Here is a 56,688-nt window from a genome sequence, read left to right on the forward strand (position 1 = left end):
GTCCGCCCTCCCTCATGGAGGCCTTCGACCGGCTCGGCATGCGCGTCTGCCACGCCTGGGGCATGACGGAGACGTCCCCGCTCGGCACGGTCGCCCGTCCCCCGGCCCACGCGGCCGGTACGGACGAGGAGTTCGCCTACCGCCTCACCCAGGGCCGCTTCCCGGCCGGCGTCGAGGCCCGGCTCACCGGCCCCGGCGGCGAACGCCTCCCCTGGGACGGCGAGTCGGCGGGCGAGCTGGAGGTGCGCGGCCCCTGGATCGCCGGCGCCTACTACAACGGCCCCGACGCGGAACCGCTGCGCCCCGCCGACAAGTTCAGCGCGGACGGCTGGCTGAAGACGGGTGACGTCGGCACCATCTCCCCCGACGGCTTCCTCACCCTCACCGACCGCGCCAAGGACGTCATCAAGTCCGGCGGCGAGTGGATCTCCTCGGTGGAGCTGGAGAACGCGCTGATGTCCCACCCGGACGTCACCGAGGCCGCGGTGGTCGCCGTACCCGACGAGAAGTGGGGCGAGCGCCCGCTGGCCACGGTCGTCCTGAAGGAGGGCGCCACCGCCGACTTCGAGACCCTGCGCGCCTTCCTCGCCGAAGAGGGCCGCATCGCCAGGTGGCAGCTGCCCGAGCGCTGGACGATCGTCGAGTCGGTGCCGAAGACCAGCGTGGGCAAGTTCGACAAGAAGGTGCTGCGCAGGCGGTACGCGGACGGGGAGCTGGACGTCACCAGGATCGGCTGACGCCACCGGACGACGGAGCAGCCCCGGGCGCGTGCCAGGGGCTGTTCGTCGTGCTAATTCGTGCCGATCCCGGCCAGCAGGTCCACGATCCGGCTCTGCACCTCCGCGCTGGTCGACCGCTCCGCGAGGAACAGCACCGTCTCGCCCGAGGCCAGCCGGGGCAGGTCGGCCTGGTCGACGGCGGCGGTGTAGACGACCAGCGGGGTGCGGTTGAGCTGCCCGTTCGCGCGCAGCCAGTCGATGATCCCGGTGAACCCGGCCTGCCGCCGCTGCACCTGCATCAGGTCCATCACCACGAGGTTCGGCCGGAACTGCCCCGCCAGCGTCACCGCGTCGTCGTCGCTCGCGGCCCGCGCCACCTGCATCCCGCGCCGCTCCAGCGTCGCCGTCAGCGCCAGCGCGATCTCCGCGTGCTCCTCGATGAGCAGGACCCGCGGCGGATGCTGCTCGCTGTCGCGCGGCGCGAGCGCCTTCAGCAGGACGGCCGGATCGGCGCCGTACGCCGCCTCGCGCGTCGCCTGCCCGAGCCCGGCCGTGACCAGCACCGGCACCTCGGCCGCGACGGCGGCCTGCCGCAGCGACTGCAGGGCCGTACGCGTGATGGGCCCCGTCAGCGGATCCACGAACAGCGCGGCCGGGAACGCCGCGATCTGCGCGTCGACCTCCTCACGGGAGTGCACGATCACCGGCCGGTAGCCGCGGTCGCTCAGCGCCTGCTGGGTCGTCGCGTCCGGCGCGGGCCACACCAGCAGCCGACGCGGGTTGTCCAGCGGCTCCGGCGGCAGCTCGTCGTCGAGCGGCTGCGGCCGCGGGGTGTCCGCGATCTCGATGGCACCCCCGGGGCCGTCCAGCGGCTCGGGCCCCTCGGCGGCGTCGGCGTCCGGCGCGCCTATGGCGTACGACCGTCCCGCGCCCTCGGTGCCCGGGGCGAGCCGCGCCTGACCGGCCAGGGACGGATGCGCGGTCGTCGGCTGTTCGGCCGGCGGATGCGGCCGGCCCGGCTGCTCCGGCTGCTGCTCCGAGCGCTTGGCCGGGTCGGGAGGCGTGCCCAGCTTGCGCCGGCGGCCGGAACCGCCCGGCGCGTGCGGCGGCGGGGTCGCCGTCGGCTGCTGCACCTGAGCGGCCTGCCGCGAGAACGGCACACCCTGACCGAGCGTGCGGACGCTGATCGCCCGCCCCTGCGTCGAGTTCGGGTCGGCCGCGGCACTCTCGACGGGCAACGGCTGCGCGGCCCGCGGCGCCTGGCCCCCGGCGTGCTCCGCGGGGAGCGGGGTACCGGGGGCGGGCGTGCCGGTCTGCGGTACGGGCGTGCCCGCGCCGGAGCCGGCGTCGCCGCCGGGCCACTGCTGGGGCACGCCGGGCGTCTGAACGGCCGTCGGCACCGGTCCGGCACCGGCCGGCGGGGGCACCGTCCGGGCGCTCGGGGTACCACCGGGCGGCGTCGGGGTCGTCGGAACCGGTCGGCCGACGGTGTCGTGCGTCGGCGCGGCGGGGTGCGGTACGGCTGCCTGCGGTACGGCGGCCTGCTGACCGGGCGCGGGGGCACCGGCCGGGGCGCCGGGTGCCGCACCGGGCGTCTGCGCGGGCGTCGCCGCGGGACCGGCCTGGACGGGGATGCCCTGCCCGGCCGTACCCTGCGCCGGAATGCCGTGAACCGGCGTGCCCTGACCGGGAGTCGGCGTCTGCGCCGGGTGCGCTACGGCCTGTCCGGGCGCGGCCTGAGCCGTGGGTGCCGGTGCCGGGCCCGGCTGAGCGGAATCCGCCGGCTGGGCCACGGCGCGGCGGCGCCGGCCGGTCGGCGCGCTGGTCGGATGCGGCTGCGGCGGGGTGTGGTCCGCGGCCTGGTCCATCGGTACGGCGTCGTGCCGGCCGTCGGCACCCGCCGCTGCGGAGGGCGGCAGCTGCGAGGGCACCTGCACCGGACCGGAGGCCTGAGGGGGAACGGGAAGGGGGCCGGCAACCTGCCCAGCACCCGGAACAACACCGGGAACAACACCGGGAACAGCACTCGCACCGGGACCGGCAGGCACACCGGCACCGGGCCCGACGGGCACAGCCGTACCCGGAACGCCACCGGACGCCGGAACCGTGCCCACTCCGCTCGCCGAGTCCGCGGACTGCGGGGTGCGGTCGGCCTCGGCCGGCGGCAGGGCGAAGACCGTACGCGCACCGCCCGCCTCCTGGGCGGCGGCACGTTCCGCCGCGGCGGCCAGCGCACGCCGGCGCCGCCCGGTCGGCTGCCCACCCTCGGCACCCGGAACACCTTCGGCACCCGGAACAGCCTCCGCACCCGGCGTCGGCTCGTTGCCCGCCGCCGGCAGTGCGGGCGGCAGGGCGGCCTGCGGGGCGCCGGAGGCGGGGCGGGCGCGCCGGCCCGTGGGCGCGGGCACGCCCTGCGGCGGAACGGCGGGGCCGAGTCCCGTACGGGAGGCGGCGGCCCCCGCGGCATGCTCGGCAGCGGTCACCACCGCACCCTCGCTCACACCCTCGCTCACAGCCGCGCCGTCACCGGCGCCGCCCTCGGCGGGCCGGCCGCGGCGTCGTCCGGTCCCCCCGGACCCGGCCTCCGCGGCCTCGGCCGGGACCGCGCCGGTCTCCTCGGCGGGCGCGCCGGCCCGCCTGCGGCGGCGCCCGGTCGGCGTGTGCGCGTCGGTTTCACCGGCCGGCCCGGCACCGGGAACGTCGCTGTCCAGGAAGGCGTCGGTGGAGGACCGCCGGGCCCGCCGCCGTCCGCCACCGGCCGCCTGCTCGACGGCACCGGCCTCGGCCACGGCCACCTCACCGGCGCCGGAGCCCTGCACGCCCGCACCCGGCCCGGCGGCCGGGAGCGCGGGGGCGGACACCTGCCCCGCACTCGTACCGTCCACCGTCCCGGCGCCACCGCCGAGCGGCACCTCCAGCACGTACGCGCTGCCGCTCATGCCCGGCACCTCGTGCGTCTGCAGCACGCCGCCGTGGGCCCGTACGATCCCGCGCACGATCGGCTCGTGCACCGGGTCTCCCCCGACATACGGCCCGCGCACCTCGATCCGCGCGACCTCGCCCCGCTGCGCGGCCGCGACCACGACGGTGTTGTCCAGGTAACCGCCCGCGGAGACGGGCGAGTTGCCGGTGGCGTCGACACCGGCGACATCCGCCACCAGATGGGCCAGCGCCGTGGCGAGCCGCTGCGGGTCGACCTCGGCCTCGATGGGCGGCGCGTGCACGGCGAACTGCACCCGCCCCGGACCGATCAGTTCGACGGCCCCCTCCACACCGGCGGCGACGACGGCGTCCAGCAGGACCTTCGTACGGGTGATGTCCTCGGCGCCCGCGTCCAGCCGCTGATACCCGAGGACGTTGTCGATGAGCGTCGTGATCCGCGAATAACCGGCCGAAAGGTGATGCAGGACCTGGTTGGCCTCCGGCCACAGCTGCCCGGCGTCGTCGGCGGCCAGTGCCGCCAGCTCGCGCCGCAGCTCCTCCAGCGGGCCGCGCAGCGACTGCCCGAGCAGGGTCAGCAACTGCTCGTGCCGCCCGGCGAGGGCCTCGTACCGGTCCTTCTCCCGCTCGGCGAGCGCGGCGTACCGCTCCTCGCCGGCCGCCAGCTCCTCCGCGTGCTTCTCGCGCAGCTCCTCGAGCTCGGTGACGTGCTGCTGGCGCAGCGCGGTCAGGTCGGAGGCGTGCTCCTCGGTGAGCCGCTCGACCTCCTCCGCGTGCGCCTTCTCCAGCGCGGCCTTCTCCTCGGCGAGGGCCTCGTAGGCCCGCCGGTCGGCGAAGGTCATCACGGCGCCGACGAGCTGGTCCCCGTCCCGCACGGGGGCGGTGGTCAGATCGACCGAGACCTTCTCGTCCCCCTTGGACCACAGCACCTGCCCGCGCACCCGGTGCTTGCGCCCGGAGCGCAGGGTGTCGGCGAGCGGCGACTCCTCGTACGGGAACGGTGAACCGTCGGCACGCGAGTGCAGCACCAGCGTGTGCAGCTCCTTGCCGCCGAGCTCACCGGCCCGGTAACCCAGTATCTGGGCGGCGGCCGGGTTGACGAGCACGATCCGCCCGCCGGTGTCGGTCCCTACGACACCCTCGGAGGCGGCCCGCAGAATCATCTCCGTCTGCCGCTGCGAGCGCGCCAGCTCGGCCTCGGTGTCGACGGTCCCGGACAGATCCCGGACGACGAGCATGAGCAGCTCGTCACCCGTGTATCCGTAACCGTCGTACGCCTGCTGCCCGTTCTCCAGGTTCGCGCTCGTGACCTCGACGGGGAACTCGGATCCGTCGGTGCGCCGCGCGACCATCCGCGTGGGCTTGGTCCGCCCCTGCGGATCCATGTGGTCGGGCCGCCGCATGGACCCGGGGATCAGCCGTGAGTCGAACTCGGGCAGCAGATCGAGCAGCCCACGCCCCACGAGTGCCGTACCGGGCGCCTCGAAGGCCTCGAGCGCGATGGTGTTGGCGTTGACGACGGTTCCGTTGGCGTTGACCAGGACCAACGCGTCCGGCAGCGCGTCGAGTATGGCTGCGAGGCGAGCAGCGCCTCGGGATGGCCTGCTGCTCACGAGACGCCTTCCTCCCTGTTACCGCATCTTGCCGACCGCTCGGGCCATCTTGCCAACCGGCCCGCGACGTGTCACGCGAGGGAGTCTAAGGGCACACGTTGCGCTCGCGACGCCGGATGAGAGGGAGGTCCCACGACAAAGTGACAACGAACCGGCCACCACCCGCCGCGCCCGGCCTCGGCTTCCCCGAGACCTTCGCGGGACCTTTACGGGACAGGTGATTTCCCCGGGGGAAGCCATCGGCTGCTGGGGTTGGGTCTGGGCCGGGCCGGGGCGGCGCTGGGTCGGGGGCCGGTCGGTCGGTTGGCTGGGGGGATCTCTGGGCCGGAGGGGCGAGGGAGGCCGACGTGGAGGGGCCGACGGGCTGACCGGCCGGCGGGCCCACGGCTCAGGTCGCCGGCCCCGACTTCGGCAGCAGCGGCACCATCCGGTCCCACCGTGCGACCTCGCATCCGTTGCTGCGGTCGTAGGCGGCATCGACGCTGCGTCCGGCCCAGGTGCCGGTCACCCGGGCGGTGGCCGGTCCGCCGTAGAGCATGGTGCAGAGGGTGCCGGGCGCCACCGGGGCGAAGAGGTCCCGCCCCCACGGCGTGTGCTCGTCCAGCACCCGGCAGGCCTCCGAGGCGTCCGGGTGGCTTCCGCCGTCCGGGTGACAGAACAGCTCGTACGTCCCGTCCCACCCGGACCCGGCATGCCGCACGACGACGGTGAGGTGATCACCGGGCCGGTCCTCGGGCCGCACGGGCGGCGGTACGGCGGGGACGGCGACGGCGGGGGCGGCGACGGCGGGGGCGGCGACGGCGGGGGCGGCGACGGCGGGGGCGGCGGGAAGGACAGCCAGGGCGGACACGGCGACCAGGGCGGATGCGCCGGCGAGGACGGACGGGCCACTGCCATGGACATGCCCTCGTCGAGGGACAGTGACCCCCGGATCCCCCTGTGGGGCTCTGTGCCCCTGACCCCGCTGAAGGAAAAAGACCATGCCCTGCCCAACGCTCCGGCCCCCCGGACGTTGCGCCCGCGCCGCGCCGCGCGGAAGCCCTTTGCCCTGCGACCCGACTGCCTAGTACCGTGGGGGGCGATTGGTGACAGGCCGCTCGGCTGTGTCATCATCTGCACGCACCACTCGCGCGCTCGCGTGAGCGGTTGTGCTGGAGGCGTCGCCTAGTCCGGTCTATGGCGCCGCACTGCTAATGCGGTTTGGGCCTTAAAGCCCATCGAGGGTTCAAATCCCTCCGCCTCCGCACCGATCCCGAAGCCCCGGTCCCCAGGACCGGGGCTTCGGCGTTCCCGCCCTCGGTCGCCCCTCGGCCCGCCTGCGGACGTTTCCGCAGGTCACAAGGGGTGTGCCAATCGGATTTCACATGTCGGCGGCAGTCATGTAATGTTCTTCCTGTCGCCGGGACGGGGCCGAAAGGGCCGAAACGGAGACAAGAACAAGAGAACAAGCACTCGTAGCTTAACGGATAGAGCATCTGACTACGGATCAGAAGGTTGCAGGTTCGAATCCTGCCGAGTGCGCAGCATGCCAGAGGCCCTGTGGAGTGATCCACAGGGCCTCTGGCTTTGACAAGGGAAAGCCGGCGGGGATCCCGCATACGGCGATGGCCCGGGGTTTCCCAGGCCATCGCCGTTTCTCAGGAGAGCGTCCGGCTCAGGGCACGTACGACTGCGTGTTGCCGGCCCACAGTGCACCACCCTTGCCGGGTCCGCCGGTGCTGGCGTAGACGACGAAGTTGCCGTCGCTCTGCAGCAGGGCGTAGGCGCCGCTGTGGCCGTTTGTGTGGGTGGACCAGAGCGCGCTGCCGGTGCTCGAGTAGACGACGAGGTTGCCGTCGCTCTGCATGTAGGCGTAGGCGCCGGAGTGGCCGGAGGTGCCGGCGGACCAGATCGCCTTGCCGTCGTGCCTGCGGTAGATCACGAAGTTGCCGTCCGGCTGCATCACCAGGCGGGTGTACTGGGTCTGGGCCCACCAGCCGCCCTGGAGCTTCTGGCCCGAGCCGATCTTCGTCGACCTCGTGTAGGTGCCGTCCGACCAGAGCGAGCCGCCGGTGCCGGGCCCGCCGCCGGAGCCGTAGACCACCATGTTGCCGTCGTCCTGCACCAGGAAGTAGGCGCCGCTGTGGCCATTGGTGTGGGTGGACCAGAGTGCGCTGCCGGTGCTCGAGTAGACGACGAGGTTGCCGTCGCTCTGCATGTAGGCGTAGGCGCCGGAGTGGCCGGAGGTGCCGGTGGACCAGATCGCCGGGCCGCTGCTGCTGGTTCCGTTCGTCTTGAGGTAGGCGACCAGGTTGCCGTCGCTGCCCATCGTGAGTGTGATGTTCGCGCTGCTCAGGCGGTGGCCGGAGGTGAGCTTCCGGCCGGGCTGCAGCGAGTTGACCGTGGTGGCGCCTCCGGTGAAGGCGGTGGCGCCGTTGGGGGTGCCGAGGCCGGTCGGGCCGTCGTAGCCGGTGCCGGCGGTGCACAGGTAGCTCGTCGAGCAGGTGCCGTCGCTGCCCGAGGTGACGTCGTTCAGCGCCGACGTGTGGCCGTAGGGGTACGAGGACGGGTAGCTGTTCGCGGTCGGGGTGCCGGCGAGCGCGTAGGTGGCCGCGATGAGGGGTGAGGAGGCGCTGGTGCCGCCGTAGACGTCCCAGCCGGAGGCGCCGTAGGTGTCGTAGACGGCGACGCCGGTGGCCGGGTCGGCGACCGCGGAGACGTCGGCGACGGTGCGCTTGCTGCAGCCGGTGTCGGACTGCCAGGTGGGCTTTGCCTCGTCGGCGGAGCAGCCGGCCCCGGTCCCGTCGGTGCTGTCGTTGGACCAGACAGACTCGCTCCAGCCGCGGGTGTTGCCCGCACGGCTGAGGGAGGTGCCGCCGACCGCGGTGACGTAGGGGGAGGAGGCCGGGTACTGGACGCCGTAGCCGCTGTCTCCCGCGCTGACGGTGATGGCCACGCCGGGGTGGTTGAAGTACTGGACGTCGGCGGTGGTCTCGGTCGGGTCCTCGGGGCCGCCGAAGGAGTTGGAGACGTACTTCGCGCCGAGGGCGACCGCCTCGTTCTCGGCCGTGCCGATGTCCGCCATACCCGTGGAGGAGGCCTCGACGAGCAGGATGTGGCACTGCGGGCAGGCGGCACTGACCATGTCGAGGTCGAGAGAGATCTCGCCGGCCCAGCCGGAGTCCGCGCTCGGGTAGGTGGTGCCGCCGGTCTGGTTCACCTTCTTGAAGCAGCCGTTGGCCGTGGTGCAGGCGGGGAGGCCGTACTGGGACCGGTAGGCGGCGAGGTCGGACTCGGCGTTGGGGTCGTCCATGGCGTCGACGATCGCGACCGTGCGGCCCGAACCGGCCGTGGAGGACGGCAGGTTGTAGGCGCTCTGCAGGTCCGAGGGGCCGTAACCGGACGGAGTGGCGTCCGGGCTGACGGTCAGGTGCTGAACGACGTCGGTGCGGGCCTCTGCGAGGCACGCCACGTGCCCCGGCGTGGTGGCGTGGGCGCACAGGTGTTTGACATGGGGCGCCCCGGTGGCCGACGGTGCGGCGGACGCGGTGGCCGTGAGCCATCCGGTCGATATGAGCGCCGTGGTGGACAGCAGGGCGGCGGTGGATGCCGCCCGACGTCTCCTTGAGAGCAAGAAAATGCCCTTCTTGTGGTGGTGGCGATGGGGACCGAGTGGTCTGCCCATGACAGTGGGATGCTGCCGATCAACGCCGATGCGAGATCCGCAGATGGGGGGGCGCAGGAACGCTAGCCACGCCGCCGACCACGAACAACGCGGAACAGGTAAAGCCTTGATCAGAGTTGCTCGGCCGCCCACGCAGAACGCTCGGCTGGGAGACCCCGGCCGAGCGTCTGTCCAAGCTGCTCGCGGCTTGATCAACTCACCGCGGTGTTGCTACGACCCCTGGAATTCGCCGTCCCGACGTGCTGCGGCCGGTCCTACGACCTCGGGGTGATGTCGGCCAGGTACCCCGCGGTGACCAGGTCGGAAACCTTGGTGCTCGTCATGAACTGCTCGCCGAGTCCCTCCTGGCCGAACCAGGGCCGGATGGGGCCGGCCTCGACCGTGAACGGCTTGGTGACGCGGTAGAGGTGGTAGTTGAAGGCAGGCGCCTTCGGGTTGTACTCGTCCAGGTTGTTCGGCGGGATGGCGCGCTTCGTGTACGGCGTGCCCTCCGGCGCCAGGAAGAAGCCGGTGCCGGTGCCGAAGAGGTCGACCCGTTTGCCCACCCGGAGGGTTTTCGGCGACTCGACCGGACGGCCGTGGCGGAGCACGAAGCCGTTGTTGTCCGGGTACCACCAGCCGGACTGGTTCTGCTGGTTGGTCTGCCAGTAGCAGCCGAGGAACCAGTACTGCGACGTGTGGTCCTGCGGGCGGTAGCCCCGGAGCATCCGCCCGATGGGGCCGCTCTTCGGGAGGCGGCGGGGGCCCAGCCGCCAGTCGCCGCGGTAGTACTTCTGCAGCCCCGTCGGCGGTGCCATCGTGGTGCTGGCCGTCCGATGGGTGCTCGGGCAGTCGTGGTGTCCGTTTCTGGAGTGTGCCCCGGCGGCCTGGACGGGTGCCGGGGCGATTCCGATCAGAAGGAGTGAAGACGCAAGAGCGCTCCACAGGAAACGTCGCAGTGCGCGCATCCGAGTCCCTTCTCTTCCCTTCTCTTCCGGTCTCCCGGCGCCGGCGGGCACCGGGTACGCGGGCAGGCGTGTCTGGTCGCCGCGAGAAGGGGTGCATCGAGTAGGTCCCCGCAGCGCGGCACGGTGCAGTCAATGCGTGCCGAACGAACAGCGGAGCGAGGTGGCACGGGCAGGTCGCCCGGGCGGCGCAACGGAACGCCTCGGACAGCCGAGCAGACAGGATCCGGCCCCGGTGCGAGGGCTCAGCACTCCTCGTCGGGGTCGTTCCGGTTCAGCTTCTCCAGGTACTCGTGCGCCAGGGCCGTGGCCCGGGTGAACCAGTCGGTGATGACCGCCAGTTCGTCGGCGGAGTAGTCGGAGAACAGGTCCGTCAGGCGTTTGTAGTGGCTTGCGTACACCGCCGCCACGCGGGTGACGGCATCCGGTACGGCGGCCACGCGGACTCGGCGGCGGTCCGTGGGGTCGGGGCGGCGGGTGACGTAGCCGGCGCGTTCCAGGCGGTTGAGGATGCCGGTCACCGCGCCGGTGGTCACGTGGGCGCGGGCGGCGAGGTCACCGGCCGTCAGCAGGTCGTCGCCGGCCTCCAGGACGAAGGCGAAACAGGTCAGGTCCGTGACGTTCAGGCCCAGCCGCCGGGCCAGCTCCTGCTGTCCGATCAGGTGGGCGGCGATGAGGTGGTCCATCGCCGACAGCGCCTGGGCCGGAGTGGCGGGTGGTCGCGGCGTGCCGTGCATCTTTCGGAATCCCTTAGCTCGTGAGATATTCGGTTGAGAAACGTCTTAGCTCGTGAGGGAATCTGAGTCTCGTTCCCGGAGGTGCTGTATGAGTCTGTACGACGAGGGGCACACGGTCGCCGGCTGGACCGGCTTCGGCATCGCGACGGTGGGCAGCGGTGTCGTGGGGCTGGGAGTGTGCAGGGCCTCGCTGCCGCTGGTCACGGGCGGGCTCACCGTCGTGGCCGTGAGCGTTCTGGTGACGTGGGTCCTGCATCTCGCCGGCTGGGGCAAGCCGCCGGGGGTGCGGCCGCGGCGGGACTGGGGGATGCGGGTACGGGACGCGCAGGCTCGGGAGGGGCATCCGGGGTGCGTCAGCTGCCGGCTGGCGGGGCGGGGGCGCCGGGCTGTGACGGTGGCGGTGGCTGCGGGGGCGGGGCGGCCCACGGGTGTCGAATCGATACCTCTGTCACCTATCGAGTGAATGTGCCCTCGGCGAACGGAAGTTGGTGATCGCCGTCTCTAGCTTCCGGGGTGGAGGTGATGCTCGATGTACGAGCAGAACGACACTCCGTCGGAGCAGCCGACGGGGCGCAAGCAGGACGCGATCGACGTCAACGACTTTGTCTTCGCGGCCACGGGGGCGCGGGTGCGGAGGCTGACCACGCCGGAGGGGGAGCACTGGTTTCCGGCGGTGGACGTCGCCGCCCATCTCGGGTACGCAAACACGCGGCAAGCCTTGGGTCTGCACGTCTCCGTAAACTGGCAGAGCAGTCTCCGTGAGATTGCGCAAGGCGTCTATACAGCAGACACTTTGAGCAAACTCGCAGGTCACAGGCTTCAGCGCTCGATGAAACTGGTGAACCTCAAGGGGCTGATCCAGCTCGTCAACGGCTGCACCAAGCCCGAGTGCGCCCCCTTCAAGGAATGGGTCAGCGAGGTCATCGAGACCCTTCAGCGCGACGGCACCTACACCCTCGACCCCGCCCCCGTGCAACCCGCTCCGCACGGCGGCACCGCCTACCTCATGCCCGAACAGGTCGCCGACGCGATCGTCCGGCTGGAGGAGCGGAACATCCGGGCGGACGAGGCCCTGGCCGTCGCGCAGATCGAGCAGATCGAGGAGATGCGCCGCACCAACGACCACCTCGCCGTCCTCACTGACCGCGTAGGCGGTGTGCAGCACGTGCTCGGTCGTATCGCCGACACCCTCGACCTCATCGCCGACCGTATGCGGCCCCCCGCCCCGGCACCGCCCCGCCCGCCCATCACCCCCCAGCAGCTCCTCGCCACCTGGCGGGCGAAGAACCTGGTCGTCACCGAGGACGTGCACGCCGTCGCCGCGTATCTCGCTCCGGCGCTGGTGCGCGGGCCGGCGCACTGCCGGCTGGAGGAGGTCGCGGAGCGCACGGGGCTCACGCTCGACCGGGTCCATGACTGCCTGCGCATGCTGATCAAGCGGGGGTGCGTGCGGCAGACGGGGGTCGCGGCGGAAGGGGTGCCGGTGTACGTGCTGCCGTAGGACACGCGCCGTGGCGCACCCACGCAGACAGGCCCGAAGTCGCAAAAAGAGGTTGCGGCTTCGGGCCTTCGGTCACCCTACGCTTCTTCGCCGCCCGGAACCCGTTGTCAGACCCAGGCCATACCCTCAAGAGTGATGGCACAGGTGTGGAAATGCTCGGGGCTCCGCTGGTCGCCGGCCGGACCGGCGCTGGTGTGGGACGGCGGGCGGCGCAGTGCGCTGCCGTGGGGGAAGCGGGTCGGCTTCGCCGTGCCGGAGGGGAGCGCCCGGCAGTGTGTGGGGGCGCGCGGGCATGCCTGCCCCACCCGTGCTGCCGTGCCGGGGCGGAGCACGGGCGCCCGGTGCGAGGAGTGTGCGCGGCTGGACCGGGCGCACTCCGTGGCCGCCGACACGATCGCCGACGACCCGCGGCCGTACCGGGTGTATCTGGCGTGGTTCGGGCCCGGCATGGTGAAGGTCGGGATCACCGCGGTCGAGCGGGGCTCCGCCCGGCTGCTGGAGCAGGGTGCCGTCTGTTTCAGCTGGCTCGGCACCGGCCCGCTGATGGCCGCCCGGCGCACCGAGGAGCTGCTGCGGGCCGCGCTCCAGGTGCCGGACCGGATTCCGTACGCCGAGAAGCGGGCGGTGCGGTCGGCGTTGCCGGGGACCGGGGAGGAGCGTGCGGCTCAGGTGCGGGAGCTGCATGCGCGGGCCGTGGCGCTCAGTGGGTGGCCGGAGTCGCTGCGGCCGGAGCCTTGTGAAGTGGTCGATCACGCGGGGGTGTTCGGGCTTGCCGGGGTTCCCTCCGCCCTCGGGGAGGTGGTGGAGCTCGTCCCGGGGGGCCGCGTGAGCGGTGAGCTGGTCGCGGCCGCCGGGCCCGATCTGCATCTGGCGGCCGGCGGGCGCGGGGTGGTCGTGCTCGACACACGGCTGATGACCGGCTGGGAGCTGGTGTCCCCGGGTGGGGCGATGGCCGCCGGACTCACCTTTCCGCTGCGGGAGTTCAGGCACCCGCAGGAGGGACTGTTCTGAGGGCGGCGAGGCGTGGGCCGGCGTGGGCAAAGACTCGGATCCCGTACGGATCCCTTTCGGCAAGGGCCATGGACGCCGAACAGGCCCGCGGCCGACCGTGGTTGCCATGAGCGATCAGACAGACACCCCTGTACGGCCCGCCTCCCTCCCCGAACCCCCTTACTACGCCGTGGTCTTCACCTCGGCCCGTACCGAGGACGACCCCGACGGATACCGGCGCACCGCCGAGGACCTCTCCCGGCTCGTCCGCGCGGTCCCCGGCTTCCTCGGTGAGGACTTCGCCCACACTCCCGGCGGACTCGCGATCTCCGTCGCCTACTTCCGGGACCTCGCCGGGATCGAGCGGTGGCGGGATCACCCGGCGCACCTCGCGGCCAAGCGGCGCGGCCGGGAGCGCTGGTACGAGCGGTACGCGATCCACATCGCCAGGGTCGAGCACGCGGGCGGCTTCGCGCGGGGGTGAGTGTTTCCCAGGGGCTGCCTGAGAGACGCCTGTGTGTTTCTCAGGCAAATCACAGATGGGGGAAAGCCTCTTCTCAGAGGACCCCGACAAGGTGTGCACCATGACCACGACCTCGCCCCAGGGGCGCACCGAACTGCTGAGGCCGGACGGGAGCCCCGTCCGAGTGCTTGTGGTGGACGACGAGTTGTCGATCACCGAACTGCTGAGCATGGCCCTTCGTTATGAGGGCTGGCAGATCAGGAGTGCGGGGGACGGACAGGGAGCCGTACAGACCGCCCGTGAGTTCCGGCCCGACGCCGTCGTGCTGGACATGATGCTGCCCGACATGGACGGGCTGACCGTCCTCGGGCGGCTGCGGCGCGAACTGCCGGACGTGCCCGTGCTCTTCCTGACCGCCAAGGACGCGGTGGAGGACCGTATCGCCGGGCTCACCGCCGGCGGCGACGACTACGTCACCAAGCCGTTCAGCCTGGAGGAGGTCGTGGCGCGGCTGCGGGGGCTCATCCGGCGGTCCGGGGCCGCCGACCGGCGTTCCGACTCCGTGCTCGTGGTCGGAGACCTGACGCTCGACGAGGACAGCCACGAGGTGTCGCGGGCCGGGGAGTCCATCCATCTCACCGCCACCGAGTTCGAGCTGCTGCGCTTCCTCATGCGCAACCCGCGGCGGGTGCTCAGCAAGGCGCAGATCCTGGACCGGGTGTGGTCGTACGACTTCGGCGGGCAGGCCAACGTCGTCGAGCTGTACATCTCCTATCTGCGACGGAAGATCGACGCGGGGCGCGAGCCGATGATCCACACCCGGCGCGGGGCGGGTTATCTGATCAAGCCCGCCGTGTCATGAGTGGGCGGCGACGGCCTGGTCCGCAGCAACGCCAGAGGCGGCAGGGGCGACGGGCCGGACAGCCGCGCACGCTGCGGGCGCGGCTCGTCGTCGCTTCCGTGGTGCTGATCGCCATCGTGTGTGCGGTGATCGGGACGGTGACGACGCTGGCGCTGCGGACTCATCTGTACGACCAGCTGGACGGGCAGCTGCGTGAGGCCGCGGCGCGTGCGTCGGGCGACTTCGCGCCGCCCGGCCCGGACAGGGACGCCGGCCTGCCCGGCCAGGTCATGCAGCAGAACCCACGCCGCAAGGTGACCGACCTCAGCGAGTTCGTCAAGCACGGCCCCCAGCCCAGCGGCACGGTCGCGGCCACCGTCGTGGGCGGCTCCGTCACCGAAGGCAAGGTCGGCAAGAAGTCCACGTCGACGTTCGACATGAGCGCCAAGGACCTCAACGACGCCCAGAAGACCGCCCTCGGCGAGGTCGCCCAGGACGGCAAGGCGCACAGTACGGAGCTTCCGGGGCTGGGCACGTACCGCGTCCAGTACAAGAGCGGCTACTACGTCGGCCTCCCCACCGCGGAGGCCGACGGCACCATCAACACCCTGATCCTCGTCGAGATCAGCGTCACCGCCGCCGGTCTCATCGCCGCCACCCTCGCCGGGACGGTCATCGTCGGCGTCGCCACCCGCCCCCTGCGCAAGGTCGCCGCCACCGCCACCCGGGTCTCCGAACTCCCGCTGCACACGGGCGAGGTGAACCTCAGCGAGCGGGTCCCGGAGTCCGAGTGCGACCCGCACACCGAGGTCGGCCAGGTCGGTGCCGCGCTGAACCGGATGCTCGACCATGTGCACGGCGCCCTGCACGCCCGGCAGCAGAGCGAGATGCGGGTACGGCAGTTCGTCGCCGACGCCAGCCATGAGCTGCGCACCCCGCTCGCGTCCATTCGCGGGTACGCGGAACTCACGCGACGGGGGCGGGAACAGGTCGGGCCCGACACCCGGCACGCCCTCGGCCGGATCGAGTCCGAGGCGGGCCGGATGACCCTCCTGGTCGAGGATCTCCTCCTGCTCGCCCGCCTCGACGCCGGGCGGCCGCTGCAGTTCGAGCAGACCGATCTCATCCCGCTGGTCGTGGACACGGTCAGCGACTCCCGCGCGGCCGGCATGGACCACAACTGGCGCCTCGATCTGCCCGACGAACCCGCTCTGGTGTCGGCGGACGCGGCACGCATCCAGCAGGTGCTGGTCAACCTGCTCGGCAACGCCCGCAAGCACACCCCGCCCGGTACGACCGTCACCGCGCGCGTCCAGCGGCGCGGGCCGTGGATGTGCGTCGACGTCGAGGACAACGGGCAGGGCATCCCGCCGGACCTGCTGCCGCACGTCTTCGAGCGGTTCGCGCGCGGCGACTCCGCGCGCTCCAGGGCCACCGGGTCGACGGGCCTGGGGCTCGCCATCGTGCAGGCGGTCGCGGCCGCGCACGGCGGTGCCGTCACCGTCGACAGCGTTCCGGGGCGGACCGTGTTCACCGTGCATCTGCCCGCGCTCGTCCCCGTCGCCGCAGCGCGGCCCGCGCCGGAGACCGACCGGCAGTCGCACTCACAGGCACAGCACAGTGCCACCACATGGGTGCAACAGGGGGTTTGAGTTGAGTCGGTGCCATGCGAACCGACTCTTCTCCCGGCACTCTGCCGGCGCGGGAGCACCTCCCGGCCGGAGACGCCGGTACGCCTGTCCTGGACGTAGTGGTCCCCGTCTACAACGAGGAGAAGGACCTCCAGCCGTGCGTCCGCAGACTGCACGAGCACCTCACGCGCACCTTCCCGTACGCCTTCCGCATCACGATCGCGGACAACGCGTCCACGGACACCACCCCGCAGGTGGCGGCGCGGCTGGAGGCGGAGCTCCCCGAGGTCACCAACTTCCGCCTGGAACACAAGGGCCGGGGCCGGGCCCTCAGGACCGTGTGGTCCGCGTCCGAGGCGCCGGTCCTGGCCTACATGGACGTCGACCTGTCCACCGACCTCAACGCCCTGCTGCCGCTGGTGGCGCCTCTGATCTCCGGCCACTCGGACCTCGCGATCGGCTCCCGGCTCGCCCGCACCTCCCGGGTGGTGCGCGGCCCCAAGCGGGAGCTCATCAGCCGGGCCTACAACCTGATCCTGCGCGGCTCGCTGCAGGCCCGGTTCTCCGACGCCCAGTGCGGGTTCAAGGCGATCCGGCGCGATGTGGCCCAGGTGCTGCTGCCGCTGGTGGAGGACACCGGCTGGTTCTTCGACACCGAGATGCTGGTGCTCGCCGAGCGGGCGGGGCTCCGCATTCACGAGGTGCCGGTCGACTGGGTCGACGACCCCGACTCCACCGTGCACATCGTGAAGACCGCCACCGACGACCTCAGGGGCGTCTGGCGGGTCGGCAAGGCGCTGGCCGGCGGTTCGCTGCCGCTGGACCGGCTCACCCGGCCCTTCGGCGACGACCCGCGCGACCGTGAACTCACCAACGTCCCCACGGGACTTGCCCGTCAGCTCGTCGGCTTCTGCGTGGTCGGCGGCCTGTCCACCCTCTTCTACCTCCTCCTCTACAGCGTCTTCCGGCAGTTCTCCGGCTCCCAGATCGCCAACGCGCTCGCCCTGCTGGTCTCCGCGGTCGCCAACACGGCCGCCAACCGCCGGCTCACCTTCGGGGTGCGCGGCCGGGGCGGCGCCGTACGGCACCAGGCGCAGGGCCTGGTCGTCTTCGGCATCGGCCTCGCGCTGACCAGCGGCTCGCTGGCCGCCCTGAACGCGGCCGGCTCCAGCCCGGCGCACTCCACCGAACTGGCGGTGCTCATCGCCGCCAACCTCGCCGCGACGGTGCTGCGGTTCCTGCTCTTCCGCGCCTGGGTGTTCCCGGACCGCGGCGAGTCCGGCCCCGGTCCGACGGCCGTCGCCTCCCACCCCCTCTCCTCGCCGACCTACAGCACGAGCACGACCCCGCCGCAGGGCACGGCCGCCCCGTACGCATCGCTGCCCCAGCGCCCGGTGCCGTACCAGCAGCCGTATCCGACGGCCGCCCAGGTCCGCGCCGGTGATGCCGCGGACGGCAGCTGGAGGGACGCCACCATGCGACCGCAGCCGGTGCGCCCTCACGACACCGACCCGGGGGACCCCCGATGACCGCGCACCACGACCAGCAGGCCGCCCGGCAGAGCGGTACGGCCGTATGGGGGCCGCCCCCGGCCGCTCCCCCGCGGGCCCCCGAGTCCGGCGATCCGAGGCAGCCGATCCGCCGCAGACTGTGGCGCGGCCGGCCCGAGGACCCCCGCTGGGTGCGCCCGGCCTTCCTCGGCCTGCTGGCCGCCACCCTCCTGCTCTACCTGTACGACCTCAGCGCCTCCGGCTACGCCAACTCCTTCTACTCGGCGGCGGTGCAGGCGGGCAGCACGTCCTGGAAGGCGTTCTTCTTCGGCTCGCTGGACGCGGGCAACGCCATCACCGTCGACAAGCCGGCGGCCTTCCTGTGGCCGATGGAGCTGTCGGTGAGGATCTTCGGCCTCAACTCCTGGGCGATCCTCACCCCCGAGGTCCTCATGGGCGTCGGCACGGTCGCGGTCGTCCACGCGGCCGTGCGGCGCCGGTTCAGCCCGGCCGCGGGACTGATCGCGGGCGCGGTGCTCGCGCTCACCCCGGTCGCCGCGCTGATGTTCCGGTTCAACAACCCGGACGCGATGCTGGCCCTGCTGATGGCACTGGCCTGCTACTTCGTCGTACGGGCGGTGGAGGACGGCCGGACGAAGTGGCTGGTGTGGGCCGGGGTCGCGATCGGCTTCGCCTTCCTCGCCAAGACGCTGCAGGCCTTCCTGATCCTGCCGCCGCTGGCGATCGTCTACGCCGTCTGCGGCCCGGTGCGGCTGCGCCGGCGCCTGGTCCAGCTGGGCCTGGCCACCGTCGCGCTCGTGGTCTCCGGCGGCTGGTGGGTCGCGGTCGTCGAGCTGTGGCCGGCCTCCTCGCGCCCCTACATCGGCGGTTCGCAGAACAACAGCTTCCTGGAGCTGACCTTCGGCTACAACGGCCTCGGCCGCATCAACGGCGACGAGACCGGCAGCGTCGTCCCCGGCGGCAACGGCAACAACGGCGGGGGCGGGATGTGGGGCGCCACCGGCTGGGACCGGATGTTCAACGCCGAGATCGGCAGCCAGATCTCCTGGCTGCTCCCGGCCGCGCTGATCCTGCTGGCCGCGGGCCTGTGGGCGACGCGGAAGCTGAGCCGTACGTCCGTCACGCGGGCCTCGTTCCTGGTGTGGGGCGGCTCGCTGCTGATCACCCTGGTGGTCTTCAGCTACATGGCGGGCATCTTCCACCAGTACTACACGGTGGCGCTCGCGCCGTACCTCGCGGCCGTCGTCGGCATGGGCGCGGGGCTGCTGTGGGAGCGGCGCAAGGAGACCTGGGCGTCGATCACCCTGGCCGCGTCCGTGGTGGCCGCGGCCGCCTGGGGATACGTCCTGCTCAACCGCACCTCGACGTATCTGCCCTGGCTGAAGTGGCTGGTCCTGATCGGCGGGACGGCGGCCGCGCTGGGCCTGGTCTTCGCCGGCCGGATCTCCCGGCGGCCGGCCCTCGGGGCGGCGGCGGTGGGCCTGGTGGCCGCGCTCGCCGGTCCGGCGGCGTACACCCTCAGTACGGTGGACTCCGCGCACACCGGCTCCATCCCGACGGCCGGTCCTGCGGGCGCGAGCATGATGGGCTTCGGCGGCGGCCGGGGGCCCGGAGGCGGGATGCGCGGCGGGTTCGGCGGCGGTGGCATGCCGGGGCGGCCGGGGCAGCAGAACGGCCAGGGCCGACAGGGACAGCAGCCGGGGCAGCAGAACGGCAACGGCTTCCCGGGCGGCGGCTTCGGCGGCGGTGTGCCGGGCCGGATGGGCGAGGGCGGCATGGGCGGTGGCGGTGGCGCCGGCGGCCTGGTGAACGGCGCGAACGTCTCCTCCGCCGCCAGGGAGCTCCTGGCCGAGGGCGCCTCGAAGTACACCTGGGTGGCCGCTTCCGTCGGTTCGCAGAACGCGGCCGGCTACCAACTGGCCACCGGTGACCCGGTGATGGCGATCGGCGGCTTCAACGGCACCGACCCGTCCCCGACGCTTGCGCAGTTCGAGAAGTACGTGGCGGAAGGAAAGATCCACTACTTCATCGCCGGCGGAGGCATGGGCGGGGGCATGGGCGGCAGCGGCAGCGGTACGTCGTCCCGGATCACCTCGTGGGTCGAGAGCAACTTCAAGAAGGTGACGGTCGGTTCGGCCACCTTCTACGACCTCACCCAGAAGAAGAGCGGCTGACAGGCGGAATCAGGCTGGCAGAAGAACCTGTCGTACACCGTATAGGAGTCGCTATACGGTGTACGACATGTCTGCTTCCCAAGGCCACCCCCAGCGCTGGGTGATCCTCGGCGTGATCTGTCTCGCCCAGCTCACCGTCCTGCTCGACAACACCGTCCTGAACGTGGCCATCCCCTCGCTCACCCGCGAGCTGCACGCGGCCACCTCCGACATCCAGTGGATGATCAACGCCTACTCCCTGGTGCAGTCCGGCCTCCTGCTCACCGCCGGCAGCGCCGCCGACCGCTACGGCCGCAAGAAGATGCTCATCGCGGGGCTCGCCCTGTTCGGCATCGGCTCGCTGGTGGCCGGACTCGCGGACTCCACCGGCCAGTTGATCGCCGCGCGCGCCGGCATGGGCATCGGCGGCGCGCTGCTGCTCACCACCACGCTCGCCGTGGCCATGCAGATCTTCACGCCCGAGGAGCAGCCGAAGGCGATCGGCATCTGGAGTGCGGTCGCCGCGCTCGGCTTCGCGGCGGGCCCGCTCATCGGAGGGTTCGTGCTGAACCACTTCTGGTGGGGCGCGATCTTCCTGATCAACATCCCGGTCGCGGCGCTGGGCCTGGTCGCGGTGGCGGCCCTGGTGCCGGAGTCGAAGAGCCCGCGCGGCGACCGGCCGGACCTGCTCGGCGCGCTGCTGTCCACCATCGGCATGGCCTCGCTCGTCTTCGCGATCATCTCCGGCCCCCACCACGGCTGGACCTCGGCGCGGGTGCTGGGCACGGCCGCCGTCGCGGTGGTGGTGCTCGGTGTCTTCGCCTGGTGGGAGAGCCGCGCCGGCGAGCCGATGCTCGACGTCCGCTTCTTCCAGGACCGGCGGTTCACGGGTGCGGTGGCCGGGGCCGTCCTCATCACCTTCGGCATGGGAGGGGCGCTGTTCCTGCTGACCCAGCATCTGCAGTTCGTGCTCGGCTACGGGCCGCTGGAGGCGGGCCTGCGGACCGCTCCGCTGGCCCTGACCGTGGTGCTGCTCAACTTCACGGGGCTGTCGGCGAAGTGGTCCGGGCGGCTGGGTACGCCGGTGTCCGTCGCGCTCGGGATGGTGCTGATGTCGTCCGGGCTGGTGGCCATCGCGGTCGCCTCCGGCGGTTACGCCGGGTTGCTGCTCGGGCTGGTGCTGATCGGGGCGGGGTGCGCTGTCGCCAACCCGGCGATGGCGCACGCCATCATGAGCGCGATCCCTCCGGAGAAGGCGGGGGTGGGGGCCGGTATCAACGGCACCCTCGCCGAATTCGGCAACGGGCTCGGTGTGGCCGTGCTGGGTGCCGTGCTCAGCTCTTCCGTGGCCTCGGGGGAGTCGTTGTCGGCCGGCCTCGGGTCTGGTCAGTTGGTGGGTGCGATTGCCGTGCTGCTGGGTGGGTTCGTGGCAGCGGGGCTGCTTCGGCGGGCCGAGCGGAAGGTCGCCCGGGAGCTCGGGTGATATGGGTATGTGAGCGGAGTCGAGAAAGGTGCGCCGGTGGTGAAGGACGCAGGTCGGTCGCCGCGAGCCAGTGTGTGGCTCGAGGCCAGGGCCCGCCGGGGCGGTCGTGGCGGTGGCGGGCAGCCCTCCGGGCTCGACCGTGAGCGGATCACGACCGTGTCCGTGCGGCTGCTGGATGCCGAAGGGCTGGCGAAGTTCTCCATGCGGCGGCTGGCCGCGGAGCTGAACGTCACCGCGATGTCCCTGTACTGGTACGTCGACACCAAGGACGACCTGCTCGAACTCGCCCTGGACGCGGCCTTCGGCGAGCTGGGGCTGCCGGACCCGGACGCCGGGGGTGAGGACTGGCGCGAGCAGCTGCGCGGGCTGGCCACCGAGTACCGGGCGCTGCTGGTGCGCCACCCCTGGCTGTCGCCGCTGGCGGGGCGCTATCTCAACATCGGCCCGAACGCGCTGGCGTTCGCCCGCGCGGTCCAGCGGGTCGTCGGCCGGGCGGGGCTGCCCGCGCACGGGGTTACGGGGGCGATCTCGGCGGTCTTCCAGTTCGTGTACGGCTTCGGCACGATCGAGGGCCATTTCTTCGCCCGGATCGCGGACACCGGGCTGAGCCCCGACGAGTACTACGAGCAGGCCATGGCCCTGGTGACGGAGGCCCCGGGGACCGCCGAGGTCGTCGAGGAGTCGAAGGCCCTCATGGCGGCCCGCGGCGGGGACACGGTCGACGAGATGCTGGACCGCGACTTCGACTACGCCCTGGACCTGCTGATCGCGGGCATCGAGGCGATGGTCGGCCGGGGCTGACTACTGCCCCTCCACCAGCCGCGCCGGAAAGCCCCCGGTGGCCACGGGGCCCCACCGCTGGGGCGTCACGCGGATGATCGACTTGTCCTGCTTCACCATGGCGGCGCGGGCCGCTTCTGTCTGCGTCCCTTGCACTGCTTCGCGGGCTGCGGGGCGCTGCGTCGGACTCCGTCCGCCGGTGGTGTTGAGGGGTGTTGCTAGTCGTCGCTGACCAGCCGCGCCGGAAAGCCCCCGGTGGCCACGGGGCCCCACCGCTGGGGCGTCACGCGGATGATCGACTTGTCCTGCTTCACCATGGCGGCGCGGGCCGCTTCTGTCTGCGTCCCTTGCACTGCTTCGCGGGCTGCGGGGCGCTGCGTCGGACTCCGTCCGCCGGTGGTGTTGAGGGGTGTTGCTAGTCGTCGCTGACCAGCCGCGCCGGAAAGCCCCCGGTGGCCACGGGGCCCCACCGCTGGGGCGTCACGCGGATGATCGACTTGCCCTGCTTCACCATGGCCGCGCGGTACTCGTCCCAGTCCGGGTGCTCGCCGGCGATGTTGCGGTAGTACTCGACCAGCGGTTCCACCGAGTCCGGGGCATCGACGACCTCGGCCGTGCCGTCGATCTGCACCCAGGGCCCGTTCCACTCGTCGCTCAGCACGAGCAGGCTCACCCGTGGGTCGCGCCGGGCGTTACGGGTCTTGGCCCGCTCGGGGTAGGTGGACACGACGATCCGGCCCGAGTCGTCGACCCCGCAGGTCAGCGGGGAGGCCTGCGGCCCGCCGTCGGCGCGGCGCGTGATGAGCAGAGCGCGGTGGCGAGGCCTGACGAAATCCAGCAACTCGTCCAGCGATACGCGCGTGTTGGTAGCGATGTTCGGTGCCATGCCTGCACCCTAGACCGCGGGCAGGGAATCTCCCTGCACCGCCTGGATGTCCAGTTCCACCTTCAGGGTCGTACCGATCGCCGCGATGCCCGCCTGGAGGACCTGGTTGTAGTTCATCGCGAAATCCTCCCGCCGCAGCTCCGCCGTCGCGCGGAACGCGGCCCGCGTGCCGCCCCACGGGTCGGCGCCGGTGCCGAGGTAGGCGAGGTCCAGGTCGACCGGGCGGACCACCCCGTGCATGGACAGCTCGCCGTGGACCGTCCAGCGGTCGGGGCCCGACCGGGTCAGGTCCGTCGAGCGGTAGGTGATCTCCGGGTGCCGCTCGACGTCGAGGAAGTCCGCCGACTTCAGGTGACCGTCGCGCATGCCGTTGCCCGTGTCGACGGACGCGGCCCTGATCACCGCTTCCACACGGGACTTGGTGACGTCGTCCGGTGCGATCTCGATCGTGCCGCCGAACTCCGTGAACCGGCCGTGCACGCTGGAGATCCCCAGGTGCTGGGCGACCGCGGCGACGGAGGAGTGCACCGGGTCGATGGTCCAGGGCCCGGGCGGCGGCAGTTCGGTGCCGCCCTGCCGGGCCAGCGTGACCGTGCCGACCTCGGCCCGGCCACTCGCCGTGACGATCGCGGAGGAGGCCGCGGGCGCGTAGCCGACGGCCGTCACGATCACCGTGTACGCCCCCGGCGTCAGCTCGGTGGCATCCCGTACGGCGCCCTCGGTGTCCGCCTCGGCGCGCAGCACCTGCGTACCGGTCATGTCGGTCACCGTGACGACCGCGTGCGACACGGCCCACCCGTCCCGCGTGCGGATCTTCGCGGTCAGTCCCATCCCGTTTTCTCCCTGCAAAGCCTTGCACATTGGTCGTATGAAACCGGCCCGTGGCGCACACCTGACGGATGTCTGCCACGGGCCGGGGATGAACTACTCGCCGGGGTGGGCGAGTTCGAGGTCGTGGCCGTCGACCCCGGTGCCGGCCACGGTCAGGGCCGTCGCCACCGGCGGGTAGCCCGTCGCGATGACGGTGTACTCGCCGCTGTCCAGGTCGGTGAAGGCGTACGCCCCGTCCGAGCCGGTGGTGGCGGTGCCGACCACGTTGCCCGCCTGGTCGACGAGCGTCACGCGGGCGTCGGCCAGCGGACCGTGCGGGGCCCTGACGACACCCTGGAGGCGGGCGCCGGCGTCCAGGTCGACCTCGACCCGGGTGAGGCCGGTGGCGCCGATCTCGACGGGCACGGCGCGCGGCCGGAACCCGCTCGCGTTGACCGCCAGGGTCACCGTGCCCGGCACCAGGTCGGTGAAGGCGAAGTCGCCCTGTTCCCCGGTGCCGGCGGTGGCCAGCAGGTCGCCGCGCACATCGGTGACGATCACCATGGCGTCCTTGACCGGCAGCGCGCTCCCGGCGGCCCGGACTACGCCGGTCAGCCCGCTGGTGCCGCTGAGCAGGATGTCGTACGACAGCGGCTCCTCGCCCACCACGACGGTGGAGGCCTGCGGCTGGTAGCCGTCGGCGGAGGCGATCAGGACGTACGACCCCGTGCCCGGGGCGTCGACGGAGTAGGAGCCGTCGGCCTGGGCGACCGCGCGGCCCAGCTGGCGGCCGGACAGCGAGATCAGGGTGACCGCGGCCTGCGGGACCGGGGCGCTCTCGGCGCCGCGGACGAAGCCGTGCACCGGGGTGCCGCCGCCCGCGCCCGGGCCGGGCTCGGCGATCGTCGCGACGGCGGTCGCCGCCGGCTGGGCGGCCGTGGACGGGGCCTCGAAGGTGTCCGGGACGACGGGGGCGGCCCAGCTGGGCATCTGCTTCTGCACGGGCTCCTGCACGGCGTTCTCCACAGTGGTCACATCGGTCGCAGTGGTCTCCACGGGGGTGGCGGCCGGGTCGGCGACGGGGGCCGCACCCTCGGCGGCCTGCGCGAGCGCGCCCTTGGTCTTCAGCGGGACCTCCTTGATGAACAGCGTGATCAGGAAGGCGACGGCGGCGAGGCAGCCGGCGATGAAGAAGACGTCGGCGATGCCGTGGCCGTAGGCGCTCTCCAGCAGCGTCCGGATGGGCGCCGGCAGCTTGCCCATGTCCGGGATGCTGTCGGTCGAGCCCGAACCGCCGGCCAGGGCGGCCTGGTACCTGGGGCTCAGGGCGGAGATGCCGTCCTGGACGTAGTGCGTGATCCGATGGGACATCACAGCGCCGAGCGCCGAGACGCCGACCGCACCGCCGAGGGAGCGGAAGAAGGTGACCGTGGAGCTGGCCGCGCCGAGTTCGGAGGGCGCCACCTGGTTCTGCGTGGCGAGGACCAGGTTCTGCATCATCATGCCGATGCCGAGACCCAGCAGCGCCATGAAGATCGCCATCTTCCAGTACGCGGTGTCGTACCGGATGGAGCCGAGGAGGCACAGGCCGGCCGTGACCAGGACGCCACCGCTGACCAGCCAGGCCTTCCAGCGGCCGGTGCGGGTGATGAACTGACCCGAGACGGTCGAGGAGACGAACAGACCGCCGATCATCGGGATGGTCATGACGCCCGACATCGTCGGGGACTTGTCGCGGGCCAGCTGGAAGTACTGGCTGAAGAACACCGTGCCGGTGAACATCGCGATACCGACGAACAGCGAGGCGAGGGACGCCAGCGTGATGGTGCGGTTCTTGAACAGGCGCAGCGGGATGATCGGCTCGCTCGCCTTGGACTCCACGAGCACGAACAGCGCGCCGAGCAGGATCGAGCCCGCGACCATCGTGTAGGTCTGCCACGACAGCCAGTCGTACTTGTCACCCGCGAAGGTGACCCAGATCAGCAGCAGTGAGACGGCGGCGGAGATGAGGAAGGCACCGCCCCAGTCGACCTTCACGTCACGCTTTACCACCGGCAGGTGCAGGGTCTTCTGCAGCACGATCAGCGCGATGATCGCGAAGGGGACACCGACGTAGAAGCACCAGCGCCAGCCCAGCCAGGAGGTGTCGGTGATGACACCGCCCAGCAGCGGGCCGCCGACGGTGGCGACGGCGAACGTGGCGCCCAGGTAACCGGAGTAACGGCCGCGCTCCCGCGGGGAGATCATCGCGGCCATGACGATCTGCGCCAGTGCGGACAGACCGCCGACGCCGATGCCCTGCACCACGCGGCAGGCGATGAGCATGCCGGCGTTCTGCGACAGACCGGCGGCGGCCGAGCCCAGGACGTAGATGACGAGGGCTATCTGGACGAGTGCCTTCTTGCTGTAGAGGTCGGCGAGCTTGCCCCACAGGGGAGTGGCCGCCGTCATCGACAGCAGGGCGGCGGTGACCACCCAGGTGTAGGCGGACTGACCGCCACCGAGGTCACCGATGATGTGCGGCAGGGCGTTGGAGACGATCGTGGAGGACAGGATCGCCACGAACATGCCGAGCAGGAGCCCGGACAGGGCCTCCATGATCTGCCGGTGCGTCATGGGGGCGTGCTCCGCGGAGCCTCCCCCGTGCTTGGCGTGAGCCCGCACACCGGCTGGTGTGGTCGTTGCCATGGGCTTCCTTCTCTTACGTGCTTGCGGGTGTACGGGTGGTCTCTTCGATCACGGGAGCGGCCACGGAGGCCGGGAGCCGGAACTGGGTGGCCCGGCAGTCGCCGAAGGACTCGCGCAGGCGGGTCATCAGCCGGATCAGCTGGGCCACCTCGTCGTCGGTCCAGTCGGCGAGCCGCTCGGCCAGCAGATGCGTGGTCCGCCGGGACAGCTCGTGCAGCTGCTCCAGGCCCGCGGGCGTCAGGCGCAGGATGCGCGAGCGCTTGTCCGCAGGGTCCGGGTGCCGCTCGATCCAGCCGCGCGCGGCGACGTGCGCGACATGCCGGCTGGTGACCGACATGTCGACGGCGAGCAGCTCCGCGAGCTTGCTCATGCGCATGTCTCCGTGGCGGCCGAGCAGTGTCAGCACGGCGGCCGAGCCGGCCGGGCAGTGGGGCGGCAGCATCCGCCCCAGATCCCGTTTCACGGCTCCGACGGCACTGAGCTGACGCACCAGCTCTTCGAACTGCGCCTGCTCGGCCATCACACCTCCCTAATTCGTTGCTTGAGGCAACCGTAACACCTGTTTGGTTGCTGCAGGCAAATAAACGGAGGTGTCGCGGCGCAAAAACTTGGCAAAGGCAAGTATGGTGAGCGTAAATGCCCAGGTAGGTGCGGGTGAGGTGCCCCTGTCTGTCCCGGTGGCCCCCCACTTGGGCGGCACGGCCCGTCTTCGCTAAGGTCTCGGGCCATGGCTAACACCCAGGGCCCCCAGGGCAACTACGACCCCGCCGGCAACACCCAGATGTTCCGCGCGTTCGTCGACGAGGCCCCCCAGGGCCGCCAGCAGCAGGCCGCGGCCTCCTCCGGCCCGCGCGTGGGCGTGATCATCGGTGTCATCGTGGCCCTGGCCGTGGTGGCCGGTGTCGCCTGGCTGGCGCTGAAGTAACGCACGCGCGCGGCGATCACTTCCACCGGACGGACACGTCCCGCGTCTCGATGTGCATGCCGAGCGGCACGCGCCAGGCGTCGACGCACACCGTCCAGGTGTGGTCCTCGTGCGCGCGCGGGGCGATCGGCACGGGGAGGTCCACCGTCGAGTCGACCGTCCCCCAGTCGATGCCGAGCGCGCCGATGATGTGCGTCCCGAAGGCCACCGAGCCCGAACGCACCGCCGTGCCGCCGGAGTTCCCGAAACCGACGGTCACCTTCTGGCACCAGCGCTGATCCGCCGGCTCGGTCGTCGGGGCGCCCCAGGAGAGGTCGGCGGGGGTGGGGGGCGTGCTGCCGCCGGGAGCCGGGCCCGGGGGTGCGGCGGGTGGCGCCGTACGACCGCCTGGGCCGCCGCTTCCTCCTCCGCCGGCCGGGCTCGGGGTGCCGGGGGAGGCGTCGCCGCTCGGGGCGGTGGTGGTCTGCGCCGGGGCTCCCGAGGAGTCGGTACTGGGTGAAGGTGCGGCGTTTCCAGGGGAGTTGCCGCCACCCCGACTGCTGCTCCGCGCCCCGTCGAGGGGCACCAGCGTCACGGACCCCGTCGGACTGACAGCGCCCGGCCCGTGCTGTCCCGAGCCGACCGCGACATATCCGCCGCCCGGGCCATGGCTCCCGCACGCGGCCGACACCCCGCCCAGGACGACGACGGCCGCCGACGCTGCCGTAACGGCGCCTCGGCGGCCACGTGTCCATGTCGTCGTACGAAGCATCGGGCCATGGTGACTGACGCACCGTCAGATAGGAACCCCTCGGGGGGGCCTTCTGCACGGCCCGCTGAGCGCTAGTCCGAGATCAGGCCCTCCCGCAGCTGCGCCAGCGTCCGGGTGAGCAGCCGCGAGACGTGCATCTGGGAGATGCCGACCTCCTCGCCGATCTGGGACTGGGTCATGTTGGCGAAGAAGCGGAGCATGATGATCCGGCGCTCCCGGGGCGGGAGTTTGGCCAGCAGGGGCTTGAGGGACTCGCGGTACTCCACGCCCTCCAGGGCCGTGTCCTCGTAGCCGAGCCGGTCGGCGAGCGAGCCCTCGCCGCCGTCGTCCTCGGGGGCCGGGGAGTCCAGCGAGGAGGCGGTGTAGGCGTTGCCGACCGCGAGGCCGTCGACCACGTCCTCCTCGGAGACGCCGAGCACGGCGGCCAGCTCGGTCACCGTCGGGGAGCGGTCCAGCTTCTGGGACAGCTCGTCGCTGGCCTTGGTGAGGGCCAGGCGCAGCTCCTGCAGGCGGCGCGGGACGCGCACCGACCAGGACGTGTCCCGGAAGAACCGCTTGATCTCGCCGACCACCGTCGGCATCGCGAACGTCGGGAACTCCACGCCCCGTTCGCAGTCGAAGCGGTCGATCGCCTTGATCAGGCCGATGGTGCCGACCTGGACGATGTCCTCCATCGGCTCGTTGCGGGAGCGGAAACGCGCGGCCGCGTAGCGGACCAGCGGCAGGTTCAGCTCGATCAGGGTGTCCCGGACGTAGGCCCGCTCGGGGCTGTCCTCGTCCAATGCGGCGAGCCGCAGGAACAGGGAGCGGGACAGGGTGCGGGTGTCGATGTCTCCCGAGGCCGGCGGCGCCGGGAGGTCGGCGGCCGCCGGGGCGGGCGGGGCCGGCACGGCATCGAGGGCCGTGACGCCCTCGATCCCGGCAAGGACGTCGAGAGCGTCGAGCTCCTTGGGTGCTGCCTCGCCGGTCGCGGGCGTCAGCACCTTCGAGCTGCCCTGTTCTGCGGACATGCCACCCCCTTTGGGTCGCGGGACGGTCGTGGCGGCGTCGTTCTTGCGAGCAACGCAGCCTTCACCTGAATACCGGCGCCGAAGGCCCGGCAAACGCGTCTCCCGCAGAATGTCACATGTCGGCAACACGCTGTAGTGACATGTCGACATGTGAGAAGTGAATCGGCCCTGGAAAGACGGGGTCTGACGCTGTTTGAGGACCCAACTGTCGGCATCTGCGCTGGTGGGCGATTCGCTCTCGACGGTGATGCATCGATCGGGCTTGCGATGCAGGGGTGATCCCTGGTGTGCTTCTGTGCGCCCGCTGTGCTCCGCCTCGAGCGCTTCTATGCGTCGATGCGATTCGCCGAGCGCAGCCGCTGGAAGCTGCGGGCGAGAAGGCGGGAGACGTGCATCTGGGAGACGCCGAGTTCCGCGCTGATCTGTGACTGGGTGAGATTGCTGTAGTAGCGCAGCAGAAGGATTCTCTGTTCGCGCTCGGGGAGTTGCACGAGCAGATGCCGGACCAGGTCGCGGTGTTCGACGCCGTCCAGGGCCGGGTCCTCGTAGCCGATCCGGTCCAGCAGTCCGGGCAGCCCGTCGCCCTCCTGCGCGGCCTCCAGCGAGGTGGCGTGGTACGAGCGTCCCGCCTCGATGCAGCTCAGCACCTCGTCCTCGCTGATCCTGAGCCGCTCGGCGATCTCGGCGGTGGACGGGGAGCGGCCGTAGAGCGTGGTGAGGTCCTCGGTGGCGCTGTTGACCTGTACCCACAGCTCGTGCAGCCGGCGCGGCACGTGGACCGTGCGGACGTTGTCCCGGAAGTACCGCTTGATCTCGCCGACCACGGTCGGCATGGCGAAGGTCGGGAACTGCACACCCCGGTCCGGGTCGAACCGGTCGATGGCGTTGATCAGGCCGATGGTGCCGACCTGGACCACGTCCTCCATCGGCTCGTTGCGGGAGCGGAAGCGGGCGGCCGCGTAGCGCACGAGCGGGAGGTTCGCCTCGATCAGCGCCCCGCGCACCCGGTGGTGCTCCGGCGTGCCCGGCGTGAGGTCCTTCAGCTCGGCGAACAGTACCTGGGTGAGGGCTCGGGTGTCGGCGCCGCGCCGCTTCTCGGGGGCCACGGGAGCGGGGGCGGGGGCGGGCGCGGGGGCGGGCGCGGCCGACTCCTCCTGGGGCGGCGCAGTACTGGCCGACACGGTCAACGCCACCTCTTCATCGCTCAATCATCGGTCAAAAGCGGTCATAGCATCACAAGACATGTGCACGCTGTGCAAGCACCGGATAACGCCGTGTTGTGTGCAAACATCGACAAGTTGGGGCTTAAGACGCACGAAAGCCCCCCGCCGTTGCGGCCGGGGGCTCCGGAGCGGAAGTGGTCAGAATTCGTAGTCGGCGATCACCCACGTGGCGAACTCGCGCCACAGCGCGACGCCCGCCTGATGGGCCGGGTGCTCCAGATAGCGCTTGAGGGCGTCGGTGTCCTCGACCGCCGAGTTGATCGCGAAGTCGTAGGCGACCGGCCGGTCGCTGATGTTCCAGGCGCACTCCCAGAAGCGCAGCTCCTCGATCTGGCCGCCGAGGGCCCGGAAGGCCGCCACGCCCGCCACGACCCGCGGATCCTCGCGCTCGACGCCCTCGTTGAGCTTGAACAGGACCAGGTGGCGGATCATGGGGTGTACCTCAGTTCTTTCCTCCGTTGGCGACCCACGTCATGAAGTCGCCCACGGCCTTGGCCGCGTCCGATATGCCCTCGAAGACTATCTGGACGTAGTGGGCGGCCTTGGGTGGGTCTGTGATGATCACGTACAGCGCGAAGACCACGAGCACGTATACGGCGATCTTCTTGGCGTTCACCGCCACCGCGGCCTCCCCTGTCCGTGCGCCCCTGCTGCCGGCCGCGAGTGTAACCTTCACGCCCTTTTCCGGGACCAACGGCCCGCCGCGCGGGGTCTTTTGCCGGACCCGTACCGATATGACGCGAAGGGCCCCGTCTTTCGACGGGGCCCTTCCTCGAGCGGTAGCGGAGGGATTTGAACCCTCGGTGACTTGCGCCACACTCGCTTTCGAGGCGAGCTCCTTCGGCCGCTCGGACACGCTACCGAGGGAGACCTTACAGCACCGAGGGGCGTGCTCCGAAATCGGTATTCACCGGTCCCGGAAGAACTCGGTGAGGACACGGGCGCACTCCGGCGCGAGAACGCCCTCGACGACCTCCGGACGGTGGTTGAGCCGCCGGTCGCGGACCACGTCCCACAGCGAGCCCGCCGCGCCCGCCTTGTCGTCCCGGGCGCCGTAGACGACCCGGTCGAGGCGGGACTGGACGATCGCGCCCGCGCACATGGTGCACGGTTCCAGGGTGACCACGAGCGTGCAGCCGGTCAGCCGCCACTCCCCGAGCAGGGCGGCGGCCCGCCGGATCGCGAGGACCTCCGCGTGGGCCGTGGGATCGCCGGTGGCCTCGCGCTCGTTGTGCCCGACGGCGAGCACCGTCGCACCGTCCGGGGACAGCACGACGGCGCCGACGGGCACGTCCCCGCCCCCGACGGCCCGTCCGGCCTCGGCCAGGGCGAGTCGCATCGCGGCCCGCCAGCGGTCGCGTACCGGGTCCGGTGCGTCGGCCGGGTCCCGGGCGGTCAGCGGACGGTCTCCAGCACCTCCGAGGCGCCCAGGGCCTCGGCGATCGCGCCCAGCGCGTCCTCGGCGTCCAGCGAGCGCAGCTCCTTCTCGCTGATGCCCAGGTCGTCGAGGATCTGGCTGTCGCCCACCGGGCTGTGCGGCACGGCGTCGGCGGCGGTGCCCTCCTCCTCGTCGTCCTCGTCGGACTCGGACTCGCCGTCCTCCGTTCCGTCGAGGTCGAGGGAGTCCAGGTCGGGGCCGTCGTCGGCACCCGGCTCCCGGCCGAGCAGTTCGTCGGTCAGCAGCAGCTCGCCATAGGCGCTGCGCTGGGCGGCGGCCGCGTCCGAGACGTAGATCCGCGGGTCGTCCTCGCCGTCCACGCGGACGACGCCGAACCACGCGTCCTCCTGCTCGATCAGCACGAGCACCGTGTCCTCGTCGGGAGAGGCTTCCCGGGCCAGGTCGGCAAGATCCGACAGGGTCTCAACATCGTCGAGCTCTGTGTCGCTCGCTTCCCACCCGTCTTCGGTGCGCGCGAGCAGTGCGGCGAAGTACACCGTGACTCTCCCACTGGTCATAGGCGTGCCGGTTGGGGGTCCCCCCGGCGGAGGTACTTGGGCGGAGAGAGCTGGGCTCCGAGCCCCACCCACTCGGAATCGTGGCAGAAACAAGGCCGTCAGGGGACGTCTTCGGCGCCCTGTGTCTTGTCAGCCACCTGCGGATCGTACGCGGCTTTTCCAGGCGCTCACGCACGCCCACCTCGCAAACGCCGGTGTGCGCACGGATCTTCCTCGCCCAGGAGTTCCCCACCGGGTCCTGCCCCGAGAGGATTTCCCCGGACGATTCCCAGGAGTGTTCCTCCCCTCGGTCGGTCTACCAGCGGAACGTCCGCATGCGCATCTCGTGCCGCAGCCGGGCGGCCTTGGCGCGCCGCGGCTGGACCCGGGCGCGCAGCTCACGGGCCTCGGCGAGGTCACGCAGGAACCGGGCGCGGCGGCGCCGGCGCTCGGCGTCCGTCTCCGGTACCGCGGCACCGCGCAGGGAGGGCTCTCCGGCGCCCCGGGTGACCTCGGCGTCCCCGGGCGCGCTCTCAGGAAGGTCAGGAAGGTCGGGCACGTCTCACCACCCCGGTTCCGTCCCTCCACTTTCCCTCGTACGGCCGCTTCGACGCCAGGGCCGGAAGGGGGGCTCGGTCGCGGGTACGCCGGGGCGGGCGGGGGCCCGGGCGCGGGTACCGTTAGGGCATGCGTCTCCACGTCGTCGACCACCCCCTGGTCGCCCACAAGCTCACCACGCTGCGCGACCAGCGCACCGACTCCGCGACCTTCCGGCGGCTCGCCGACGAACTGGTCACCCTGCTCGCCTACGAGGCCACGCGGGACGTGCGCACCGAGGCCGTCGACATCCGCACGCCGGTCGCGCAGACCACCGGCGTCAAGCTCGCCCGCCCGCGCCCGCTGGTCGTGCCGATCCTGCGCGCCGGCCTCGGCATGCTGGACGGCATGGTGCGGCTGCTGCCGACCGCCGAGGTGGGCTTCCTGGGCATGATCCGCAACGAGGAGACGCTGCAGGCCTCCACCTACGCCTCGCGCATGCCGGAGGACCTCTCGGGCCGCCAGGTGTACGTCCTGGACCCGATGCTGGCCACGGGCGGCACGCTGGTCGCGGCGATCCAGGAGCTGATCAAGCGCGGTGCGGACGACGTCACCGCCGTGGTCCTCCTCGCCGCCCCCGAGGGTGTCGCGGTGATGGAGCGGGAGCTGGCGGGGACGCCGGTGACGGTCGTCACGGCGGCCGTGGACGACCACCTCAATGAGCACGGGTACATCGTGCCGGGGCTGGGCGACGCCGGGGATCGCCTTTACGGGGCTGCTGAGTAGTTCTGCGCCCGTGGGGGTGCTGGTCGATCGCCCCTTTGGGTCAGCACCCCTTCCTGGTGGAAGGCGCCGACGTCGCGGCAGGCGCGGTCAGCTTGGTCAGTGCCTGGTCCGCCGCCGCAGGCTGCACCAGGCCCTTGAAGGCGTCGCCGAGGATGAGGTCGACGTCGGTGCCCTTGCGGTTGTCGGCGCGCTGTTCGGTGCCGGTGAGCTGGGCGGCGAGCACCGGCAGCGAGGTGTTCTGGGCGGCGGCGGGACCGAGGAGCATCCCGGCGCTCTTGACCTTCTTGTCGTACGCGCCGGGCGCGTTGCCCACCGCGCCGATCCGGAAGCCGCGCTTCTTCAGCTCGTCGGCGGTGGACTTGGCGAGCCCGGTGCGCGCGGTGGCGTTGTAGACGTTCACGGTGATCTGGGCCGGCTTCGGCAGGGACTTCACCTGGGCGGCCGTGTCGGCCTTGGGGCGGCAGTCGGTCTTCGGGCCCGACGCCGTGCTCTTCTTGGTGCCGCCGGTGAAGACGTCGATGAGCTGCAGGGTGCCCCAGCCGAGCAGGCCGAGCACGGCGACGGACGCCACCACGGCGGCCACGAGCCTGGCGCGTCGGCGCGGCGGGCGCATCCGAGGGTATTTGTCCCCCGTGATCCGGTACTTGCCGCCCATGCCAGGGGGAGTCAGCATGCTCATGGGCGCAGCGTAGTGCGCCTGGGCGGCGCTGCCTATCTGATGATCAGTCGATGCCGCTCAGCGGAACCCGAAAGGGTCAAGGGGCCGGTGGCCGTGTCGCGCCGGGTCAGTCGAGCTCGAGCACGCGTGCGTGCAGCACCTGGCGCTGCTGGAGGGCGGCGCGGACCGCGCGGTGCAGCCCGTCTTCCAGGTAGAGATCGCCCTGCCACTTCACGACGTGCGCGAAGAGGTCGCCGTAGAACGTCGAGTCCTCCGCCAGCAGGGTCTCGAGGTCGAGCTGCTGCTTGGTGGTCACGAGCTGATCGAGGCGGACCGGGCGCGGCGCGACGTCCGCCCACTGCCGGGTGCTTTCCCGGCCGTGGTCGGGGTACGGCCGGCCGTTTCCGATGCGCTTGAAGATCACACGGAAAGCCTACCGGTCAAGACCTTCCGGGCGCAGCCATGGCGGCCGAGTGGGGCACCTGAAAAGATGCCGCAAATGGAGCATATGCGCCGCTATCGGGATTCCAGGCGCAGGGCATGGCGGAGTTCTTCGGGGGACCCGAGTCCGACACGGCGGATTTCCTCCATATGGCGGAGGACCGGTATGCGGATGGCGGAGGACCGGTATGCGGCCCCAAGAGCAGCCGCTTCCCTTCGGCTTCCCTTCGGCTCCCCCTTCGGCACGGCCCGGCGGAGGCGGTGGCCCGCCCCCGCCGGGCCCGGTTCAGCGGTCGTCCCGGTTCTCGGGCGGCCGCTGCGGTTCTTCCTTCCGTTCCGGCTCGGGCGTCCTCGCCCGCCGGGCCTCCGCGCGCAGCAGGGCGCGCAGGACGGCGTAGGGATCCATGGGCATGGCTGTCTGCTCCTTGCTTCTGACTGACCTGTGACCAGCCCTTGACGGGCCTCTCGCGGGGACGCGGGTCTGTCAGCAGCGCAGGACCACGGTGCGGAGCAGGGGCGCGGCGCACGACTCCCGGGGCGTGCCGGCGCGGGGCCGCACCGCCGGCCGGGCGGGCGCCGGGTCGGGGAGGGGTGCGGGGCGCTCGGGTACGTCGGCCCGGTGGAGGGTCGGGGCGGGCGGCCGCAGGAGCATGTCGAGGACGTCGTGCTCGAAGGTCTCGGCGGACGCGCCCAGCGCGGGGGCCGCCTGGGCCTGCACATGGGCGCCGGGCACCCACAGGGCGAGGAGCAGCACGAGCACCCGCAGCCAGGTACGGCTCCGGGGAACGCTCGCGGTCCTGCTCACGTCGGGTGTGTCCCCGGGGCGGGCGGGGGGTGACGCACGCCGGGCCCGAGATCCGCCCGCACGGCGTACGGGCGGGAGTCCGCGGTTGACGCCGCCGCTCACACCGTGCGGGGGACCGCCCCGGCGCGGCTCCGGATGCCGAACGCGGTGACGATCTCCCCGATCCCCACCGCGACCAGCCAGATGCCGGCGACCAGGGTCAGCACGGCGACCGACCGGAACGGCGAGTCGATGAGCACGATCCCGGCGATGAAGGTGACCACCCCGAGGAAGATCTGCCGGCCCCGGGCGGGCATCCGCGCGTCGTGCAGGGCGGCCAGGGTCTGGGTGATCCCCCGGATCAGCCAGCCGATGCCGATCCACAGGGCGAGCAGCAGGATCGACTGCATGGGCCCGCGGAAGCAGAACAGGCCGAGCAGGATGGACAGGGCGCCGCTGATGAACGCCAGCACGCGCAGCGAGGTCGCCCGGTGCGTGCCGAACGCGGCGACCAGCTGGAAGATGCCGCTGATCAGGAGGTAGATCCCGAACAGGACGCCGGCGGCGACCAAGGAGGCGCTGGGCCAGACGAGCACCAGGACGCCGAGGATCAGTGAGGCGGTCCCGGTGACCATGACCACCTGCCAGGCGGCCCGGGACAGGGCGTGCAGGGGGCCCTCGAACGGCGGCTCGGGCTCACGGTGTTCGCCCGGCGGCGTGGTGGCATGGACGTTCCGGTCGTCGTACTCACGGCCCCACTCCGGACCGCTGTTCGGTGCCTCGGTCATGGTCCATGCTGCGAACGGCGGAAGCGGGGCGGCCACCAGGAAGAGGCCGGTCGGGTGAAGCGGCCGGCCGGTGAAGAGGCCGGTCGGTGAAGAGGCCGGTGGGTGAAGAGGCCGGTCGGGTGAAGCGTTCTACCGGCCCGGCTTGCCGGAGGCCTTCGCCGCCTTGGCCGCCGCCTTCATCTCCTGTTTGTGCGCCCGGACCTTGGCCAGCGACTCGGGCCCGGTGATGTCGGCCACCGACCGGAAGGACTCGCGCTCGCCGTACGCCCCCGCGGCCTCACGCCAGCCCGTGGGTGTGACGCCGAGCTGCTTGCCGAGCAGCGCGAGGAAGATCTGGGCCTTCTGCTTGCCGAACCCGGGCAGGTCCTCCAGCCGCTTCAGCAGCTCCAAACCGGTCGGCACGCCCCGCCAGACCGCCTCGGCGTCCCCGTCGTAGTGCTCGACGAGGTACTGGCACAGCTGCTGGACGCGCTTGGCCATCGAGCCCGGGTAGCGGTGCACGGCCGGCTTCTCGGCGAGCAGCGCGGCGAAGGCCTCCGGGTCCATCGCGGCGATGTCGTGCGCGTCGAGATCCCCGGCGGGCGCGACGCCGAGCCGGTCGGCGATGGTGCGGGGCCCCTTGAACGCCCACTCCATCGGGACCTGCTGGTCGAGCAGCATGCCGGTGAGTGCGGCGAGCGGGGACCGCCCGAGCAGCGCGTCGGCGTCGGGGTCCTGGGCGAGGTGCAGCGTGACGTCCATGCCTCGATGATCGCCCGGCGGCACGCACGGCGCAGCCGGGGTGGTCCGCAGGCCCTTCCTTACGCGCCTCGCGTACGATCACTTTCCAAGAAAATTAGGCAAGGCTAACCTAAAGAGGCCACCGAGACGTACCGCGACGCCTGGGGCATCCCCATCTACCTTTGATCTTGTGCAGTGCTCCGCCCTTCAGGGCGGAGGTGAAGCGCATCTCAGGGCTGCTCTGGCCTCGGCTGTGAGCGCGGATCCGCGCTGTTGACCCGCGCTCACGACGGCCGTCACACGGGGCGCTGCTGGTTCTCGATGTACTGGCGAACGGCGGTCAGCGGCGCCCCGCCGCAGCTTCCGGCGAAGTAGGAGCCGGACCAGAAGCGGCCGCCCACAGGTAGCGGCGGACGTGAGCGTCGTACTCCTGCCGCAGGTAGCGGGAGGAGACGCCCTTGAGGGAGTTGACCAGCTTGGAGAGCTGGACTTTGGGCGGGTAGTGCACGAGCAGGTGGACGTGGTCCTCTTCGCCGTTGAACTGCTTCAGTTCAGCCTCGAAGTCCTCGCAGACCTCTCGCATGATCTCTTCGCAGCGCGTCAGCATCTCGCCTGTCATGGCCCTGCGCCGGTACTTGGTGACAAACACCAAGTGGACATGAAGGTTGTGCACAACATGTCGGCCCGTGCGTACATCGGGATTTGGATTCCAGCGTGGCGACATGAACCAAATGCTGCTGTGATCGCTTGGCAACGGAACGTGTGCGGGAGAAGCGGCAGTTCGGGCATCGCGCCCGGCTAGCGCTGACCGCTCCGCAGGTCCGGCTCGTCGATGCCCAGGCGCACACCGCCCGTACCACGTGGAACCTCCTGCACGACTGGTGGACGATGTTGCCGAAGGACAAGCGCACGCTTGCCTCGGCGGACGCCGCGATCCGCCAGGCCCGCAAGGACATCGACTGGCTTGCGGCCCTTCCCGCCCAGGCCGCGCGGGCGGTTCTCAAAACGTACTTCCAGGCATGGAAGAACTGCTGGGAGGGGCGGGCCGAAGCACCGAACTTCAAGGCCCGCTTCCGCACGGCGATGAGCGTGGACGTCCCGCAGGGCCGCGACCTCCAGATCAAGCGCGTACACCGCCGCTGGGGCATGGTCAACATCCCCAAGGTCGGCCGTGTCCGCTTCCGCTGGACCAAAGACCTCTCCATCGGGAAGAACGCAAACACCGACAACAAGATCACCGGCGCCCGACTGGTCAAAGACGCACTCGGCTGGCACATCGCCTTCCGCGTCCAAACCCTCGACACCGCGCCCGAGCCGCACACCGGCCCCGAGGTCGGCATCGACGCCGGAGTCAACATCCCGCTCGCCCTGTCCGACGGCAACCACCAGGACCACGGTCGCCCCGCCCGCCTCCCGGACGGCACGGCCGACCCGGACAAGTGGCTGAACCCCGACGAGAAGGCCAAGCTGCTCCGCCTGGAGAAGCGGGCCGCGCACCGCAAGAGCTTCCGCAAGCCGGGCCAGAAAACCTCCAACCGGCTGAAGCGGACCTACGACCAGATCGCAAGCCTCCGCGCGACAGCCAAGCGCAGGGCGAGTGACTGGCAGCACCAGATCACCACCCACATCGCCCGCACGTACGGCGTGATCGTGGTGGAAAGACTGGACATTCCGAACATGGTCAAGAGTGCCAGAGGCACCGTCGAGAACCCGGGGAAGAACGTCGCCCAGAAGTCCGGCCTCAACCGCTCCATCAGCCAAGAGGCGTGGGGGCGCGCTGTGACGATGCTGACGTACAAGACCGCCCGCCACGGCGGCACCCTGCACAAGGTTCCCGCCCCCGGCACCTCCCAACGCTGCTCGATGTGCGGCTTCACCACGCCGGGCAGCCGGGAGTGCCAGGCCGTGTTCGTGTGCAAGAACGAAGGCTGCGGCTGGTCCGACAACGCCGACCACAACGCCGCACGGAATGTCTTGCACCTGTACCGGATGGGCCACGCGCTCGTCCCGGCTGCCGGAAGGGCAGTCGTCAGGCGCCCCCGCAGCGTCAAGCCCGCCACCGCAAGGTAGGAGGGAATCTCCCGGCTTCAGCCGGGAGAGCACTTCAAGCCCACATGGCCGGCCTCGACCTCCTCGTCACCAGGGACGGCGCACCCGCGGCCCTGCTCCAGACGTACGAGCCGGCCGCCGACCGGGTCGGCGAGTGCTACGCCGTCCGCCCCGGCGACCTGGGCGTCCACGTCCTCCTCGGCCCGGCCGACCCCGACGACCCACGCCCCGGCTGGACTTCGGCGCTGCTGACCGTGATGACGACGTACGCGCTGCGGGCCCTGGACCGGCGCCGGCTCGTGGCCGACCCGGACGTACGCAACACCAGGGCGATCGCCCGCTTCGAACGCCAGGGCTTCGTGCGCGGCCCGGCGGTCGTCCTGCCCGAGGTGGACCTCCCCGATGTGTACCTGCCGGAGAAGCGCGCCCAACTCGCCTTCCTGGAGCGCGCGGTAGCCTTCCCGGGGTGACCATGACGCCGGACGATCTGATCGCCCACTACGGCCTCGAACCCCTCCCCCGAGAGGGCGGACTGTTCCGGCGTACCTGGGAGGGGCCGGAGCGCCCAGACGGCCGGCCGGCGGGGTCCGCCATCGTCGTCCTGCTCACCGCGGACGACTTCTGCGCCCTGCACCGCCTGCCCACCGACGAGATCTGGCACTTCTACCTCGGCGACCCGCTCGACCTGCTCCTGCTCGCTCCCGACGGCAGCACCCGCACCGCCGTCCTCGGCCCCGCCCCGCTGACCGGCCAGCACCTCCAGCTGACCGTGCCGGCCCGCACCTGGATGGGCGCGCGGGTGGCGCCGGGCGGCGCGTGGACGCTCTTCGGCTGCACGATGGCGCCCGGATTCACCTACGCGGACTACGAACACGGGAACCCGGCCGACCTGACGGCGCGTTATCCGGCCGAGGCGGCCCGGATCACGCAACTGTGCCGCCCATGAACGGGAACCCGCCGAACCCGCGGCACCAGCCGGCCTCGCGGAACCTGCTCGCCGGACAGACCGCCCTGGTGACCGGCGCGGGCGGCGGCATCGGCCGCGCCATCGCGCTGCGCTTCGCCGAGGAGGGCGCGGCGGTGGCCGTCCACTGCCGTACGGCGGTGGACGCGGCCGGGGAAGTGGCGGCCAGGATCGGTGAGTCGGGCGGCGAGGCCGTCGTGCTCCAGGCGGACCTGAGGGACGAGGACGCCTGCCACCGCCTGGTCCGGGAGGTCACGGACTGGTCCGGCGGCCGGCTCACCGCCGTCGTCAACAACGCGGCCGTCCAGCCCGTCCAGCCCCTGCCCGGCATGACGGCGGCCGCGTGGCGCACGGTCGTCGACACCGACCTGACCAGCGTCTTCGCCTGCACCCAGGCCGCCGCCGCCCATATGCGCGCACACGGCGGCGGCACCGTCACCCACATCGCCTCCATCGAGGCCGCCCGTCCCGCTCCGGGGCACGCCCACTACAGCGCGGCCAAGGCGGCGGTGGTCATGCACGCCCGCGCGGCGGCCCTGGAGTACGGGCCCGACGGCATCCGCGTCAACGCCGTCTCGCCCGGCCTGATCGACCGGGAGGGCCTGGCGGAGGCCTGGCCGGACGGCGTACGCCGCTGGCTGGCCGCCGTCCCCACCGGCCGGCTGGGCCGCCCCGAGGACGTGGCCGACGCCTGCGTGTTCCTGGCCTCACCCCTCGCGAGCTGGATCACCGGCCACGACCTGACCGTGGACGGCGGTGTCTCGGCCCGGCCGACCTGGTAGCACTGCGGCCGATCGCCCGCGCGGTGAGCGTTCCGGCCGCTCTGCGCGTACTCATACGGAGGACAGGCGGCGAGGGAGGGCACGAGTGCTGCTGGGCGACCGGCGCCGATGGCCACGACGGCTCGGCCTGCTCTGCGCGGGCCTCTTCATGCTGCTGTTGGTCACGGCGGCCCCCGCGTCCGCCCATGCGGCCCTGCGCACCACCGATCCCGCCGACGGCGGCCTCCTGCGCACGGCCCCCCGGCACGTCACCCTGACCTTCAGCGAGTCGGTCGGCCTGCTCACCGACTCCTTCCGCGTCTACGACCCCGCGGGCCACCGGCTGACCACGGGTCCCGCCGAGCACGCCCCCGGCCGCCCGGACACGGCCCGCGTCTCCCTCCCCGCCCAGCTCGCCACCGGCACCTACACGGTCGCCTGGCGGGTGGTGTCCGCGGACAGCCACCCGGTCTCCGGCGCGCTCACCTTCTCCGTCGGCACCCGCACGGCGACGACCGCGAGCCCGGCCCCCGACGACGCCGAGAACCCCGTCACGGCGGCCCTGTACAACATCGCCCGCTACCTCGCCTACCTCTCCCTGGCCCTCCTGCTCGGCGCGGCGGCGTTCGTGGCGTACTGCCGCCCGCCGACGGCGGCCCCGCTGCGCACCCCGGTGCTGGCCGCCGCCTGGACCCTCCTGGCCACGACAGCCGCCCTCTACCTCCTGCGCACCCCCTACGAGGAGGGCACCCCGCCCACGCTCTCCGTGAGCTCCCTCACCCAGACGGCCACGACCCGCCCCGGCGCCCTCCTGCTCACCCGCCTGACGCTGCTGCTCCTGGCCGGCGCCGGCATGGCGCTCCTGCGGGCCCGCCGCAGAAGGCTCCCGCGCCGTACGACGCTCGCCGTGGCCGGAGCGCTCTCCCTCCCCCTGGCCCTGACCTGGACGGCGGCCGAACACGCCTCGGCGGGCATCCAGGTCCCCCTGGCCATCACCGCCGCCACGCTCCACCTGCTGGCCATGGGGACCTGGCTGGGCGGCCTGGCGGCCCTCCTGCGCACGCTGCCCCGCACCTCCCTCACCACCCTGGCCCGCTTCTCCCGCCTGGCCTCCGCCTCGGTGACGGCCCTCGTCCTGACCGGCGTCTACCAGTCCTGGCGGGGCCTCGGCTCCTGGCAGGCGCTCACGGACACGACGTACGGCCGTACCCTGCTGGCCAAACTGGCGGCGGTCATCGCGCTCCTGCTGGCGGCGGCCTGCTCCCGCACCTGGACGACCCGCCTGACCCGGGAACCCCGCGTCGCCGCCGCCCGCGTCCCCGAACCGGCCACGGGCCCCCCGCTTCCCCCGGAACCCCCGACGCCGCCCCCGCCCCCGCCCCCGCCCTTCCCCGTCCTGCGCCGCTCGGTGCTGGCGGAAGCGGCCGTCGCCGCGGTGGTCCTGGCCCTGACGACCCTGCTGACCAGCACGGTGCCCGGCCGCGCGGCCGAGGAGGCGGCGGCGAGCGGAAACCCGGCCGACGGCATCCCGACGGCCTCCGTCACCACGATCCCCTTCGACGTAGGCACCCCCGGCGGCCACGGCAAGGTCCAGATCACCCTGGACCCGGGCCGCGTCGGCCGCACCTCCGTGCAGGCGGTGGTCTACGGCCCCGACGGCGGCCTGTCCACGGTCCCCGAACTCCGCGTCACCCTCACCCTCCCCGCCCGGCACCTGGGCCCCCTCGACACCCGCCTCACCGACCGCGGCGGCTACTGGTCCACCGACTCCCTCGACCTTCTCCTCCCCGGCACCTGGACGATGAAGGCGACGATCCGCGTCTCGGAACTGGACCAGGTGACGGTGTCGGCGCCGGTGCGGGTGACGCGGTAGACGGGCGGGCCGGAAGCACCGGGAAGGGCATGGGGAGGGCGGTGGACGGTGCTGGGCGGGTACGAATGAGACCAGAGCCGAGACCAGGGCGCCGGGTCATACCTTCTTGACGACGACGGTGTCCGGGAGGAGCTTCTCGAGGTCGTCCACGTGCGAGGTAAAGACGGTGACCTGCCCCTTCTGCCGGCGTGCGATGACAGCGAGCACGCATCGATCCTCGCGGAAGCGTGTCGTGGACGGTGACTGCGGTGCCGTCGGTGGAGCCGGAGCCGTTGTTGCCCACGGTGATGGTGTAGGTACCGAGTCTTCCTACGGCGAAGTTCCCCGTGTGGCTCTTGGCGATCGTCAAGGAGGGCCGCTTGGCGGCGGTGATAGCCACGCCTCTCGGGCCCACGCCGGCTGGGCCGACGGTGGCGGTTGCAGTGACGGTGTTCGTGCTGGTGTCGATCACCGAGACGGTGCCCGTGGCCGATGCGGTGTTGGGAACGTAGGCGCGCGTGCCGTCCGGGGGGATGGCCAGGCCGCTCGTGTCGACCCCGGCGGGGACGGTGGCGGTGACGGTGTTGCTGCTGGTGTCGATCACCGACACGTCGTTCGAGCCGGCGTCGGGCACGTAGACGTGGGTGCCGTCCGGGGGGATGGCCAGGCCGCTCGTGTCGACCCCGGCGGGGACGGTGGCGGTGACGGTGTTGCTGCTGGTGTCGATCACCGACACGAAGGACGGCGCAAAGGCGCACCGCTCCCGCGGCGGCCGCCTCCGTCTCCTTCCAGCGCGCCTCCCACTCCGCGGCGTCGCCCCCGCAGGCACGCACGTACCCCTGGAGGACGGCGAGTGACGGCAGCCGTTTTCCGGCGGCCGCCTGCGACAAGGCGGTCACGGAGAATCCAGCCGTGCGAGCCATGGCCTGATACCACGCCTCTGCCTCCTTCTGCTGGGGCCAGTGGAGCCAGTCGTACATGCATTCGGTAAGGGCAATGCAGCGTCCTGACATGAGATGGATCAAGGGCTCACAGAATGGATCGTTCCGGCGGAACGCGGTGCCGGACAACCATCCACCTGTCAGGCACGGTTGCGGCGTGGGGTGCGGGTGGCCGCTTTCGCCGATGCCGCCGAACGGCAGGCCGGGACGGCCGCCGTGTCCGATGTTCTTCGGATCCCTTTCGTGCGGTGCACCGGTCGCCGGGAAATCGGTGTCGTGGCGGCAACCTTCTCGTCTCCTGCGGCAACTGGGAGCCGGAAGGCCGAGTCGAACTACCGGATGGACGGGCATGAGGGCAACGAAGCATGCCGCGCCGCAGTCGTGGCGCAGGCGCGGACTGGGCACGGGCATTCCCTTGGGGCTGATGGTCGTCGGTGTGCTGGCGTGCCTGGCTCTGACCGTTCTCCCCGGGAGCGGAACCCGTGCCGGGCGGGCAGCCGACGAGTCCGCCGCAGGCGCGCGGGCGGCCGCCCTGTCCGGTGCCGGGTCGGCGGCGGGCGGGGGTGCGGGTGCGACGGTGCAGCCGACCGGCGTCCAGTTCGCCCGGCATTGACCAGCCCGCCGGTCAGCCTTCACCGGCCCGTGACCGAGCACGACCGCTGTTCGAATCCCGGGCTGGGCCCTGTTAGGCTGCCGCCCCTATTGTTCAACGCGCAACCAACGCGCACGTCATTGCCAGGAGAGGGCGACCGGGGGATGGTCCTCGATGACGCGTCCGCGGAGTTCCACGAATTCTTCGAACGCCACTATGCCGAACTCGCCCGTCTAGCACACCTGCTGACCGGCGAGAGTGACGCGGCGGACGACCTCGCGGCGGATGCCCTGGTCGCCCTGTGGCAGCGCTGGGACCGGTTCCGGCAGGCCGACCACCCGCTCGCCTACGCCCGCGGTGTGGTGGCCAACCTGGCGCGCGGACGGATCCGCAGCGCGGTGCGCGAGCGACTCCGGATCACGCTGTTCTGGTCCCGCAGCCCCGAGAAGGTGGACGGGCCGGACATGGCGGCCGTGCTGGACGTCCGCGCGGCGCTCGCCCGGCTGCCGTTCCGCAAGCGCGCCTGCGTGGTGCTGCGGCACGCCTTCGACCTGTCGGAGAAGGACACGGCGGCAGCGCTGGGCATATCGGTCGGTACGGTGAAGAGCCAGACCTCGAAGGGAATGGCCGAGCTGGAAAGGATACTGGGCGCGCGAGCGGTCGGGGACCTGGTGGCAGGGAGGAGGAACCGGTGAACGAGGAGATCGCCCGTCGGCTGCGCGAGGCCGCCGAGGCCCACCGGCCCGACCGTGCGAGGATGCTGGCCCGGGTGCAACGCGGCATGGCCGGCCCCGCCGTCCGTCACCGCGCGCGGCCGTTCGCGAGGTCCGGGACCAGGGTCGCGCTCGCCGGGCTCGCCGCCACCGGCATCCTGGCGACCGGCGGCCTCGCCGTCGCCGCCATCGTCGCGCACTCGTCGCCGTCGGCCACCGTGACCACGCCTGCCACCCCGTCCCCGACCGCCGGCTCCCCGCACCCGACATCGGCCCGCCCCACCCCTGTCGCGCCGGCCCCGGCCACCACCCCCAGCAGCGCGCGCCCGACTCCGTCGGCCACCAGTCCATCACCGTCCGCCGGCGAGAGCCAGGACGGGCCGCTGTGGTCGGCCGGCTCGGTGGACCCGCACAGCAGCGTCTACTGGACGCAGAGCAACCTCGCCCTCAAGACGACCCGGCCGCTCACCACGCTCACGGTCGAGATGCGGATCGTGCAGACCGGCGGGGTGAAGATCACCGGCACCTGGCAGACCCTGCCGAGTGCTGACTTCACCGTCACCACCCAGGAGGCCGGCGGCACGCTGGTCTACCGCTGGGTCCTCAAGCCGGGCCTGACCGTGCCCGCCGGGAGCTATGAGTTCGCCGCCCAGTTCAACAACGGCACCGGCGTGCGCAGTGCCGCGGGCGACGGCTACCGCGTCGACGCGCAGGGCTCGGGCGGCTCCGCGTCGGTCCGGGGAGGGTTCGTCCCGACCCGGTGAAGGCCGTAGGCGGCCTCCATGGTGGCCGGCGGGTCGCCGTGGAACGTGGTGGGGATGGTGACGGCGGCCGTGAAAATTCTTCCCTCGGTCGCGGCAACCTTTGTGTGCGTGGCGGCAACTGGCGGGTAACCGGGGCCGGATCAAGGCCCGTTGTGCCAGAAGGACATGCCGTTGTCAGATCAGAACCGCTCTCATCGCCGCCGTCCGGCTACCCGCCGGGTGCTCGCCGCCGCCGTGGTCCTCGCCGCCGCGGGTGCTGCCGTACCCCTGGTCGCCCAGGCCGCACGCACGCCGGATGCCCGCACGCCGACCCTGGCCGGTGCAGCGGCCGGCAGCGGCCGCTACTTCGGTACGGCGGTGTCCTCGGGCAGGCTCGGCGACTCGACGTACTCCGCCATTCTCGACCGGGAATTCAACATGATCACCCCGGAGAACGAGATGAAGTGGGACACCACCGAACCGTCCCGCGGCACCTTCAACTTCGGCCCGGCCGACTCGATCGTCGGCCACGCCTCCGCGCACGGGCAGCGGATGCGCGGCCACACCCTGGTGTGGCACTCGCAACTGCCCGGCTGGGTCAGATCCATCACCGACGCCAACACCCTGCGCAGCGTGATGGACAACCACATCACGACCGAGATGAGCCACTACAAGGGCAAGATCTACGCCTGGGACGTGGTCAACGAGGCGTTCGCCGACGGCGGCAGCGGTCAGCACCGCAGCTCGGTCTTCCAGGACGTACTCGGCAACGGCTTCATCGAGGAAGCCTTCCGCACCGCCCGGAACGCCGACCCCTCCGCCAAGCTCTGCTACAACGACTACAACATCGAGAACTGGACCGACGCCAAGACGCAGGGCGTCTACAACATGGTCAAGGACTTCAAGTCGCGCGGTGTACCGATCGACTGCGTCGGCTTCCAGAGCCACTTCGGCGCCGGCGGCCCGCCGGCCAGCTTCCAGACCACCCTGTCCAAGTTCGCCGCGCTCGGCGTGGACGTCCAGATCACCGAGCTCGACATCGCCCAGGCGTCGCCGACGGCGTACGCAGGCGCCGTCCAGGCGTGCATGAACGTCGCCCGCTGCACGGGCATCACGGTGTGGGGCATCCGCGACAGCGACTCCTGGCGCACCGGTGAGAACCCGCTGCTGTTCGACGCCGGCGGCAACAAGAAACCCGCCTACAACGCGGTACTCACCGCCCTGGGCGGCAGCAGCGGCGGCACGCCGGGCGGGGGCATCACCTCCGGCACCGTCTACACGCTCTCCGACGTGGCCGCCGGACGCGTTCTCGACGAGCCCGCGGGATACAACGGCAACGGCACCCCGCTCCAGGTGTGGGACGCCGCCGGCGCCTCCAACCAGCAGTGGCGGGCCGGCCGCAACAGCGACGGCTCCTACACGTTCACCAACGTCGCCAGCGGCCGGGCACTGGACGAGCCCGGCAACCAGACGGGCAACGGCACGAGGATGCAGGTCTGGGACCCGAACGGCGGCGCCAACCAGCACTGGCGGGCCCACCAGAACGACGACGGCTCCTACACGCTGACCAACGTCGCCAGCGGCCGCGCGCTGGAGATCCCCGGCGGCCGGACGGCCAACGGCACCCCCGTCCAGGTCTGGGACTCGGCCGGCGGCGCCAACCAGCACTGGAACATCAGGCCGTCGACCCCGTCAACGCCCGCGCCGACGGGCGGCGCGTGTGCTCTTCCGTCGACGTACCGGTGGACGTCGACGGGTGCGCTGGCGCAGCCGGCGAACGGGTGGGACGCGGTGAAGGACTTCACCGACGTGGTGTACAACGGCAAGCACCTGGTCTACGCGTCGAGCGTGTCGGGATCGTCGTACGGCTCGATGATGTTCAGGCCCTTCACGAACTGGTCGGACATGGCGTCGGCCGGCCAGGCAGGGATGAGCCAGTCCGCGGTGGCGCCCACGCTGTTCTACTTCGCGCCCAAGAAGATCTGGGTGCTGGCGTCCCAGTGGGGCGCGTCGCCCTTCGTCTACCGCACGTCCAGCGACCCCACCGACCCCAACGGCTGGTCCGCGCCACAGCCGCTGTTCACCGGCAGCATCCCCAAGACTGAATCCCCCACCGGCCCGATCGACCAGACCCTGATCGCCGACGACCAGAACATGTACCTGTTCTTCGCCGGTGACAACGGCAAGATCTACCGGGCGAGCATGCCGATCGGGAACTTCCCGGGCAACTTCGGCTCGTCCTACACGACGGTCATGAGCGACACGACGATGAACCTGTTCGAGGCGCCGCAGGTCTACAAGGTCAAGGACCAGAACCAGTACCTCATGATCGTCGAGGCGCGGGGTGCGAACGAGCAGCGCTACTTCCGCTCCTTCACCGCCACCAGCCTGAGCGGTTCCTGGACCCCGCAGGCCGCCGGCGAGAGCAACCCCTTCGCCGGCAAGGCCAACAGCGGCGCCACCTGGACCAACGACATCAGCCACGGCGACCTGGTCCGCACCAACCCCGACCAGACCATGACCGTCGACCCCTGCAACCTGCAGTTCCTCTACCAGGGCAAGTCCCCCGCCGCGACCGGCCCTTACGACCGACTGCCGTGGCGGCCGGGTGTCCTCACCCTGCAGCGCTGACCTGCCTGATCCACGGTGACCGCGACCGGGTGCGGTGCACCGGCACGTAGACGAGCGGTCTACGGCGCGGGCACCTCCACCCGCTGACCGACACCCACCGCATCGAGGAACCCCAGCCGTACGTCGGCTGGGGTTCCCATCGTTTGGGGACCAGGCGGAGGCCCGGCGGGCCTTGTCCGGCAGATGGGTGTGCTCCTGATCCTGCGCGGCGTGGGCGCCGACGTCCCGGTTCGGCGTTGCGCCGTCACCTGTCAGCACCATCATCCCCTTCGCCAAGGCCGCCTCGATCGACGCCCGCACCGACGGCGGCATGGCCGACGCCGGCCGAGAAGTCCTCAGCCCGGCGAAGATGACAAAAACGCGCCCCCATCGGGGAGATGGGGGCGCATTCGTGCCTTCGCCTACTTGAGCGCTGTGCCACCTGAGTTGTGGTAGGCGATGGTCTTGCTGATCAGGTTTCCGCCGTCGGACTCGACCGTTGTCTGTTCCTGTTGCCCCGGACCGAACAGCAGCCCGGCGACATGGGCGTTCGCGACCTGGTCCATGTGCCCGAAGAACCAGTCCACCTTGTCGTCCTTGTAATGGTTGAGGGTGTTGTTCTGCGCCATGTTGCCCACGGGGATCTGCCACAGGACCACCGGCTTGCCCACGGACTCGGCCATCGTCTTGTAGAACTGCAGCGCGGCGGCGGCCTTCTGGTCGGTCCAGAAGTGGTCACTGCCGCCGTGGGCCGGCTGTGCGTACCAGCCTGCGTCGCGGTCCGACACGTCGGTGACCAGGAGGTCGGCGTTCTGTGCCCCGAGGCTTGCGTAGTCCTTGACGCATGCCTGTGTGTTGGTCTGCCAGTCGAAGCACGAAAGGTGCATCCCCACGGCGGTGTTCGGCGCGTACTTGTGCGCCATCGATATCAGGCAGCGGGAGAGTCCGGCGGCGCTGTTCTCCTGGGATCCGCAATCGGTCGGGTTGGCGGCCGAGACCTGTGCGGCAACCTTGTGCGGATCGCCGAGCGACCGGACGTAGCCCCAGAAGTCGGGCTCAAGGTCGATCATGTCGCGCGACGTGCCGATCTTCTGGAGGAAGAAACGGTAGTCGTTCAGGTACCGGGTGAGCAGGTCAAGCCGGTTGATGGCCTGGACCTCGCCCGGACCGTCGCCCTGGCCTGCCGCATCTCCGAGGTCGCGCAACGAGTACCACGTCCAGAGCATCTTCTGCGGGCGCGGGCTGCCCTTGTACGTCGCGTGGGCCGCCACGGAGTCCCGCCAGGTCACGTAAGTGCCGGGCGCCGTGGTGCTGCCGTTCCAGCAGCCCCACCAGTTCGACCACCCGTCCTGGCAGCGCGCTGCCGAGTAGTAGTCCGATGAAGGCGCGGGCTGGCTGTGCACATAGGCGTACCGCACGTCGAACGGCGCGGCGGCCGCCGAGGCGTCGGACATCGAGCCGCCGATGAGCACCGTGCTACTGCCCATGAAACGTGTCGTCGAGCTGCCGCCACCAGCCTCGGGAGACGACGGCGACGACGGGTGCGAGCCGCTCGGAGCCTGGCTGGTGGGAACGCTGCCGCCCGGCGCGGTGGGCGTACCGGCGCTGCCGACACTCCCGGCCGGGACGAGTTGCCACTGCTGATCGGCGCCGCCCCGGTCGCGATCCTGGACGACGTCGCCCCCGTCGGCCTTGGCGGCGTTGTGGACCTCGACGGCCATGCCACTGAAGCGATTGACCAAACGCACATAGCCGCCCGGCGACTTGGCCAGCTTGAACTGCTGGTTGGTGCCGTTCAGGTCCTTCCACTGCACGATGGCGGAGCCGGCGGTCTTCGACCAGCCGAGGTCGTCCAGCACCTTGCCGGAGTTCCGGTTCTGCAGCCGGTAGTACCCGTCACCCGCGTCGATGAGCCGCCACTGCTGGTTGGCCTCGCCGTGGCGCGCCCACTGCACCACCGCCGCGCCGTCGTTCGTGGCGAAGGCGCGGTCGTCCAGCACCTTGCCGCTGTTGCGGTTGACCAGCACGTACCACTTCTTCAGATCCAGGGTCTGCTGCGCCGAAGCCTGGCTGACCACGACAGCCGAGCCGGCCACGACCACCATGACGAGGCCCGCCCAGAAACCCCGACGCGCGAGCAACCGACGGCCACGATGCTTCGGGCGACCACCGCGGGCGCCGCCGTCGGCACGGTGGCCGCCGACGCGGGATGCCACCGATGACGTGGGTGGGCCGGGGACATGTCTGTGCTCTCGTTCCAGGGACATGCCTGTGCTCTCTTTCAGCCGTTGCATCTGACCGACCACATGGCCGGACAACACCGAGTGGTCCGAGAGGCCGAAAAGGTTGCCGCGAAGAGCCACAGATTTTTTCGCGTTGACCGCTTCCTGTTCGCTGCGGAGCGCGGCACGGCTGACGCCGGCGGTGGCGAACGCCTGATGGCCGCAGGTCTCCTCCAGTGGGCGGTCGGGTTCGGCGAGCCCAGGGCGTAGCAGCTCGCAGGCGTCGTCCAAGTCGCGGACCTGGGATTCGATCAGTCCGTCCGTGTGCAGGGCCAGGACGCTGTTTTCGGGGACGTGGAACTCGGCGGCCTCGAAGGGCATGCCGCCCAGGCCCAGAGGCGGACCGGCCGGCGTTTCCAGGAAGCGGACCGTGCCGTCCGGGTATCCCTGTGAAGTCGAGGGGTCTGCACGCGATCCGCGATCGTGCGTCCAGGCTGCTCCTGCGGTCGTGGGTTCACAACTGCTGATCACTCCCGAGCCGGCCGGCGGGCGCGCAGCGATCGAGGGCCGGCTCACTGCCAGTGCCTGCCCTCCTCGACGAGGGGTGGCCGGGAACTGCAACCAAAACTGCAACCACGGAACGACGAAGGCTCCGACCGTGATCCGGTCGGAGCCTTCGTCTGCCCAGGTGGGCGGCTGCGGAGGATACGAGATTCGAACTCGTGAGGGGTTGCCCCCAACACGCTTTCCAAGCGTGCGCCCTAGGCCTCTAGGCGAATCCTCCGCCGGAAACATTACATGACCGAGGGGAGTGCTCGCGAACTCGTTCCCGCAGGCCTCCGTCGGTTGCGGCGCGCAGGCCGCGATCGGGTACTGTTGGGCACAGCCCCTCACGCGGCGCTATCTGACTGAACTCCCCCAGGGCCGGAAGGCAGCAAGGGTAGGTCGGCTCTGGCGGGTGCGTGGGGGGCCCTTGCGTTCCCGGGGTCCGGGGCCGGGGTCGGCGGCCGGGACCGGTTGTCAGTGGGCGCCTATAACCTCGTATGCGTGTCGTCTCTCGCGCTGTACCGCCGCTATCGCCCGGAGACCTTTGCCGAGGTCATCGGGCAGGAGCATGTCACCGACCCGCTGCAGCAGGCGCTGCGGAACAACCGGGTCAATCACGCGTACCTGTTCAGCGGTCCGCGCGGCTGCGGCAAGACGACCAGCGCGCGGATCCTCGCCCGCTGTCTGAACTGTGAGCAAGGTCCCACTCCGACCCCGTGCGGCACATGCCAGTCGTGCCAGGACCTCGCCAGGAACGGCCCCGGCTCGATCGACGTCATCGAGATCGACGCGGCCTCTCACGGTGGTGTGGACGACGCCCGTGAGCTGCGCGAGAAGGCGTTCTTCGGCCCCGCGAGCAGCCGGTACAAGATCTACATCATCGACGAGGCCCACATGGTCACGTCGGCCGGTTTCAACGCGCTGCTGAAGGTCGTCGAGGAGCCGCCGGAGCACCTCAAGTTCATCTTCGCGACCACCGAGCCCGAGAAGGTCATCGGCACGATCCGGTCGCGCACCCATCACTACCCCTTCCGGCTCGTGCCCCCCGGCACCCTGCGGGACTACCTCGCCGAGGTGTGCCGGAAGGAGAACATCCCGGTCGAGGAGGGCGTGCTGCCCCTCGTCGTCCGCGCCGGCGCAGGCTCCGTGCGTGACTCCATGTCCGTCATGGACCAGCTCCTCGCCGGTGCCGGTGCGGAGGGTGTGACGTATGCCATGGCCACCTCCCTCCTCGGCTACACCGACGGCTCCCTTCTCGACTCCGTCGTCGAGGCCTTCACCACCGGTGACGGGGCCGCCGCCTTCGAGGTCGTCGACCGTGTCATCGAGGGCGGCAACGACCCGCGCCGCTTCGTCGCCGACCTGCTGGAGCGGCTCCGGGACCTGGTGATCCTCGCCGCCGTCCCGGACGCCGTGGAGAAGGGGCTCTTCGACGCCCCGACCGACGTCCTGGAACGCATGCAGGCCCAGGCCGCCACCTTCGGCGCCGCCGAGCTGAGCCGCGCCGCCGACCTCGTCAACACCGGCCTGACGGAGATGCGCGGCGCCACCTCGCCCCGCCTCCAGCTGGAACTGATCTGCGCGCGCGTGCTGCTCCCGGCCGCCTATGGAGACGAGCGGTCCGTGATGGCCCGCCTCGACCGTCTCGAGCGCGGTGTCCACTTCGCGGGCGGCTCCGGCGCGCCCGCGATGGGCTACGTCCCCGGGCCGGAGGCCCACGGCGGCGCCCCCATGCCACCTGCCGCCGCCCCCATGCCGCCCGCCGCCGCCTCCGTACCGACCGGCGGCGGCCCGGCGGCGGCCCGTGCGGCCGTACGAGCCTCCAGCGCGCCGGGTGCCGGTGGTCCTGGCGCCGGTGGCGGTCCGGGTTCCGGTGGCGGTCCGGGCGTGGGTGGTCCTGGTGCCGGTGGCCCCGGTGTCGGCGGTCCGGCTCCTGCCGCCCCCGCGCCCACGGCCCCCGCAGCTCCGACGGCCCCCGTACCGACTCCGGCAGCCGCCGCTCCGGTCGCACCGGCCACCCCGGCCGCTCCGACGGCCCCCGCGCCTTCCGGCCAGGCCCAGGTGCCGCCTTCCGGCGCCCCTGGTGCCGCCGCCCCGGCCGGTCCTTCCGCGCAGGCCCCCGCCGCTCCCGGTGCCTGGCCCAGCGCCGCAGCCGCCGGAAGCGGCCGGCGCCCCGGTGGCTGGCCCACGGCAGCGGCACCGGCGGGCGGCGCGCCCCAGGGGCAGGCTCCGGGCCCCGGCCGTGCCCCGGCCCAGCAGCAGCCCCCGGCATCCCCCGCGGCTCCGGCGGCGCCCGCGGCCGCCCCCGCCGGTGGCCTCGACCCCCGCATGCTCTGGCCGAACATCCTGGAGGCCGTCAAGAACCGCCGCCGCTTCACCTGGATCCTGCTCAGCCAGAACGCGCAGGTGGCCGGCTTCGACGGCACCACCCTCCAGCTCGGCTTCGTCAACGCCGGTGCCCGTGACAACTTCGCGGGCAGCGGCAGCGAGGACGTGCTGCGGGCGGCGCTGGCCGAGCAGTTCAACGTGCAGTGGAAGATCGAGGCGGTCGTCGACCCGTCCGGCGGCGGCTCCGCACCCCCGTCCGCGGGGGGCTCGGGCTTCGGCGGCGGAGGCGGTTACGGCGGCGCCCCCGCGGGAGGCGGCGGTGGCTACGGCGCCCCGGCCGCACCCCGTCCCGCGGCTCCTCAGCCCGCTCCGCAGACGCCCGCGACGCCGCAGTCAGGCCCCGAGGGCGGACCTGCCGCGTCCGCCCCCGCCCCCCAGCACGCCGCCGCGCCCGAGCCGCCGCCCCCCGTCGCCCCCGAGGACGACATCCCCGAGGACGACGACCCGGACCTGGACGAGTCGGCTCTCTCCGGCCACGAACTGATCGTGCGGGAGCTGGGCGCGACGGTGGTGGAGGAGTTCTCGAACGAGTAACGCGAGCAGGGCATGCAGGGTAGGCAGGGCACGCAGGGCGTTCTCAGGGGTGCCCGAGCAGGGTTTCGCAGGCGTCCGACCGGGCTTTCCCGGGCCCCCTTTGGAGGAAACCCCAACAAACCCGCGCCCCGACCTTCGGCAACCTTGCCATTAGGCTGACCCCCGTGAAGGTCCTCGTCATCGGCGGCGGCGCCCGCGAACACGCCCTGTGCCGTTCCCTGTCCCTCGACCCCGACGTCACCGCGCTGCACTGCGCCCCCGGCAACGCCGGCATCGCCGAGGTCGCCGAGCTGCACGCGGTCGACGCGCTCGACGGCAAGGCGGTCGCCGAGCTGGCCGCCGGCCTCGGTGCCGACCTGGTCGTCGTCGGCCCGGAGGCGCCGCTGGTCGCCGGTGTGGCCGACGCCGTCCGCGCGGCGGGCATCCCGGTGTTCGGCCCGTCCAAGGAGGCCGCGCAGCTGGAGGGCTCCAAGGCCTTCGCCAAGGACGTCATGGCGGCGGCCGCGGTGCCGACCGCCCGCTCCTACGTGTGCACGACGGCCGAGGAGGTCGCCGAGGCCCTCGACGCCTTCGGCGCCCCCTACGTCGTCAAGGACGACGGCCTCGCCGCCGGCAAGGGCGTGGTCGTCACCGACGACCTGGAGGCCGCCAAGGCCCACGCCGCCGCCTGTGACCGCGTGGTCATCGAGGAGTTCCTCGACGGCCCCGAGGTGTCCCTCTTCGCGATCACCGACGGGGAGACGGTCGTACCGCTCCAGCCCGCCCAGGACTTCAAGCGCGCCCTGGACGGCGACGAGGGCCCGAACACCGGCGGCATGGGCGCGTACTCGCCGCTGCCCTGGGCCGAGCCGAAGCTGGTCGACGAGGTCCTGGAGTCGGTGCTGCAGCCGACCGTGGACGAGCTGCACCGCCGCGGCACCCCCTTCTCCGGTCTGCTCTACGCGGGCCTGGCGATCACGAGCCGCGGTGTCCGGGTGATCGAGTTCAACGCCCGGTTCGGCGACCCCGAGACCCAGGTCGTGCTGGCCAGGCTGAAGACCCCGCTGGCCGGCCTCCTGATGGCCGCCGCCACCGGCAACCTCGCCGACCTGCCGCCCCTGCGCTGGAGCGAGGACGCGGCCGTCACGGTCGTCGTCGCCTCGCACAACTACCCCGCCACCCCCCGCACCGGTGACCCGATCACCGGTCTGGACGAGGTGGCCGCCGAGGACGCCCCGCACGCGTACGTGCTGCACGCCGGGACCAGGCGGGACGGCGACGCCGTCGTCAGCGCGGGCGGACGGGTGCTGTCCGTCACCGCCGCAGGCAAGGACCTGACCGAGGCGCGCGAGCGGGCGTACAGGGCGGTGGGCCGGGTCCGTCTGGACGGCTCCCAGCACCGCACCGACATCGCCGCGAAGGCGGCCCGGGCCGAGCAGGCGGCCCGGGCAGGTCAGGCGCCCACCGCCTGATCCGTCCCCTCCCGACGCAGGCCCCGGATCCCCGATCCGGGGCCTGATCCTTGCTGTCTGTCGCCCACCTCTGACCAAAGCCATTCCATCGAGTGAGCAATCGTCCATATGGCTGACGGGGGCCGGGGCCCCAACTAGGGTTCCGCGCAAGGTTCCGGCACTTGGCTCACCGGCATTGCGATGTCAGTGGCGGGTGCCACAGTGGGGGAGTGAGCACCAACAGGACAGCACGGCATCGGCAGCGAGGGGGTGAGGGCGGGACGTGACCGGAATCGGTGCGGAGGCGGGCGCGCAGGCCGCGCGCTCCCGGGCCCTCGCCGTACTGCGGGTCCGGGGCCGGGCGCTGGCCGTGGCCCTGCTGCCCGCGGCCGCCGCGGTGATCCTGCTGACCGGCGGCTCCACCGGCCACTTCGTCGGCCGGGGCTGGGACACGGCCCGCTGGGTCGTGGGCGTGCTCGCCGTGCTGGTGCTGCTGGCCGCCGCCGGTATCGCCCTGGTCGTGGCCCGGGCCCGCCCCGCCGTCAGCCCGACGGTGCCGGTCCCGGAGGAGTCCGCCCCGGACCTGTACCGGATGGTGCGCGACCTCGCCGACCGGCTGGACGTGCCGGCGCCCTCGGCCATAGCGCTCACCCCGGACTGCGACAGCTGGCTGGAGGACCGCACGCACTCGGCCAACGGCCCGCCCCCGCGCCTCGCTTCCGGCGAGGACGAGCTGGCGGGCCCGGGCCGCCGCCGCGCGCCCGTCGCGCCGGTGCTCGTCATCGGTTCGCCGTTCCTGTGGTGGATGCGGGTCGGTGAGCTGCGCGCGGTCCTCGCCCCGGTCATCGCCGGTACGGGCCCCTCGGCGCACCCCGACATAGCCGCCGCACGGCGTTTTGTGCGCGGCCTGGACGCGGCGGTCGCGGTCGCCTCGACACCGGGCCGCTGCCCCGTGACACGCGGCGTGTGCGCGGCCCTGGGCTGGGTGGCCCGGCTGCTGCTGCGCGGCTGCCGGGAGCACGCGACGCAGATGGAGCGCGGGGTCGCCGCGGCGGCGGCCGAGCGGGCGCAGGCCGTCGACTACGGCCTGCGGATCGTCGCCCAGGAGCAGGTGGGCCTCGCCTACGCCGGCTGGGACCGGCTGCTGACCAGGGTCGCGCTGCCCGCCTGGCGCATGGGCCGCTGGCCCTCCCGGCTGGACGCGGGCGTGGTGGCGGCGCTCACCGAGCTGTCCCGGCGCGACCGCCTGGCCGAGGGTTTCACCTCCCGGCTCGGCGAGCGGCCCGCGTGCGACCTGCTGGAGGAGCCGGGCGTCGTCGACGAGGCCGCGTCCCTCCTCGCCGCCCGCCTCTTCCACGGCGGCCCCGCGGAGTCCGGGCCGGACTGGGCGCCGGTGGACTGGCAGGCGTATCCGGAGGAGGTCGTGGACCG

General features: G+C 71.8%; 49 protein-coding genes, 4 tRNA genes, 1 other RNA gene and 5 pseudogenes (2 of these 59 running past the window's edge). 29 read left to right on the forward strand and 30 right to left on the reverse strand.

The features are described from left to right. Positions 1-737, forward strand: the 3' portion of a protein-coding gene (locus ACWDEN_RS31590; protein WP_351600829.1) for a long-chain fatty acid--CoA ligase. Its footprint begins 943 nt before the window's first position; 737 of the gene's 1,680 nt are visible here — the last part of the coding sequence; the start codon falls outside the window, past its left edge; the stop codon is at positions 735-737. A 53-nt stretch (positions 738-790) separates the two neighbouring features. On the opposite strand, the gene ACWDEN_RS31595 is transcribed toward ACWDEN_RS31590, so the two are convergent. Both ACWDEN_RS31595 and ACWDEN_RS31600 read right to left on the reverse strand, forming a co-directional pair. Further along, positions 791-5,272, reverse strand: a complete 4,482-nt coding sequence (locus ACWDEN_RS31595) for a hybrid sensor histidine kinase/response regulator (protein ID WP_351600826.1) — start codon at positions 5,270-5,272, stop codon at positions 791-793. A 388-nt stretch (positions 5,273-5,660) separates the two neighbouring features. Continuing rightward, complete coding sequence (locus ACWDEN_RS31600; RefSeq protein WP_450861271.1) at positions 5,661-6,131, reverse strand: SSI family serine proteinase inhibitor; 471 nt, start codon at positions 6,129-6,131, stop codon at positions 5,661-5,663. A 294-nt stretch (positions 6,132-6,425) separates the two neighbouring features. Between ACWDEN_RS31600 and ACWDEN_RS31605 the strand changes: the two genes are divergently transcribed. Continuing rightward, positions 6,426-6,516 (forward strand) — tRNA-Ser (locus ACWDEN_RS31605). 204 nt (positions 6,517-6,720) lie between these two features. Further along, a tRNA-Arg gene (locus tag ACWDEN_RS31610) sits at positions 6,721-6,793 on the forward strand. A 133-nt stretch (positions 6,794-6,926) separates the two neighbouring features. On the opposite strand, the gene ACWDEN_RS31615 is transcribed toward ACWDEN_RS31610, so the two are convergent. From ACWDEN_RS31615 to ACWDEN_RS31625, 3 genes are all read right to left on the reverse strand, one after another. Beyond that, complete coding sequence (locus ACWDEN_RS31615) at positions 6,927-8,885, reverse strand: hypothetical protein (RefSeq protein ID WP_450861237.1); 1,959 nt, start codon at positions 8,883-8,885, stop codon at positions 6,927-6,929. Positions 8,886-9,190: 305 nt separating this feature from the next. After that, the gene (locus tag ACWDEN_RS31620) at positions 9,191-9,733 is read right to left on the reverse strand and encodes a TNT domain-containing protein (RefSeq protein ID WP_351600820.1); all 543 of its coding nucleotides are present in this window, start codon (positions 9,731-9,733) and stop codon (positions 9,191-9,193) included. Positions 9,734-10,125: 392 nt separating this feature from the next. Then, on the reverse strand, positions 10,126-10,617 hold the full coding sequence (locus ACWDEN_RS31625) for a MarR family winged helix-turn-helix transcriptional regulator (protein ID WP_450861239.1): 492 nt from the start codon (positions 10,615-10,617) through the stop codon (positions 10,126-10,128). Positions 10,618-10,705: 88 nt separating this feature from the next. On the opposite strand from ACWDEN_RS31625, the gene ACWDEN_RS31630 reads away from it, so the two are divergent. From ACWDEN_RS31630 to ACWDEN_RS31675, 10 genes are all read left to right on the forward strand, one after another. Continuing rightward, positions 10,706-11,080 (forward strand): HGxxPAAW family protein, encoded by a 375-nt coding sequence (locus ACWDEN_RS31630; protein ID WP_450861241.1) that lies wholly within the window; start codon positions 10,706-10,708, stop codon positions 11,078-11,080. Positions 11,081-11,146: 66 nt separating this feature from the next. Then, entirely contained in the window at positions 11,147-12,118 is a 972-nt protein-coding gene (locus tag ACWDEN_RS31635; RefSeq protein ID WP_450861243.1) for a BRO-N domain-containing protein, read from the forward strand. 135 nt (positions 12,119-12,253) lie between these two features. Further along, the gene (locus tag ACWDEN_RS31640; RefSeq protein WP_450861245.1) at positions 12,254-13,129 is read left to right on the forward strand and encodes a DUF2797 domain-containing protein; all 876 of its coding nucleotides are present in this window, start codon (positions 12,254-12,256) and stop codon (positions 13,127-13,129) included. A 106-nt stretch (positions 13,130-13,235) separates the two neighbouring features. After that, positions 13,236-13,592, forward strand: coding sequence for an antibiotic biosynthesis monooxygenase family protein (locus ACWDEN_RS31645; RefSeq protein WP_450861247.1), 357 nt, complete (start codon positions 13,236-13,238; stop codon positions 13,590-13,592). Between the two features lie 100 nt (positions 13,593-13,692). Next, complete coding sequence (locus tag ACWDEN_RS31650; RefSeq protein ID WP_228624329.1) at positions 13,693-14,433, forward strand: response regulator transcription factor; 741 nt, start codon at positions 13,693-13,695, stop codon at positions 14,431-14,433. Next, positions 14,430-16,064, forward strand: coding sequence for a HAMP domain-containing sensor histidine kinase (locus ACWDEN_RS31655; protein ID WP_450861248.1), 1,635 nt, complete (start codon positions 14,430-14,432; stop codon positions 16,062-16,064). The genes ACWDEN_RS31650 and ACWDEN_RS31655 overlap by 4 nt, the downstream gene beginning before the upstream one ends. A gap of 14 nt (positions 16,065-16,078) precedes the next feature. Further along, a complete protein-coding gene (locus tag ACWDEN_RS31660; protein ID WP_351600801.1) occupies positions 16,079-17,572 on the forward strand; it encodes a bifunctional glycosyltransferase family 2/GtrA family protein in 1,494 nt (497 codons plus the stop codon). After that, on the forward strand, positions 17,569-19,728 hold the full coding sequence (locus tag ACWDEN_RS31665) for a glycosyltransferase family 39 protein (RefSeq protein ID WP_351600799.1): 2,160 nt from the start codon (positions 17,569-17,571) through the stop codon (positions 19,726-19,728). The genes ACWDEN_RS31660 and ACWDEN_RS31665 overlap by 4 nt, the downstream gene beginning before the upstream one ends. A 67-nt stretch (positions 19,729-19,795) precedes the next feature. After that, on the forward strand, positions 19,796-21,190 hold the full coding sequence (locus ACWDEN_RS31670) for an MFS transporter (protein ID WP_351600796.1): 1,395 nt from the start codon (positions 19,796-19,798) through the stop codon (positions 21,188-21,190). 36 nt (positions 21,191-21,226) lie between these two features. Beyond that, positions 21,227-21,991 carry a TetR/AcrR family transcriptional regulator gene (locus ACWDEN_RS31675; RefSeq protein WP_351600793.1) on the forward strand — a complete coding sequence of 255 codons (765 nt, stop codon included), beginning with the start codon at positions 21,227-21,229 and terminating at the stop codon, positions 21,989-21,991. Here ACWDEN_RS31675 and ACWDEN_RS31680 read toward each other — a convergent pair. From ACWDEN_RS31680 to ACWDEN_RS31705, 6 genes and pseudogenes are all read right to left on the reverse strand, one after another. Next, positions 21,992-22,099 (reverse strand): annotated as a pseudogene (locus tag ACWDEN_RS31680) (PPOX class F420-dependent oxidoreductase); the annotation flags it as partial. Positions 22,100-22,188: 89 nt separating this feature from the next. Next, positions 22,189-22,296: pseudogene (locus tag ACWDEN_RS31685) on the reverse strand (PPOX class F420-dependent oxidoreductase); the annotation flags it as partial. A gap of 89 nt (positions 22,297-22,385) precedes the next feature. Then, positions 22,386-22,856, reverse strand: coding sequence for a PPOX class F420-dependent oxidoreductase (locus ACWDEN_RS31690; RefSeq protein WP_351600790.1), 471 nt, complete (start codon positions 22,854-22,856; stop codon positions 22,386-22,388). Positions 22,857-22,865: 9 nt separating this feature from the next. After that, the gene (locus ACWDEN_RS31695; protein WP_351600787.1) at positions 22,866-23,687 is read right to left on the reverse strand and encodes a YceI family protein; all 822 of its coding nucleotides are present in this window, start codon (positions 23,685-23,687) and stop codon (positions 22,866-22,868) included. 93 nt (positions 23,688-23,780) lie between these two features. Continuing rightward, positions 23,781-26,354: an MFS transporter gene (locus ACWDEN_RS31700; RefSeq protein ID WP_351600784.1), complete on the reverse strand. Its 2,574-nt coding sequence runs from the start codon at positions 26,352-26,354 to the stop codon at positions 23,781-23,783. 13 nt (positions 26,355-26,367) lie between these two features. Next, entirely contained in the window at positions 26,368-26,874 is a 507-nt protein-coding gene (locus ACWDEN_RS31705; protein WP_351600780.1) for a MarR family winged helix-turn-helix transcriptional regulator, read from the reverse strand. A 207-nt stretch (positions 26,875-27,081) separates the two neighbouring features. On the opposite strand from ACWDEN_RS31705, the gene ACWDEN_RS31710 reads away from it, so the two are divergent. Beyond that, entirely contained in the window at positions 27,082-27,279 is a 198-nt protein-coding gene (locus ACWDEN_RS31710) for a hypothetical protein (protein WP_351600777.1), read from the forward strand. Positions 27,280-27,295: 16 nt separating this feature from the next. Here the strand turns inward: ACWDEN_RS31710 and ACWDEN_RS31715 are convergent, their stop codons facing one another. The 9 genes from ACWDEN_RS31715 to ACWDEN_RS31755 all read right to left on the reverse strand — a co-directional run bounded on the left by ACWDEN_RS31715 (position 27,296) and on the right by ACWDEN_RS31755 (position 32,757). After that, positions 27,296-27,853, reverse strand: a complete 558-nt coding sequence (locus tag ACWDEN_RS31715) for a hypothetical protein (RefSeq protein ID WP_351600774.1) — start codon at positions 27,851-27,853, stop codon at positions 27,296-27,298. A gap of 248 nt (positions 27,854-28,101) precedes the next feature. Continuing rightward, a complete protein-coding gene (locus ACWDEN_RS31720; RefSeq protein WP_351600771.1) occupies positions 28,102-29,040 on the reverse strand; it encodes an RNA polymerase sigma factor SigF in 939 nt (312 codons plus the stop codon). Positions 29,041-29,366: 326 nt separating this feature from the next. Next, positions 29,367-30,227: an RNA polymerase sigma factor SigF gene (locus ACWDEN_RS31725; RefSeq protein ID WP_351601196.1), complete on the reverse strand. Its 861-nt coding sequence runs from the start codon at positions 30,225-30,227 to the stop codon at positions 29,367-29,369. A gap of 174 nt (positions 30,228-30,401) precedes the next feature. Further along, complete coding sequence (locus ACWDEN_RS31730) at positions 30,402-30,695, reverse strand: Dabb family protein (RefSeq protein WP_351600768.1); 294 nt, start codon at positions 30,693-30,695, stop codon at positions 30,402-30,404. Between the two features lie 10 nt (positions 30,696-30,705). Beyond that, the gene (locus ACWDEN_RS31735; protein ID WP_351601193.1) at positions 30,706-30,885 is read right to left on the reverse strand and encodes a hypothetical protein; all 180 of its coding nucleotides are present in this window, start codon (positions 30,883-30,885) and stop codon (positions 30,706-30,708) included. A 155-nt stretch (positions 30,886-31,040) separates the two neighbouring features. After that, a tRNA-Ser gene (locus ACWDEN_RS31740) sits at positions 31,041-31,125 on the reverse strand. Between the two features lie 45 nt (positions 31,126-31,170). Then, positions 31,171-31,602, reverse strand: coding sequence for a tRNA adenosine(34) deaminase TadA (tadA, locus tag ACWDEN_RS31745; RefSeq protein ID WP_351600765.1), 432 nt, complete (start codon positions 31,600-31,602; stop codon positions 31,171-31,173). A gap of 56 nt (positions 31,603-31,658) precedes the next feature. After that, positions 31,659-32,198, reverse strand: coding sequence for a tRNA adenosine deaminase-associated protein (locus tag ACWDEN_RS31750; protein ID WP_351601190.1), 540 nt, complete (start codon positions 32,196-32,198; stop codon positions 31,659-31,661). Positions 32,199-32,514: 316 nt separating this feature from the next. After that, positions 32,515-32,757, reverse strand: coding sequence for a hypothetical protein (locus ACWDEN_RS31755; protein WP_351601224.1), 243 nt, complete (start codon positions 32,755-32,757; stop codon positions 32,515-32,517). A gap of 128 nt (positions 32,758-32,885) precedes the next feature. On the opposite strand from ACWDEN_RS31755, the gene upp reads away from it, so the two are divergent. Next, on the forward strand, positions 32,886-33,521 hold the full coding sequence (gene upp / locus ACWDEN_RS31760) for a uracil phosphoribosyltransferase (protein ID WP_351600762.1): 636 nt from the start codon (positions 32,886-32,888) through the stop codon (positions 33,519-33,521). A gap of 40 nt (positions 33,522-33,561) precedes the next feature. On the opposite strand, the gene ACWDEN_RS31765 is transcribed toward upp, so the two are convergent. The 7 genes and pseudogenes from ACWDEN_RS31765 to tnpA form a co-directional block, all read right to left on the reverse strand. Then, positions 33,562-34,200: a LytR C-terminal domain-containing protein gene (locus tag ACWDEN_RS31765; RefSeq protein WP_351600760.1), complete on the reverse strand. Its 639-nt coding sequence runs from the start codon at positions 34,198-34,200 to the stop codon at positions 33,562-33,564. 106 nt (positions 34,201-34,306) lie between these two features. After that, positions 34,307-34,603, reverse strand: a complete 297-nt coding sequence (locus tag ACWDEN_RS31770) for a type II toxin-antitoxin system VapB family antitoxin (RefSeq protein ID WP_004943146.1) — start codon at positions 34,601-34,603, stop codon at positions 34,307-34,309. Positions 34,604-34,906: 303 nt separating this feature from the next. Continuing rightward, a complete protein-coding gene (locus tag ACWDEN_RS31775) occupies positions 34,907-35,032 on the reverse strand; it encodes a hypothetical protein (RefSeq protein ID WP_351600757.1) in 126 nt (41 codons plus the stop codon). Positions 35,033-35,104: 72 nt separating this feature from the next. Then, positions 35,105-35,425 carry a hypothetical protein gene (locus ACWDEN_RS31780; protein WP_351600755.1) on the reverse strand — a complete coding sequence of 107 codons (321 nt, stop codon included), beginning with the start codon at positions 35,423-35,425 and terminating at the stop codon, positions 35,105-35,107. Between the two features lie 98 nt (positions 35,426-35,523). Further along, positions 35,524-36,192: an HdeD family acid-resistance protein gene (locus tag ACWDEN_RS31785; protein WP_351600752.1), complete on the reverse strand. Its 669-nt coding sequence runs from the start codon at positions 36,190-36,192 to the stop codon at positions 35,524-35,526. 129 nt (positions 36,193-36,321) lie between these two features. Then, the gene (locus ACWDEN_RS31790; RefSeq protein ID WP_351600749.1) at positions 36,322-36,933 is read right to left on the reverse strand and encodes an HhH-GPD-type base excision DNA repair protein; all 612 of its coding nucleotides are present in this window, start codon (positions 36,931-36,933) and stop codon (positions 36,322-36,324) included. 275 nt (positions 36,934-37,208) lie between these two features. Continuing rightward, positions 37,209-37,636 (reverse strand): annotated as a pseudogene (gene tnpA / locus ACWDEN_RS31795) (IS200/IS605 family transposase). A gap of 23 nt (positions 37,637-37,659) precedes the next feature. On the opposite strand from tnpA, the gene ACWDEN_RS31800 reads away from it, so the two are divergent. The 5 genes and pseudogenes from ACWDEN_RS31800 (at position 37,660) to ACWDEN_RS31820 (ending at position 42,559) form a co-directional block, all read left to right on the forward strand. Beyond that, positions 37,660-38,982 (forward strand): RNA-guided endonuclease InsQ/TnpB family protein, encoded by a 1,323-nt coding sequence (locus ACWDEN_RS31800; protein ID WP_351600746.1) that lies wholly within the window; start codon positions 37,660-37,662, stop codon positions 38,980-38,982. A 32-nt stretch (positions 38,983-39,014) separates the two neighbouring features. Then, positions 39,015-39,431 (forward strand): annotated as a pseudogene (locus ACWDEN_RS31805) (GNAT family N-acetyltransferase); the annotation flags it as partial. A 2-nt stretch (positions 39,432-39,433) separates the two neighbouring features. Next, a complete protein-coding gene (locus tag ACWDEN_RS31810; RefSeq protein WP_351601187.1) occupies positions 39,434-39,907 on the forward strand; it encodes a cupin domain-containing protein in 474 nt (157 codons plus the stop codon). After that, positions 39,904-40,707 (forward strand): SDR family NAD(P)-dependent oxidoreductase, encoded by an 804-nt coding sequence (locus ACWDEN_RS31815; protein ID WP_351600743.1) that lies wholly within the window; start codon positions 39,904-39,906, stop codon positions 40,705-40,707. Before ACWDEN_RS31810 ends, ACWDEN_RS31815 begins: the two co-directional genes overlap by 4 nt. 148 nt (positions 40,708-40,855) lie before the next feature. After that, positions 40,856-42,559 carry a copper resistance CopC/CopD family protein gene (locus ACWDEN_RS31820; protein ID WP_351601185.1) on the forward strand — a complete coding sequence of 568 codons (1,704 nt, stop codon included), beginning with the start codon at positions 40,856-40,858 and terminating at the stop codon, positions 42,557-42,559. A gap of 385 nt (positions 42,560-42,944) precedes the next feature. Here ACWDEN_RS31820 and ACWDEN_RS31825 read toward each other — a convergent pair. Next, a pseudogene (locus tag ACWDEN_RS31825) lies at positions 42,945-43,274 on the reverse strand (YncE family protein); the annotation flags it as partial. Between ACWDEN_RS31825 and ACWDEN_RS31830 the strand changes: the two are divergent. From ACWDEN_RS31830 to ACWDEN_RS31850, 5 genes are all read left to right on the forward strand, one after another. Beyond that, on the forward strand, positions 43,198-43,395 hold the full coding sequence (locus tag ACWDEN_RS31830; protein WP_351601219.1) for a hypothetical protein: 198 nt from the start codon (positions 43,198-43,200) through the stop codon (positions 43,393-43,395). The pseudogene ACWDEN_RS31825 and the gene ACWDEN_RS31830 sit on opposite strands and share 77 nt — an antisense overlap. A 433-nt stretch (positions 43,396-43,828) precedes the next feature. Beyond that, positions 43,829-44,092: a hypothetical protein gene (locus ACWDEN_RS31835; RefSeq protein ID WP_351600741.1), complete on the forward strand. Its 264-nt coding sequence runs from the start codon at positions 43,829-43,831 to the stop codon at positions 44,090-44,092. Positions 44,093-44,235: 143 nt separating this feature from the next. Next, positions 44,236-44,766 (forward strand): SigE family RNA polymerase sigma factor, encoded by a 531-nt coding sequence (locus tag ACWDEN_RS31840; RefSeq protein ID WP_351600739.1) that lies wholly within the window; start codon positions 44,236-44,238, stop codon positions 44,764-44,766. Then, positions 44,763-45,548: a hypothetical protein gene (locus tag ACWDEN_RS31845; RefSeq protein ID WP_351600736.1), complete on the forward strand. Its 786-nt coding sequence runs from the start codon at positions 44,763-44,765 to the stop codon at positions 45,546-45,548. The genes ACWDEN_RS31840 and ACWDEN_RS31845 overlap by 4 nt, the downstream gene beginning before the upstream one ends. Before the next feature lie 165 nt (positions 45,549-45,713). Next, the gene (locus tag ACWDEN_RS31850; RefSeq protein WP_351600733.1) at positions 45,714-48,158 is read left to right on the forward strand and encodes a non-reducing end alpha-L-arabinofuranosidase family hydrolase; all 2,445 of its coding nucleotides are present in this window, start codon (positions 45,714-45,716) and stop codon (positions 48,156-48,158) included. Between the two features lie 401 nt (positions 48,159-48,559). Here ACWDEN_RS31850 and ACWDEN_RS31855 read toward each other — a convergent pair whose 3' ends face one another. Together ACWDEN_RS31855 and ACWDEN_RS31860 are read right to left on the reverse strand one after the other, a co-directional pair. Further along, complete coding sequence (locus tag ACWDEN_RS31855) at positions 48,560-50,935, reverse strand: RICIN domain-containing protein (RefSeq protein ID WP_450861257.1); 2,376 nt, start codon at positions 50,933-50,935, stop codon at positions 48,560-48,562. Between the two features lie 123 nt (positions 50,936-51,058). Next, a tRNA-Ser gene (locus tag ACWDEN_RS31860) sits at positions 51,059-51,143 on the reverse strand. 97 nt (positions 51,144-51,240) lie between these two features. Here ACWDEN_RS31860 and ffs point away from each other — a divergent pair. The 4 genes from ffs to ACWDEN_RS31880 form a co-directional block, all read left to right on the forward strand. Then, an RNA gene (gene ffs, locus ACWDEN_RS31865) (signal recognition particle sRNA small type) lies at positions 51,241-51,337 on the forward strand. 69 nt (positions 51,338-51,406) lie between these two features. Further along, positions 51,407-53,827 (forward strand): DNA polymerase III subunit gamma and tau, encoded by a 2,421-nt coding sequence (locus tag ACWDEN_RS31870; RefSeq protein WP_351600730.1) that lies wholly within the window; start codon positions 51,407-51,409, stop codon positions 53,825-53,827. 164 nt (positions 53,828-53,991) lie between these two features. Continuing rightward, entirely contained in the window at positions 53,992-55,278 is a 1,287-nt protein-coding gene (gene purD / locus ACWDEN_RS31875; protein WP_351600727.1) for a phosphoribosylamine--glycine ligase, read from the forward strand. Between the two features lie 262 nt (positions 55,279-55,540). Next, positions 55,541-56,688: the 5' portion of a hypothetical protein gene (locus ACWDEN_RS31880; RefSeq protein WP_351600724.1), read on the forward strand. Its footprint extends 823 nt past the window's final position; the window shows 1,148 of its 1,971 coding nt (coding positions 1-1,148); the start codon lies at positions 55,541-55,543; its stop codon lies off the right edge, out of view.

The organism is Streptomyces sp. NPDC001153 (genome assembly GCF_053598315.1).

Bases quoted from the DNA above. Each gene is read 5' to 3' on its own strand.
- ACWDEN_RS31620 (WP_351600820.1), bottom strand. From the start codon at position 9,733: ATGGCACCGCCGACGGGGCTGCAGAAGTACTACCGCGGCGACTGGCGG.
- ACWDEN_RS31625 (WP_450861239.1), bottom strand. From the start codon at position 10,617: ATGCACGGCACGCCGCGACCACCCGCCACTCCGGCCCAGGCGCTGTCG.
- ACWDEN_RS31630 (WP_450861241.1), top strand. From the start codon at position 10,706: ATGAGTCTGTACGACGAGGGGCACACGGTCGCCGGCTGGACCGGCTTC.
- ACWDEN_RS31635 (WP_450861243.1), top strand. From the start codon at position 11,147: ATGTACGAGCAGAACGACACTCCGTCGGAGCAGCCGACGGGGCGCAAG.
- ACWDEN_RS31640 (WP_450861245.1), top strand. From the start codon at position 12,254: ATGGCACAGGTGTGGAAATGCTCGGGGCTCCGCTGGTCGCCGGCCGGA.
- ACWDEN_RS31645 (WP_450861247.1), top strand. From the start codon at position 13,236: ATGAGCGATCAGACAGACACCCCTGTACGGCCCGCCTCCCTCCCCGAA.
- ACWDEN_RS31650 (WP_228624329.1), top strand. From the start codon at position 13,693: ATGACCACGACCTCGCCCCAGGGGCGCACCGAACTGCTGAGGCCGGAC.
- ACWDEN_RS31655 (WP_450861248.1), top strand. From the start codon at position 14,430: ATGAGTGGGCGGCGACGGCCTGGTCCGCAGCAACGCCAGAGGCGGCAG.
- ACWDEN_RS31660 (WP_351600801.1), top strand. From the start codon at position 16,079: ATGCGAACCGACTCTTCTCCCGGCACTCTGCCGGCGCGGGAGCACCTC.
- ACWDEN_RS31665 (WP_351600799.1), top strand. From the start codon at position 17,569: ATGACCGCGCACCACGACCAGCAGGCCGCCCGGCAGAGCGGTACGGCC.
- ACWDEN_RS31670 (WP_351600796.1), top strand. From the start codon at position 19,796: ATGTCTGCTTCCCAAGGCCACCCCCAGCGCTGGGTGATCCTCGGCGTG.
- ACWDEN_RS31690 (WP_351600790.1), bottom strand. From the start codon at position 22,856: ATGGCACCGAACATCGCTACCAACACGCGCGTATCGCTGGACGAGTTG.
- ACWDEN_RS31695 (WP_351600787.1), bottom strand. From the start codon at position 23,687: ATGGGACTGACCGCGAAGATCCGCACGCGGGACGGGTGGGCCGTGTCG.
- ACWDEN_RS31700 (WP_351600784.1), bottom strand. From the start codon at position 26,354: ATGGCAACGACCACACCAGCCGGTGTGCGGGCTCACGCCAAGCACGGG.
- ACWDEN_RS31705 (WP_351600780.1), bottom strand. From the start codon at position 26,874: ATGGCCGAGCAGGCGCAGTTCGAAGAGCTGGTGCGTCAGCTCAGTGCC.
- ACWDEN_RS31710 (WP_351600777.1), top strand. From the start codon at position 27,082: ATGGCTAACACCCAGGGCCCCCAGGGCAACTACGACCCCGCCGGCAAC.
- ACWDEN_RS31720 (WP_351600771.1), bottom strand. From the start codon at position 29,040: ATGTCCGCAGAACAGGGCAGCTCGAAGGTGCTGACGCCCGCGACCGGC.
- ACWDEN_RS31730 (WP_351600768.1), bottom strand. From the start codon at position 30,695: ATGATCCGCCACCTGGTCCTGTTCAAGCTCAACGAGGGCGTCGAGCGC.
- tadA (WP_351600765.1), bottom strand. From the start codon at position 31,602: ATGCGACTCGCCCTGGCCGAGGCCGGACGGGCCGTCGGGGGCGGGGAC.
- upp (WP_351600762.1), top strand. From the start codon at position 32,886: ATGCGTCTCCACGTCGTCGACCACCCCCTGGTCGCCCACAAGCTCACC.
- ACWDEN_RS31765 (WP_351600760.1), bottom strand. From the start codon at position 34,200: ATGAGCATGCTGACTCCCCCTGGCATGGGCGGCAAGTACCGGATCACG.
- ACWDEN_RS31775 (WP_351600757.1), bottom strand. From the start codon at position 35,032: ATGCCCATGGATCCCTACGCCGTCCTGCGCGCCCTGCTGCGCGCGGAG.
- ACWDEN_RS31785 (WP_351600752.1), bottom strand. From the start codon at position 36,192: ATGACCGAGGCACCGAACAGCGGTCCGGAGTGGGGCCGTGAGTACGAC.
- ACWDEN_RS31790 (WP_351600749.1), bottom strand. From the start codon at position 36,933: ATGGACGTCACGCTGCACCTCGCCCAGGACCCCGACGCCGACGCGCTG.
- ACWDEN_RS31810 (WP_351601187.1), top strand. From the start codon at position 39,434: ATGACGCCGGACGATCTGATCGCCCACTACGGCCTCGAACCCCTCCCC.
- ACWDEN_RS31815 (WP_351600743.1), top strand. From the start codon at position 39,904: ATGAACGGGAACCCGCCGAACCCGCGGCACCAGCCGGCCTCGCGGAAC.
- ACWDEN_RS31820 (WP_351601185.1), top strand. From the start codon at position 40,856: ATGCTGCTGTTGGTCACGGCGGCCCCCGCGTCCGCCCATGCGGCCCTG.
- ACWDEN_RS31830 (WP_351601219.1), top strand. From the start codon at position 43,198: ATGGCCAGGCCGCTCGTGTCGACCCCGGCGGGGACGGTGGCGGTGACG.
- ACWDEN_RS31835 (WP_351600741.1), top strand. From the start codon at position 43,829: ATGAGGGCAACGAAGCATGCCGCGCCGCAGTCGTGGCGCAGGCGCGGA.
- ACWDEN_RS31840 (WP_351600739.1), top strand. From the start codon at position 44,236: ATGGTCCTCGATGACGCGTCCGCGGAGTTCCACGAATTCTTCGAACGC.
- ACWDEN_RS31850 (WP_351600733.1), top strand. From the start codon at position 45,714: ATGCCGTTGTCAGATCAGAACCGCTCTCATCGCCGCCGTCCGGCTACC.